The 57,671-nt window shown below is 26.9% G+C and carries 68 protein-coding genes (1 of these 68 running past the window's edge); 41 read left to right on the forward strand and 27 right to left on the reverse strand.

Going from position 1 to position 57,671, the window contains the following annotated elements; genetic code table 11:
- The 6 genes from ACRDDE_RS10125 to ACRDDE_RS10150 all read right to left on the reverse strand — a co-directional run.
- On the reverse strand, positions 1-334 hold a 334-nt coding region (locus ACRDDE_RS10125; protein ID WP_438627124.1), incomplete at its 3' end, for a recombinase family protein.
- A 522-nt stretch (positions 335-856) separates the two neighbouring features.
- Positions 857-2,581 carry a hydroxylamine reductase gene (gene hcp / locus ACRDDE_RS10130; protein WP_224170987.1) on the reverse strand — a complete coding sequence of 575 codons (1,725 nt, stop codon included), beginning with the start codon at positions 2,579-2,581 and terminating at the stop codon, positions 857-859.
- A 126-nt stretch (positions 2,582-2,707) separates the two neighbouring features.
- Positions 2,708-2,890, reverse strand: a complete 183-nt coding sequence (locus ACRDDE_RS10135) for a DUF1858 domain-containing protein (RefSeq protein ID WP_224170988.1) — start codon at positions 2,888-2,890, stop codon at positions 2,708-2,710.
- A 31-nt stretch (positions 2,891-2,921) separates the two neighbouring features.
- Positions 2,922-3,362 carry a Fe-S cluster assembly scaffold protein NifU gene (nifU, locus tag ACRDDE_RS10140; RefSeq protein ID WP_224170989.1) on the reverse strand — a complete coding sequence of 147 codons (441 nt, stop codon included), beginning with the start codon at positions 3,360-3,362 and terminating at the stop codon, positions 2,922-2,924.
- Between the two features lie 69 nt (positions 3,363-3,431).
- Complete coding sequence (locus ACRDDE_RS10145) at positions 3,432-3,980, reverse strand: hemerythrin domain-containing protein (RefSeq protein WP_224170990.1); 549 nt, start codon at positions 3,978-3,980, stop codon at positions 3,432-3,434.
- A gap of 25 nt (positions 3,981-4,005) precedes the next feature.
- A complete protein-coding gene (locus ACRDDE_RS10150) occupies positions 4,006-4,644 on the reverse strand; it encodes a hypothetical protein (protein ID WP_224170991.1) in 639 nt (212 codons plus the stop codon).
- A 330-nt stretch (positions 4,645-4,974) separates the two neighbouring features.
- Here ACRDDE_RS10150 and hcp (ACRDDE_RS10155) point away from each other — a divergent pair, with 330 nt between their 5' ends.
- The 3 genes from hcp (ACRDDE_RS10155) (at position 4,975) to ACRDDE_RS10165 (ending at position 7,618) form a co-directional block, all read left to right on the forward strand.
- Positions 4,975-6,633, forward strand: a complete 1,659-nt coding sequence (gene hcp, locus ACRDDE_RS10155) for a hydroxylamine reductase (protein WP_224170992.1) — start codon at positions 4,975-4,977, stop codon at positions 6,631-6,633.
- A 294-nt stretch (positions 6,634-6,927) separates the two neighbouring features.
- Complete coding sequence (locus tag ACRDDE_RS10160; protein ID WP_224170993.1) at positions 6,928-7,116, forward strand: ferredoxin; 189 nt, start codon at positions 6,928-6,930, stop codon at positions 7,114-7,116.
- 79 nt (positions 7,117-7,195) lie between these two features.
- Positions 7,196-7,618, forward strand: a complete 423-nt coding sequence (locus ACRDDE_RS10165; RefSeq protein WP_224170994.1) for a hemerythrin domain-containing protein — start codon at positions 7,196-7,198, stop codon at positions 7,616-7,618.
- A gap of 118 nt (positions 7,619-7,736) precedes the next feature.
- Here the strand turns inward: ACRDDE_RS10165 and ACRDDE_RS10170 are convergent, their stop codons facing one another.
- From ACRDDE_RS10170 to ACRDDE_RS10195, 6 genes are read right to left on the reverse strand one after another with little or no spacing between them, the layout of a single operon-like run.
- Positions 7,737-8,072 carry a cupin gene (locus ACRDDE_RS10170; protein ID WP_224170995.1) on the reverse strand — a complete coding sequence of 112 codons (336 nt, stop codon included), beginning with the start codon at positions 8,070-8,072 and terminating at the stop codon, positions 7,737-7,739.
- Positions 8,073-8,075: 3 nt separating this feature from the next.
- Complete coding sequence (locus ACRDDE_RS10175; RefSeq protein ID WP_224170996.1) at positions 8,076-8,414, reverse strand: cupin domain-containing protein; 339 nt, start codon at positions 8,412-8,414, stop codon at positions 8,076-8,078.
- A gap of 43 nt (positions 8,415-8,457) precedes the next feature.
- Positions 8,458-9,150, reverse strand: a complete 693-nt coding sequence (locus ACRDDE_RS10180) for an ABC transporter ATP-binding protein (RefSeq protein ID WP_224170997.1) — start codon at positions 9,148-9,150, stop codon at positions 8,458-8,460.
- Positions 9,122-9,826, reverse strand: a complete 705-nt coding sequence (locus ACRDDE_RS10185; RefSeq protein WP_226883348.1) for an ABC transporter permease subunit — start codon at positions 9,824-9,826, stop codon at positions 9,122-9,124. The genes ACRDDE_RS10180 and ACRDDE_RS10185 overlap by 29 nt, the downstream gene beginning before the upstream one ends.
- A gap of 46 nt (positions 9,827-9,872) precedes the next feature.
- Positions 9,873-10,859, reverse strand: a complete 987-nt coding sequence (locus ACRDDE_RS10190) for an ABC transporter substrate-binding protein (RefSeq protein WP_224170999.1) — start codon at positions 10,857-10,859, stop codon at positions 9,873-9,875.
- A 51-nt stretch (positions 10,860-10,910) separates the two neighbouring features.
- Positions 10,911-14,759 carry an acyl-CoA dehydratase activase gene (locus ACRDDE_RS10195; RefSeq protein ID WP_316030297.1) on the reverse strand — a complete coding sequence of 1,283 codons (3,849 nt, stop codon included), beginning with the start codon at positions 14,757-14,759 and terminating at the stop codon, positions 10,911-10,913.
- Positions 14,760-14,861: 102 nt separating this feature from the next.
- Here ACRDDE_RS10195 and ACRDDE_RS10200 point away from each other — a divergent pair, with 102 nt between their 5' ends.
- Entirely contained in the window at positions 14,862-15,548 is a 687-nt protein-coding gene (locus ACRDDE_RS10200; protein WP_224171002.1) for a Crp/Fnr family transcriptional regulator, read from the forward strand.
- Between the two features lie 702 nt (positions 15,549-16,250).
- Positions 16,251-16,859 carry a recombinase family protein gene (locus ACRDDE_RS10205; protein ID WP_438627125.1) on the forward strand — a complete coding sequence of 203 codons (609 nt, stop codon included), beginning with the start codon at positions 16,251-16,253 and terminating at the stop codon, positions 16,857-16,859.
- A gap of 372 nt (positions 16,860-17,231) precedes the next feature.
- Here the strand turns inward: ACRDDE_RS10205 and ACRDDE_RS10210 are convergent, their stop codons facing one another.
- A complete protein-coding gene (locus tag ACRDDE_RS10210) occupies positions 17,232-17,510 on the reverse strand; it encodes a hypothetical protein (RefSeq protein ID WP_438627126.1) in 279 nt (92 codons plus the stop codon).
- Positions 17,511-18,304: 794 nt separating this feature from the next.
- Here ACRDDE_RS10210 and ACRDDE_RS10215 point away from each other — a divergent pair.
- Entirely contained in the window at positions 18,305-18,862 is a 558-nt protein-coding gene (locus ACRDDE_RS10215; protein ID WP_438627127.1) for a hypothetical protein, read from the forward strand.
- Between the two features lie 163 nt (positions 18,863-19,025).
- On the opposite strand, the gene ACRDDE_RS10220 is transcribed toward ACRDDE_RS10215, so the two are convergent.
- The 9 genes from ACRDDE_RS10220 to ACRDDE_RS10260 all read right to left on the reverse strand — a co-directional run bounded on the left by ACRDDE_RS10220 (position 19,026) and on the right by ACRDDE_RS10260 (position 25,934).
- A complete protein-coding gene (locus ACRDDE_RS10220; protein ID WP_438627128.1) occupies positions 19,026-19,367 on the reverse strand; it encodes a hypothetical protein in 342 nt (113 codons plus the stop codon).
- Between the two features lie 147 nt (positions 19,368-19,514).
- On the reverse strand, positions 19,515-19,703 hold the full coding sequence (locus ACRDDE_RS10225) for a hypothetical protein (RefSeq protein ID WP_438627129.1): 189 nt from the start codon (positions 19,701-19,703) through the stop codon (positions 19,515-19,517).
- 139 nt (positions 19,704-19,842) lie between these two features.
- Positions 19,843-20,274 carry a DUF7659 family protein gene (locus tag ACRDDE_RS10230; RefSeq protein WP_438627130.1) on the reverse strand — a complete coding sequence of 144 codons (432 nt, stop codon included), beginning with the start codon at positions 20,272-20,274 and terminating at the stop codon, positions 19,843-19,845.
- 914 nt (positions 20,275-21,188) lie between these two features.
- Positions 21,189-21,506 (reverse strand): hypothetical protein, encoded by a 318-nt coding sequence (locus ACRDDE_RS10235; protein ID WP_438627131.1) that lies wholly within the window; start codon positions 21,504-21,506, stop codon positions 21,189-21,191.
- Between the two features lie 76 nt (positions 21,507-21,582).
- The gene (locus ACRDDE_RS10240; RefSeq protein ID WP_438627132.1) at positions 21,583-22,023 is read right to left on the reverse strand and encodes a JAB domain-containing protein; all 441 of its coding nucleotides are present in this window, start codon (positions 22,021-22,023) and stop codon (positions 21,583-21,585) included.
- A 670-nt stretch (positions 22,024-22,693) separates the two neighbouring features.
- Positions 22,694-23,305, reverse strand: a complete 612-nt coding sequence (locus ACRDDE_RS10245; protein ID WP_438627133.1) for a hypothetical protein — start codon at positions 23,303-23,305, stop codon at positions 22,694-22,696.
- 77 nt (positions 23,306-23,382) lie between these two features.
- Positions 23,383-23,673, reverse strand: coding sequence for a hypothetical protein (locus ACRDDE_RS10250; protein ID WP_438627134.1), 291 nt, complete (start codon positions 23,671-23,673; stop codon positions 23,383-23,385).
- Positions 23,657-24,598: a hypothetical protein gene (locus ACRDDE_RS10255; protein ID WP_438627135.1), complete on the reverse strand. Its 942-nt coding sequence runs from the start codon at positions 24,596-24,598 to the stop codon at positions 23,657-23,659. Before ACRDDE_RS10255 ends, ACRDDE_RS10250 begins: the two co-directional genes overlap by 17 nt.
- 217 nt (positions 24,599-24,815) lie before the next feature.
- Positions 24,816-25,934: a replication initiation protein gene (locus ACRDDE_RS10260; RefSeq protein ID WP_438627136.1), complete on the reverse strand. Its 1,119-nt coding sequence runs from the start codon at positions 25,932-25,934 to the stop codon at positions 24,816-24,818.
- Between the two features lie 780 nt (positions 25,935-26,714).
- Between ACRDDE_RS10260 and ACRDDE_RS10265 the strand changes: the two genes are divergently transcribed.
- Complete coding sequence (locus ACRDDE_RS10265; protein WP_438627137.1) at positions 26,715-27,842, forward strand: hypothetical protein; 1,128 nt, start codon at positions 26,715-26,717, stop codon at positions 27,840-27,842.
- A gap of 462 nt (positions 27,843-28,304) precedes the next feature.
- On the opposite strand, the gene ACRDDE_RS10270 is transcribed toward ACRDDE_RS10265, so the two are convergent.
- Positions 28,305-28,724 (reverse strand): helix-turn-helix domain-containing protein, encoded by a 420-nt coding sequence (locus ACRDDE_RS10270; RefSeq protein ID WP_438627138.1) that lies wholly within the window; start codon positions 28,722-28,724, stop codon positions 28,305-28,307.
- Between the two features lie 553 nt (positions 28,725-29,277).
- On the opposite strand from ACRDDE_RS10270, the gene ACRDDE_RS10275 reads away from it, so the two are divergent.
- The 3 genes from ACRDDE_RS10275 (at position 29,278) to ACRDDE_RS10285 (ending at position 30,258) form a co-directional block, all read left to right on the forward strand.
- The gene (locus ACRDDE_RS10275; protein ID WP_438627139.1) at positions 29,278-29,475 is read left to right on the forward strand and encodes a helix-turn-helix domain-containing protein; all 198 of its coding nucleotides are present in this window, start codon (positions 29,278-29,280) and stop codon (positions 29,473-29,475) included.
- A gap of 144 nt (positions 29,476-29,619) precedes the next feature.
- A complete protein-coding gene (locus ACRDDE_RS10280) occupies positions 29,620-29,976 on the forward strand; it encodes a helix-turn-helix transcriptional regulator (protein WP_438627140.1) in 357 nt (118 codons plus the stop codon).
- A gap of 69 nt (positions 29,977-30,045) precedes the next feature.
- Positions 30,046-30,258, forward strand: coding sequence for a hypothetical protein (locus ACRDDE_RS10285; RefSeq protein ID WP_438627141.1), 213 nt, complete (start codon positions 30,046-30,048; stop codon positions 30,256-30,258).
- 12 nt (positions 30,259-30,270) lie between these two features.
- Here the strand turns inward: ACRDDE_RS10285 and ACRDDE_RS10290 are convergent, their stop codons facing one another.
- The gene (locus ACRDDE_RS10290) at positions 30,271-30,429 is read right to left on the reverse strand and encodes a ribbon-helix-helix domain-containing protein (RefSeq protein ID WP_438627142.1); all 159 of its coding nucleotides are present in this window, start codon (positions 30,427-30,429) and stop codon (positions 30,271-30,273) included.
- A gap of 173 nt (positions 30,430-30,602) precedes the next feature.
- On the opposite strand from ACRDDE_RS10290, the gene ACRDDE_RS10295 reads away from it, so the two are divergent.
- The 27 genes from ACRDDE_RS10295 to ACRDDE_RS10425 all read left to right on the forward strand — a co-directional run bounded on the left by ACRDDE_RS10295 (position 30,603) and on the right by ACRDDE_RS10425 (position 54,148).
- Positions 30,603-31,301 (forward strand): hypothetical protein, encoded by a 699-nt coding sequence (locus ACRDDE_RS10295; protein ID WP_438627143.1) that lies wholly within the window; start codon positions 30,603-30,605, stop codon positions 31,299-31,301.
- 71 nt (positions 31,302-31,372) lie between these two features.
- Positions 31,373-33,724, forward strand: a complete 2,352-nt coding sequence (locus tag ACRDDE_RS10300; RefSeq protein WP_438627144.1) for a thioester domain-containing protein — start codon at positions 31,373-31,375, stop codon at positions 33,722-33,724.
- 91 nt (positions 33,725-33,815) lie between these two features.
- On the forward strand, positions 33,816-34,205 hold the full coding sequence (locus ACRDDE_RS10305) for a hypothetical protein (protein ID WP_021430683.1): 390 nt from the start codon (positions 33,816-33,818) through the stop codon (positions 34,203-34,205).
- 27 nt (positions 34,206-34,232) lie between these two features.
- Positions 34,233-35,450, forward strand: a complete 1,218-nt coding sequence (locus ACRDDE_RS10310; RefSeq protein WP_438627145.1) for an ATPase, T2SS/T4P/T4SS family — start codon at positions 34,233-34,235, stop codon at positions 35,448-35,450.
- Positions 35,451-35,463: 13 nt separating this feature from the next.
- Entirely contained in the window at positions 35,464-36,276 is an 813-nt protein-coding gene (locus ACRDDE_RS10315) for a hypothetical protein (RefSeq protein WP_438627146.1), read from the forward strand.
- Between the two features lie 2 nt (positions 36,277-36,278).
- The gene (locus ACRDDE_RS10320; RefSeq protein WP_367658658.1) at positions 36,279-37,013 is read left to right on the forward strand and encodes a hypothetical protein; all 735 of its coding nucleotides are present in this window, start codon (positions 36,279-36,281) and stop codon (positions 37,011-37,013) included.
- Between the two features lie 39 nt (positions 37,014-37,052).
- Positions 37,053-37,415 carry a hypothetical protein gene (locus ACRDDE_RS10325; protein WP_021430687.1) on the forward strand — a complete coding sequence of 121 codons (363 nt, stop codon included), beginning with the start codon at positions 37,053-37,055 and terminating at the stop codon, positions 37,413-37,415.
- 101 nt (positions 37,416-37,516) lie between these two features.
- Complete coding sequence (locus ACRDDE_RS10330) at positions 37,517-37,660, forward strand: hypothetical protein (protein ID WP_021430688.1); 144 nt, start codon at positions 37,517-37,519, stop codon at positions 37,658-37,660.
- A gap of 71 nt (positions 37,661-37,731) precedes the next feature.
- Entirely contained in the window at positions 37,732-37,872 is a 141-nt protein-coding gene (locus ACRDDE_RS10335) for a hypothetical protein (RefSeq protein ID WP_191973625.1), read from the forward strand.
- 36 nt (positions 37,873-37,908) lie between these two features.
- Positions 37,909-38,052, forward strand: a complete 144-nt coding sequence (locus ACRDDE_RS10340; RefSeq protein ID WP_021430690.1) for a hypothetical protein — start codon at positions 37,909-37,911, stop codon at positions 38,050-38,052.
- Positions 38,053-38,143: 91 nt separating this feature from the next.
- Entirely contained in the window at positions 38,144-38,368 is a 225-nt protein-coding gene (locus ACRDDE_RS10345) for a hypothetical protein (protein ID WP_021430691.1), read from the forward strand.
- 25 nt (positions 38,369-38,393) lie between these two features.
- Entirely contained in the window at positions 38,394-38,621 is a 228-nt protein-coding gene (locus tag ACRDDE_RS10350) for a hypothetical protein (protein WP_021430692.1), read from the forward strand.
- 20 nt (positions 38,622-38,641) lie between these two features.
- Positions 38,642-39,991: a hypothetical protein gene (locus tag ACRDDE_RS10355; protein WP_438627147.1), complete on the forward strand. Its 1,350-nt coding sequence runs from the start codon at positions 38,642-38,644 to the stop codon at positions 39,989-39,991.
- Positions 39,992-40,067: 76 nt separating this feature from the next.
- Positions 40,068-42,227: a VirD4-like conjugal transfer protein, CD1115 family gene (locus ACRDDE_RS10360; RefSeq protein WP_438627148.1), complete on the forward strand. Its 2,160-nt coding sequence runs from the start codon at positions 40,068-40,070 to the stop codon at positions 42,225-42,227.
- Between the two features lie 22 nt (positions 42,228-42,249).
- Complete coding sequence (locus ACRDDE_RS10365) at positions 42,250-45,033, forward strand: pLS20_p028 family conjugation system transmembrane protein (protein ID WP_438627149.1); 2,784 nt, start codon at positions 42,250-42,252, stop codon at positions 45,031-45,033.
- Entirely contained in the window at positions 45,017-45,340 is a 324-nt protein-coding gene (locus tag ACRDDE_RS10370; protein WP_021430696.1) for a DUF5592 family protein, read from the forward strand. Before ACRDDE_RS10365 ends, ACRDDE_RS10370 begins: the two co-directional genes overlap by 17 nt.
- Positions 45,330-45,908, forward strand: coding sequence for a hypothetical protein (locus tag ACRDDE_RS10375; protein ID WP_438627150.1), 579 nt, complete (start codon positions 45,330-45,332; stop codon positions 45,906-45,908). Before ACRDDE_RS10370 ends, ACRDDE_RS10375 begins: the two co-directional genes overlap by 11 nt.
- A gap of 14 nt (positions 45,909-45,922) precedes the next feature.
- Positions 45,923-47,818: a VirB4 family type IV secretion system protein gene (locus ACRDDE_RS10380; RefSeq protein ID WP_438627151.1), complete on the forward strand. Its 1,896-nt coding sequence runs from the start codon at positions 45,923-45,925 to the stop codon at positions 47,816-47,818.
- Between the two features lies 1 nt (position 47,819).
- Entirely contained in the window at positions 47,820-48,392 is a 573-nt protein-coding gene (locus ACRDDE_RS10385) for a hypothetical protein (protein ID WP_438627152.1), read from the forward strand.
- Positions 48,385-49,479 (forward strand): bifunctional lytic transglycosylase/C40 family peptidase, encoded by a 1,095-nt coding sequence (locus ACRDDE_RS10390; protein ID WP_438627153.1) that lies wholly within the window; start codon positions 48,385-48,387, stop codon positions 49,477-49,479. Before ACRDDE_RS10385 ends, ACRDDE_RS10390 begins: the two co-directional genes overlap by 8 nt.
- Before the next feature lie 35 nt (positions 49,480-49,514).
- Positions 49,515-50,318 carry a coiled-coil domain-containing protein gene (locus ACRDDE_RS10395; protein ID WP_438627154.1) on the forward strand — a complete coding sequence of 268 codons (804 nt, stop codon included), beginning with the start codon at positions 49,515-49,517 and terminating at the stop codon, positions 50,316-50,318.
- 242 nt (positions 50,319-50,560) lie between these two features.
- Positions 50,561-50,809 carry a hypothetical protein gene (locus ACRDDE_RS10400; RefSeq protein WP_270670814.1) on the forward strand — a complete coding sequence of 83 codons (249 nt, stop codon included), beginning with the start codon at positions 50,561-50,563 and terminating at the stop codon, positions 50,807-50,809.
- Between the two features lie 5 nt (positions 50,810-50,814).
- On the forward strand, positions 50,815-51,204 hold the full coding sequence (locus ACRDDE_RS10405) for a hypothetical protein (RefSeq protein ID WP_021434439.1): 390 nt from the start codon (positions 50,815-50,817) through the stop codon (positions 51,202-51,204).
- A 28-nt stretch (positions 51,205-51,232) separates the two neighbouring features.
- Positions 51,233-52,801 carry a MobP2 family relaxase gene (mobP2, locus tag ACRDDE_RS10410; RefSeq protein WP_438627155.1) on the forward strand — a complete coding sequence of 523 codons (1,569 nt, stop codon included), beginning with the start codon at positions 51,233-51,235 and terminating at the stop codon, positions 52,799-52,801.
- Positions 52,802-52,831: 30 nt separating this feature from the next.
- Complete coding sequence (locus ACRDDE_RS10415) at positions 52,832-53,152, forward strand: hypothetical protein (RefSeq protein WP_438627156.1); 321 nt, start codon at positions 52,832-52,834, stop codon at positions 53,150-53,152.
- 105 nt (positions 53,153-53,257) lie between these two features.
- Positions 53,258-53,470, forward strand: a complete 213-nt coding sequence (locus ACRDDE_RS10420; RefSeq protein ID WP_438627157.1) for a hypothetical protein — start codon at positions 53,258-53,260, stop codon at positions 53,468-53,470.
- 15 nt (positions 53,471-53,485) lie between these two features.
- Positions 53,486-54,148 carry an AbiTii domain-containing protein gene (locus ACRDDE_RS10425; RefSeq protein WP_438627158.1) on the forward strand — a complete coding sequence of 221 codons (663 nt, stop codon included), beginning with the start codon at positions 53,486-53,488 and terminating at the stop codon, positions 54,146-54,148.
- An 87-nt stretch (positions 54,149-54,235) separates the two neighbouring features.
- On the opposite strand, the gene ACRDDE_RS10430 is transcribed toward ACRDDE_RS10425, so the two are convergent.
- Together ACRDDE_RS10430 and ACRDDE_RS10435 are read right to left on the reverse strand one after the other, a co-directional pair.
- Positions 54,236-54,418, reverse strand: coding sequence for a hypothetical protein (locus ACRDDE_RS10430; RefSeq protein ID WP_438627159.1), 183 nt, complete (start codon positions 54,416-54,418; stop codon positions 54,236-54,238).
- Positions 54,419-54,786: 368 nt separating this feature from the next.
- On the reverse strand, positions 54,787-54,954 hold the full coding sequence (locus ACRDDE_RS10435) for a hypothetical protein (protein ID WP_021434435.1): 168 nt from the start codon (positions 54,952-54,954) through the stop codon (positions 54,787-54,789).
- 629 nt (positions 54,955-55,583) lie between these two features.
- Here ACRDDE_RS10435 and ACRDDE_RS10440 point away from each other — a divergent pair.
- The 4 genes from ACRDDE_RS10440 (at position 55,584) to ACRDDE_RS10455 (ending at position 57,196) form a co-directional block, all read left to right on the forward strand.
- Complete coding sequence (locus ACRDDE_RS10440) at positions 55,584-55,898, forward strand: helix-turn-helix domain-containing protein (protein ID WP_438627160.1); 315 nt, start codon at positions 55,584-55,586, stop codon at positions 55,896-55,898.
- A gap of 113 nt (positions 55,899-56,011) precedes the next feature.
- A complete protein-coding gene (locus ACRDDE_RS10445) occupies positions 56,012-56,185 on the forward strand; it encodes a hypothetical protein (RefSeq protein WP_438627161.1) in 174 nt (57 codons plus the stop codon).
- Between the two features lie 72 nt (positions 56,186-56,257).
- Complete coding sequence (locus tag ACRDDE_RS10450) at positions 56,258-56,794, forward strand: hypothetical protein (protein WP_438627162.1); 537 nt, start codon at positions 56,258-56,260, stop codon at positions 56,792-56,794.
- Between the two features lie 177 nt (positions 56,795-56,971).
- Positions 56,972-57,196 (forward strand): hypothetical protein, encoded by a 225-nt coding sequence (locus ACRDDE_RS10455; protein WP_438627163.1) that lies wholly within the window; start codon positions 56,972-56,974, stop codon positions 57,194-57,196.
- A gap of 150 nt (positions 57,197-57,346) precedes the next feature.
- Here the strand turns inward: ACRDDE_RS10455 and ACRDDE_RS10460 are convergent, their stop codons facing one another.
- Positions 57,347-57,671 carry the 3' portion of a hypothetical protein gene (locus ACRDDE_RS10460; RefSeq protein ID WP_438627164.1) on the reverse strand. It continues 161 nt past the right edge of the window, so 325 of the gene's 486 nt are visible here — the last part of the coding sequence; its start codon lies beyond the right edge, outside the window — the gene reads right to left on this strand; its stop codon occupies positions 57,347-57,349.

Raw genomic sequence — 57,671 nt, forward strand, 5'->3', positions numbered from 1 at the left:
TTTCTAATCCGTTCATGTCTTTGTATTTAGTAGTATCTAAAAGTGGCATATCTAAAATTACTATATCTACTTTTTTAACTTTAACTAATTCATTCCATTCATCTAATATCATTTGTTTATTTCTTCCAAGTCGGTCTAACGATTTTATGTATAGTACATCCCCTTCTCTAAGCATCCTTTTTAAAAGTTGATACTCAGGTCTTTTAAAATCTTTTCCACTAGCAACTTCTAAAAATATATAACTTTCATCAATTCCTAATTTTTTTGCTTCTACAATTTGTCTTTCTAAAGTTTGGTCTTTTGTACTTATCCTTGCATAAAAAAACTTTCTCATACAGGTTTATCCTTTCAAGTGTTATTTTCTCTTTCAATAAGTATACTATTGTTTTGAAATGTTGCAAATATAAAATTGTTTATTTTTTGAAATAAAATAACTCAAAAAAAGTAAGTATGTCAAAAAGTAGACTTTTTGACATGCTTACTTATTTTGTATTATTTGTATCTTTTATAGTTTAAATTCCTTGAGTAGCTCAAAGCAAATATAAAAGTTCAAATAGACTAATTTTCTTATACATATTATGTCTTTTAAAAAATCAAAAATATTTTACTTAACTAAAATATTTTTATCTATAGATCGAAGTTTTACTAATTCATAGTTTTTATCATATTCTTTTGTAAAAATATAGATCCAATTCATTTTTGTCTATTTATTTTAATATCTCAAAATCAACCTTGAAAAATTCTCTATTTTGTTTAATTTTATCCATATATATATCTGTTTTTAAAATTATATAATAATTTATATATTACAAAAATACTCTCCCATACAATATGTATAGGAGAGTATCTTATAATTTTATTGCTCTAAAAACATTTTTAAATCATCTTCAACGTTAGTTATTCCACCAATTCCAAAGTTTTCAATTAAAACTTTAGTAACATTTGGAGATAAGAATGCTGGTAGAGTTGGTCCTAAATGAATATTTTTAACTCCTAAGTATAATAGTGATAATAATACTATTACAGCTTTTTGCTCATACCAAGCTATGTTAAATGCTATTGGTAATTCATTTATATCTTGAAGTTCAAATACTTCTTTAAGTTTTAATGCTATTAAAGCTAATGAATAAGAGTCATTACATTGACCTGCATCTAATACTCTAGGTATTCCATTTATATCTCCTAAAGGTAATTTATTATATTTATATTTTGCACATCCTGCTGTTAATATTACAGTATCTTTTGGTAAGGCTTTTGCAAAATCAGTATAATAGTTTCTTGATTTTGCTCTTCCGTCACATCCTCCCATTACGAAGAATTTCTTTATTGCTCCTGTTTTTACTGCTTCTACAACTTTATCTGCAAGTGCAAACACTTGATTATGTGCAAATCCACCTATTATTTCTCCACTTTCAATTTCTGTTGGAGGATCACATTTTTTAGCTTGTTCTATTATTTCTGAGAAATCTTTATTATCTTCACTTATTCCTTTTATATGTCTAACTCCAGTAAATCCTGCTGCTCCAGTAGTGTATAATCTATTTTTATAGCTATCTTTTGGAGGTACTATACAGTTTGTAGTCATTAATATTGGACCATTGAAACTTTCAAACTCTTCTTTTTGCTTCCACCAAGCATTTCCGTAGTTTCCTGCAAAGTGAGAATACTTTTTAAATGCTGGATAGTAATGAGCTGGTAACATCTCTGAGTGAGTATAAACGTCAACTCCTGTTCCTTCTGTTTGCTTTAATAATAGCTCTAAATCTTTTAAGTCATGTCCTGATACAAGTATCCCTGGATTATTTCTTACACCTATATTTACTTTAGTTATCTCTGGATGACCGTAAGTTCCTGTATTTGCACTATCTAATAGCGCCATTCCATCAACTCCAACTTTACCAGTTTCTAAAGTTAATGCTATTAATTCATCAATAGTTAAACTATCATCTAAAGTTTTTGCTAATGTAGATTGCATAAATGCATTTACATCTTCATCGTCATATCCTAAAGCATTAGCATGCTTTATATATGCAGACATTCCTTTTAATCCATATATTATAAGTTCTCTTAAACTTCTTATATCTTCATCTTTAGTTGCAAGTACCCCTACCTTAGTTGACTTTTCATCTAATGCTTTAGTTATATCAGCTGATTCTTTTCCGCTTCCAAGTACAGCATCTTTTATTTTACTTAATATATTTACTTTAGCATCCATTTCTACATTTGAACTTGCATTCCATAATGCTGCTTCTGATAAATTCTTTTTATTACTTAATTTAGATAATAAAGACTCTTTAGTAGCTAAAGTTTCTTTAACTCTTTCATAAAATACAGCATCATCAAAGTTTGCATTTGTTATTGTAGTAAATAAGTTTATAGTTATTAAATGATTAACTTTTCCACTCACTTTTTTACCTTCTGCTCTAAGTCTTGTTGTAACTTCTGATAATCCTTTTGTTGTATATATTAATAAATCTTGCATTCTAGCTAAATCTGGTGACTTACCACATACTCCGAATTTTGTACATCCCGTGCATCCTGCTGTCTCTTGACATTGGAAACAAAACATTTTATTTTCCATCTGTATATCTCCTTTAAATGTGTATTTTATTTACTCTTTTTAAGTTAAAAAATAATATCTTTTATAATTGCTTAATCAATATAACTAAATTATATATAAAATAATCTAGTTGTTCTGTAACGCTCGTTACGAATTTAATTTTGATAAAACTTCTTCTAAACTTAAACCATGTACAAAGCATGCTTGTTCTAAAGTTTCCATTGTTGCAGATGGACATCCTAAGCATCCCATACCAAATCCCATTAAAACTTCTGCTGCACCTTGTTTTATTTTTAATATTTCTCCTATTGTATAATCTTTGTTTATCATTTAATTCATCTCCTTATTATTTTTATTTAAATTAATCTTCAAATATTTCATGATCATGATGATCATCATCTATAACTACGCCCTCTAATTCAGGTATGTTTACATTATTTTTTTTAGAATAATCAATTAATGCAGATTTTACTGCTTGCTCTGCCAATACAGAACAATGCATCTTTACTGGTGGAAGACCGTCAAGAGCTTGTGCAACTGCTTTATTAGTTAACTTTAATGCCTCCTGTATAGTTTTTCCTTTTATCATTTCTGTCGCCATTGATGAGCTAGCTATTGCTGATCCACATCCAAATGTTTTGAATTTAACATCCTTTATTATATCATCTTCTATATCAAGATACATTCTCATAATATCTCCACATTTTGCATTTCCAACTTCACCTATACCACTTGCATTCTCTATCTCTCCTACATTTTTAGGATTCATAAAGTGTTCCATAACTTTATCACTATATTGCATTGTAATTACTCCTTTTAATTAATCTTTATAACTTTCATAAATTATCATTTTTATGAAAGTTTTTTTAATCTATATATACTTACGTTCTAATTTTTCTAAAACAGATATACATCTGTCTTTTTCTTGTAAATTATTTGCTTCGTATTCTCTACATTCTTTGTCTATTAAATTTAAGACTTCTTCATTAAGTTCTCTTTGTGCAAATTTATATATAACCCTATCTTCTTTGTCGATGTGTCTTTCTAATAAGTGTGTATATGATATAGCATTTGATATTACATCTAGTTTAGCCTCTTCATCTCCTGACTTTAATCTAACTAAAGCCTGTTCCAAATCTCTCATATATAACCTTCCAAAATCATGCTCCACAAGCATTCCTTGTTTTACAAACTTTTCTGCAATTTCACCTATATGTTCTATCATCTTATTAAAAAGTATATCTTCTTCTTTTTTATGATGATGTCTATCTGCATAATTTGATATAAAATCAATTATTGAATTAAAATCATCATAATTTACATCTTCTCCTTTTAAGATCCTAAAACTTACTTTTCTAACTACTTTTAACATACGCGTTATATATCTATGTTCTTCATTCATTATTTCTATAGCATTCATATTATTTCTCCTTATAAATTAAGCTCTACTTTTTTATGCTTATATAATACTCTCCATCATTCTTTTCGATATATTCAAAATCACTATTTACTTCGTTGACAAAAGCTTTTATCCATAAATTCCTTAAATCATAGAACACTTTAACATTTAGCCCTTTTTCTTCCCATATAACTTTATGAACACAAATTCTTCTTTTCCATTTTACAAGTTCATCTTCTAAAGTAATAATATCATTTACACTATCGCAAGGCATCCCATCTAATATATAATCATTTATGCTATTATATAATTCCTTAGCACTTGAAATACTGCGGTTTGATTTCACTTCCTTCGCAGCTTTAATACCTTGATAAATATATATTTTTTCTAACTTTGTTAATTTATTTCTGTCACTTGATAGTATAAAATATGTCCATGATGCCATTCTTCCTTCAGAGGAATGTATTTTATTTTGTAACCAACCATGTATATTGCTTGTATCTATAATTTCTTCTAAATTTTTATTTGATAATTTAGCTCCATGTTTTAAATTAATTTCATGTTCTATATTTTCTATATCTAAGCACTCTTCTTTTGCCAATTTAATAATTTCATCCTCTAAATTCTCAAACCATAAAATTTTATTAAATAGCCAATAATGTATTTTGCCTAAAAATAAACTCATTTTTATTTCTCCTTTTTAATGTGTATTTTATATACCCTTTTAAAAGTATTATTTAACTTAAATTCATTGCATCAGTATCAATGATTACCATATCTCAAGTATATAACAATATTTTTAAATTTTATGTACCATACGTTACAATTTTATAAATAAATAATAAAAACTTAATTTTTGACACTGTATTTATAACTATATAATTTATATAATAATATGCCATAAATAAAAATTTACTGACTATAACTTTAAAATATTAATTTATTTATAAAATCATGTTATTTTTCAACTCTATTGGCAATCATATTATTGACTAATGAAAAAGGAGTGATTTATATGGATTATCCAATGTTTTGTTATCAATGTGAACAAACAGCAGGTGGGAAAGGTTGTACTAAGATAGGGGTTTGTGGTAAAACTCCAGAAATAGCAGCTCTTCAAGATTTGCTTATATACCAAATCAAAGGAATAAGCTGTTATGCTAATAAGTTGATAAAAAAAGGTGAAAATATAGATAAAGATATAGTTAGCTTTGTTGAAAATTCTTTATTTACAACACTTACAAATGTTAACTTTGATGGTGATGTTCATGAAAAAATGTTAAATCAATCTCAAGAAATAAAACAAGCCTTAAGAAGCAAAGTATCAACTTGTGCAAGTTGTTTTGAGCAAGCTACATATAATTTAAGTGCTACTAGAAATCAAATGTTAGAAGATGCTAAACGTGCAGGTATAATGTATGATCAGAACTTAGATCCAGATATACGTTCTTTAAGACAAACTATAATATATGGGTTAAAAGGAATTGCTGCATATGGTCATCAAGCTAGAGAACTAGGATATTATAACAATCAAGTTGATGAGTTTTATTTTAGAGCATTAGCTGCAACTTGTGACGATAAATTAACAACAGAAGATTTAATAACATGGACTTTAAAAACAGGTGACATGAGTGTTGCTGTTATGCAAAAGCTAGACGAGGCAAACACTACTATTTACAAAAACCCAGCTCCACATAAAGTAAATATTCATATTAAAAAAGGTCCATTTATAATAGTTTCTGGACATGACTTAAAAGATTTAGAAATGCTTTTAAAACAAACGGAAGGAAAAGGAATAAATATATACACTCATGGTGAAATGATTCCTTGTCATGGATATCCAGAGCTTAATAAGTATCCTCATTTAGCAGGAAACTTTGGAGGTGCTTGGCAAGATCAACAAAAAGAATTTGATAATATTCCAGGATGTATACTAATGACTACAAACTGTCTTATGAAACCTAGAGATTCATACAAAGACAGAATATTTACAACTAGTGTAGTTGGATGGGATGGAGTAAAATATATAGGAAAAACTGAAAATGGTGAAAAAGATTTCAGTGAAATAATAGATAAATCTTTAGAACTTGGAGGATTTAAAGAAGACCAAGAACCTAAAGAAATCTTAGTTGGATTTGGTCACAATGCTACACTAAGTAATGCTCCTGCTATAATAGATGCAGTTAAGTCTGGTAAATTAAGACATTTCTTCTTAATAGGAGGATGTGATGGTGCAAGATCTGGAAGAAATTATTATACAAAATTTGCTGAACAAGTTCCAAAAGATTGTATAATACTTACTCTAGCTTGTGGTAAATATAGATTTAATAAACTAGAGTTTGGAGAAGTGGCTGGGCTTCCAAGACTTTTAGACGTAGGTCAATGTAATGATGCTTATTCAGCTGTAAGAATAGCTTTAGCTTTAGCAGATGCTTTTGATACAAATGTAAATAGCTTACCACTTTCTATAATATTATCATGGTATGAACAAAAAGCAGTTGCTGATTTATTAGCACTTTTATCATTAGGAATAAAAGGAATATATCTTGGACCTACATTACCAGCATTTTTAAGCCCAAATGTACTTCAATATTTAGTTGATACATTTGATATAAAACCTATAAGTACACCAGAAAAAGATTTAGCATCTTGTCTAGAAGTACCTATAAAATAAATAACTTAGGAATAATTACTATGTTAGATATAAATAGTAAAAATTTAAACCTAGTAAACATTAATAAATTAATAACTAAGAGATAAATATTAGTTCAAAATGAAAAATAACTACATATTTATGTAGTTATTTTTCATTAAAATATATTTTCAAAATATGTTAAATAGTTATATACGTAACCTTCGTTACAGAAATTAACTGGGAGAAAATGTATTATATACATATCAATAAACCATACATAATTATATTTATTGAAATAAAATTAAAAGATTTTTACTAAGGAGAAAACGATAAATGAAAGCTTTTGTAGACAGAGATACTTGTATAGGATGTGGCGCATGCGAAGGTATTTGCCCAGATGTATTTAGTATAGACGATGAAGGAAAATCTGTTCCTATAACTGAAGATATTACTGCGGATACGTTAGACTCAGCTCAAGACGCTAAAGAAAGCTGTCCAGTTTCAGCTATAAGTATTGATTAATACTAAAAATAAAAACAATGATTAACCAAAATATAATCATTGTTTTATTTATTTAATAAAACAATTTAAGGAGAAAGAAATGATCCATCAAAATTTAACAAGACAACACAAAGAACTTTATAAATTATTATCTGATATGAAACATCTTAGGTATAATATAGAGTCTAATGCTGACAAGATTGCATTAAACATTAATTTATTAGCAGGAAAAATAAATATTCATTTACAATCAGAGGATAAATATTTATATTCATTACTTTTAAATTCTGATAACCCAGAGGTAAGAAAAATTGCAAAAATTTTCATTACAGAAATGGGACACATATCTAAAACATTCAATGATTTTAAATTGAAATTTAATACTAAAAATAAAATTTTAAACAACATAAATGAATTTAACTTAGAATATTCTAAAATAATTGATGCTATTTCTAATAGACTTAATAAAGAAGATAAAAATTTATACATATTATTAAATACAAAAAAAGATACGCACCTATAATTAGATGTGTATCCTTTTTTGTATTTAATAATTAGCCTTTTATGAGAGTATTGCTTAATAACTAAATGGATCTTCCCACCATAAATAGCTATATATAATTTTAATATTTCTATTAATATTATACTTTTACCAATACATTAAATAATTTAGCATTAGTTAAAGCTTTTACTCCATAATCTGTATTAGCTTCTAATGCAACTATATCACCTTTATTTATTACAACTTCATCATCCTCATTGTATAAAATCTTAACACTCCCTTCTATCATTACAAACAACGTTTCCATTTCATAATATTCTTTATCTATATCTTCTCCACTAGCAAAAGAAAAAAATCTTATTTCTATATTATCATTATCTATTAATGCTTTACTTGCTATTGTATTTCCTGTATGACTTATAATATCAGTCATGGAAATAGCTTCAAAGGGTTTTATATTTCTTAAAAACTTCATAGTTTAATCCTCCTTAACAACGACTAAAAGCATCTTCATGTCTTCCTTTGCAGTTACTTGGTGTGGTATATTAGCTGGCATCACTACTAATTGTCCTTTTTTTGCTTCGATTGTTTCTTCTCCTATTTTTACACTAGCAACACCTTGATGAATATATATTAAAGCATCTCCTTTAGCTGCATGAGGACCCACTCCTTCTCCTTTTCCAAACGCTAGTACCGTTATTCCTACTCCCTTTTTCTGAGCCATAGTTACAGTTTCTATTTGTCCTTCTTTACAACTTACTAAACTATCGAAGTCTATTGATTTTGATTTTTCTATATTTCTTATTAATTCTTGCATTTTATTTTCTCCTTATCCTGTTTGTTATTTATAATAATTAAATTTAATTTAATAAATTTATTATCTCTTTTTTATATTTGACAAATTCATCAGAATTTATATCTCTATTACCAATACTTTCTTTATCCAATATTATTTCCTTAGCAACTCCAGTTGGTCTTTTTTTTAATACTATAATCCTATTAGCAACAGTTATTGCTTCATCAATTTCATGTGTTATAAATAAAATTGATTTTTTACTTTTATTCCATAATTTTATTAAAGTATTTAGCATTTCTATTCTTAAGTTATAATCTAAGGATTTAAAGGGTTCATCCATTAATAGTAAATCACAATCATAGTTAAAGCCTCTAGCTATTGCGCATCTTTGTCTCATTCCACCGCTTAAAGTGTCTGGATATGACTTTTCAAAGTTCTTTAATCCTACTTCTTCTATTATTCTTAAAGCATGTACTTCTTTTGAATTATCATTTACTATTTTTACATTTTCAAGAACATTCATCCAAGGTAATAATCTATCTTCTTGAAATACATATCCTATAGTAGGTTTTGATGTATGAATTTGTCCTTCGTACTTTTTTACTATTCCTGAAATTATATTTAAAAGTGTGGATTTTCCACATCCTGATGGCCCTATAATAGCCACTATTTCATTTTTTTCGATATTTAAATTTAAATTTTCTATGACTTTAAGTTTATCAAAGCTCTTAGTTAAATTTTCTATCTTTAAAAGCATATCTATCACCTTTTACCTTTTTATTAAACATATAATAGATAACATTATTAGTTATATAAAATAATATTACTATTATTATCGTCCAAGCAAATACATATTCTGTTTCTATATTTACTCTTGAGTTCGTAAGTTCTCCACCAATTCCATTATTACAACTTAACACCTCTCCCATAACTATTATCTTCCATCCAAGACCTATTACTACTTGTAAAGCTCCTTGAAAATAAGGAATTATTGAAGGTATTATTATTTTTTTTAACATCTTAGTCTTAGAAAAACAATATATTTCTCCCATTTCTACTAGTTGATGATCTATATTTTTTATACTTTCCACTAAATTGATTATTACTAATGGAAGTGTAGATATTACTGCTATAAATATACTCGCCTTACCATCAAGTCCAAACCAAATTATTGCTAAAACTAGCCACGATATTGGAGGTACTGATTGCATAAATCCAATTATAGGTGTTAGCAATAGTTCTATTTTTTTATTGCAACCTATAATTATTCCTAAAGCACTTCCAAGAGAAATTGATATAGCTAAAGCTATAATCAATCTCTTAGCTGTTATAAATATATTTACTAAAATTTCTTTTGTCGTAAATATATCAACTAATGCTCTTAATACTTCATTTATGCTAGGAACAATTATTGGAGAATATATATTTGACATAAACTCCCATAATATCAAAATAAATATTATGGATATTAATCTATATTTATTTTGTACTATAATAGAATTCTTCACCTGGAACATTACCTCCAATTGTGCTTGGATCAAATTCAAATAATAGTTTGTAGAAACTGTCTAAACTCTCTTTAGAATCTTTTCCATCTTTGTACATTAATCCTAATCTAGGCATAGATTTTATAACTATTTCTTTATTCAATCCAAAATGTTTTTCTCCTAATTCTCCAGCTACCTCTGGATTTTCAATTAAATAATTTAATGCCTTTTCATATTCTTTTTCAAATTTTTTCATAACCTCTTCATTTTCTTTTATAAATGTAGTTGTAGCTCCTATTCCCGCATTAGGGAAGTTTTTTTCTTCTCCCATTAATTTCTTCCACTCTGTATCATAGCTAAAAGCTATTCTTGCATTTTTATTTCCAGCTAAAGCATTAGTTACTTGCGGTTCTAAGCTTACTCCATGTTCAATTTTTCCTGCTTTTAAAAGTTGTGTTATCTCACTTGGAGTGCTATATTTTATCTCTACATCTTTACCTACTTTTACTCCATTTTTTTCTAAAAAGTATTGAGCAAATATATCTGCTGGAGATGACTTTAATGGTACATATATTGTTTTACCTTTTAAATCTGACCACTCTTTTATATTTTTATCTGTAGTTATAAAGTATACAACTCCCCAAGTGTTTACATTAGTTAACTTTATATCTATACCTTTATTATGAAGTTTAGCTCCTACTGTAAGTGGAAGTGCAAACATATCATGTTTATTATCTTGGGTCATTGCTATCAATTGTTCTGGAGAATTCCAATAATCTAAATTTAGTTCTACATTATCACCCATTACACCCGTTTCTATCATTTGTAGTATAGGTAATGTTGGTGGTGCCTTTGGTACTCCTAAATTTATGCTTGTTTTTTTAGTTTCAGTCTTCTCAACTGGCGTTGATTTGCTACTACAACCTACTACTACCAAACTAAGTATGCATAAGCATATTGTTAAAAATTTCTTTTTCATTTTTTATCCTCCAATAAAATATTTAATTAAACATATTTACTATCTATATTTTTATAAATAAGCTGTAAAAGTTTCTATTAATTCATCATTATTTTTATTCATATTACTATCAAAATATAAATCTAGAATAGGTACATTTATACAACTCTTATATTTATCTCTAATTATTTTTAAGATTGTAGCTGTATTTTCATACATAGAACTTACCAAAATCACTCCATCAACATTATTTACAGTAAGTAATTTACCTAGTCTATATCTTCCTGCTCCACCTTGATACAGAGGTAATTTGTCTTCTAGTTTTTCTAGCATAAAATCTATATCTTTATTAAATGGAGATTCACTTTCTAATATTGAATTAATAATTTCAAATAATGACTTACCTTCTTTTAATAAATTTATATATTTCTTATTTCTTTTATTTTTTTTGGTACTAAAATCTTTCCATAATACATATAAAACTTCTGATAAAGGTTGCTTTATAATTGTATTATTTTCCTTTAATTTTTCTAATTTATTATTAGTAAGGTAGTCTTTATAGACAACTAGTGGCTCTCCTATAATTAATAACTTTTTCTTATTGTTATCTTTTTTAATATTTAATTTTATTTGTTTAGCTAAATTCTCAAAATTCACATTAGATAAATCATTTATTTCTAAATAATTTATTAATTTGTTTAAGTATAATTGACTCTCATTATCATCAAGTAGGGTAAGTAAATCTCCAATAATTATAGCTTTAAAGAATTCTAATCCAAATAATTTATCTCCTAGTAAATCCTCTATAAAAGGTGAATCTAGATTAAGATTTTTATCTATTTCTAAAGCTTTATCTCTTATAAGCTTTCCATATTGTCCAAAAGTCTCACTACCCTCATTAGTTGGTAAATATAGAGTATATTCTTTATCACTATCTTTTACTTTATTAATTACCTCTGCTATTAATGATGTAAGAGAAAAATACTCTTTGCTCATTGAAAATTGTTTGCCATATTCAATAGATTTTTCATTTACTTCATCTAATATAGTTACATTTTTGCCTTGTTTTTCTAAGAAAACTTTAAATATATTACTATATGGATACACATTAGGGATTAATACTTCATTATTAACTTTATTTTCTATGATAATTTCTTCTTTGTTTTCATTTCTAGAAACATTATTATTTAAAGAGTGAACAAAAGCCTCTACCCTAGTTATAACCCCAACTTTAGATGAATGCTCATCTACCTCTATATGAAGATATGGCTTATCTCCTATTTCTTTTTTAAAATAATGACTAAGTATAGTATCGGGCCCACATCCATGATTTGTAATATATATAGGATATAAATTTTTATTGGCTTTTATTATTTCTACACCTGTTAAAGTATGTTGACCAAAAGGCCAGTACATATTTTCGTACTCTTTCTTTATTTTTATTTCTCCTGCTTCAAGATGAGATAAATAAAGTACTTTATATCCAAGCTGTTTTAACTTTTTCTCTATTCCCATATTTAAAATTGGATCCACTATATTATATACTCTACTTAGAATTACAAATACTTTTTCATCTTCATCAATATTTTTTAATACTTCTGACCCTAAATTTTCTAAGTGTTTTTCATAATCAATAAATTTCTTCATTCCAAGCATTACTGCCTTAGTAGTTTCAAGTTTATTTTTACCTAATTGCGCCCCTATAGATAATAAGGTTTTAATCATATATTCCTTGCCAAAATTAAAAGATATAGTTGGACATATTAATTCAACATTTCTTTCTTTTAAATTAAAGACATTGTCTATTATCTTTGGTGAAGTTTGCATATAAACGCAGGAATAGTCTTCTCTAACAGTAGAACCTGCATGTTTCATAGTGTGTAAATGAGGTAAGAAAATATAGTCAACATTTTTTTCTAATAATGACGCTACATGCCCATTTATTAATTTTACAGGTAAGCATGTTTCTTCAAATGAATGTTCTTGACTTAATCTTATTATCTCTTCATTACTTATATCTGAGAGAATAACATTGTATCCTAGATTTCTAAATATAGCATTAAATAAAGGAAACATCTTATTTATAAATAGTACCCTTGGTATTCCAACCGTTTTTTTATTAGGATCTAAATTTTTATCATATCCATCTAAAAACTGTTTTTTATCTTCCTTTTCTAAATAATCATTAGTATTATCTTTTTTTAATTCTACTATTTTTCTTTTACTCTCTTCTTTCGTTAAAACAGCTACTCCTAATGCTCCTGTTACACTAAAAAAGTTTGGAACTATTATTTCTTTGTTCAATATACTTCTAAAAGCATTAACAACAGCTTGGTTGTAAGCTATCCCACCTTGTAAAAATATTGTTTCACCTATCTTTTTATTACCAACTACTCTATTTAAGTAATTTTTTACTATAGAATAAGCAAGCCCTGCAGATATATTTTCTACACTTTCACCTTCAGCTATTGCCTTGCCTATATTGCCTTCAATAAATACTGTACACCTATCACCTAAATTACTTGGGTCATCTCCTTGTAATGCTAAATCTCCAAAATCGGATAATTCTATTCCAAGCTTTTTTATTTGCTCTTCTATAAAAGCTCCCGTTCCTGCTGCACAAATTTTATTCATCTCAAAATCTTTTATAACTGCATTATCTATACTTATATACTTAGAGTCCTGACCACCTATTTCAAATATTGTATCTATATTGTCATTTGCTATTACTGAACCTTTTGCTTGAGCTGTAATTTCATTGACCACTACATCTGCATTTACTAATTTTGCTATATACTCTCTTGCAGAACCTGTTGTTCCTATTCCTTTAATTTTAAAATTCGCTCCTAACCTTTCTTTTAATATTTCTATAGAACTTTCCACAACTTCTTTAGGTTTACCCATAGTTTTTGTGTATATATAATCAATTACTTCATTTTCATCATTTACTACAACGAGATTTGTACTAGTCGATCCTATATCAATACCTAAGTATCCTTCTTTAGAATCTTTGCCTGTACATTTATGCTTGTTTAAACTATCTTTTTGTCCAAATTTATCTAATTTCTTATATATAGATTTGGATTTATTCATGCATTTTATTTTTTTACTTTTAGATAACGTATCATATTTTATAGTTAAATTCTTTTTAGTAGCAGCTTTACATGCCCCAAAACATGATATATATTCAAAATTTTCATCTATTATAATATCTTTGTCTTCAATGCTCAAAACTTCTTTTAAAGCCCTTAAAACACCAATATTATTTATAACTCCCCCTGTTAAAATTACAGGAGTTGTTACACTATTTTTTTGGATAACATTTGCCTTATAGTTTCTAACAAGGGCATAGCACAACCCTAATAATATATCTTCTATCTTAGTTCCATCTTGCTGGTGATGAATCATATCTGTTTTTGAAAATACACTACACCTTCCTGCTATTCGAGGTATTTTAGTAGCCTTTTCTATATATGATGATATATTTTTTATATCTACAGATAATCTAGATGCTTGTTCCTCTAAAAAAGAACCTGTCCCTGATGCACAGCTACTATTCATAAAAAATTTAATATTAGAATTATTAGTACTATCAATATTAGTTATAAACTTTGTTTCCTGTGCACCCAATTCTATAATAGATTTAATATCTTTATTTTTATAAATAGATCCTTCTACCAATGCAATACTATTATTAATATAATAATTTTTACTTATATCAATCCTAGATGCTAAACTTCCTGTTATACCCAATATTAATTCTTCATTAGTATCTGATTTAATTTTATTTATTAATTCATTGTAGTATTTTTCTATATTTCCTTTGTGAAAGTTATATCCTTTTTCAATTACTTCATCTTCGCTATTTGTATAAATATATTTAAATGTCGAATATCCTATATCTATCCCTAATTTATTCATATTTCACCTCTTATTGAAATTAATTATCGTTTACCATTGATATTGATTATAGTATAATGTCAGTAATAAATCAGTCTCACATGAGACACTTATGGAGGTTTTATGAGAAATTTAATAAAAGATTTAAAAAAATCATCCCTTTTTGAAAATAAATCTAATGAAGAACTAGAAAACTTAATTAATTCTATAAATTATAAAATCATTAAGTTAAAAAAAAACGAGACAGTTTTTGATGTATTTACCTTGACTAATTCTATTGGTTTAGTTTTATCTGGTGAATTAACAGTCGAAAAAATTTTACCTTGCGGAAAGCTTATAGTTTTATTTAATAAATTATCTGGTGAGATTTTTGGAGAAGTTGCAGTATTTTCAAATGCAAACGAATACCCTTGCAATGTTATAGCTAAAACTGAGTGTAAAGTTATTTTATTTACTAGAGAAGAATTATTTAAACTTATTACACTTGATAATATAGTTCTAAACAACTTTTTATATTTAATATCTAGTAAGGCATATTATTTAAATTCAAAAGTAGAATCTTTATCCTTCACTTCAGTAAGACAAAAAATTGCACATTCTCTTATACGAGATTTTAATGTTTGCAAGAATAATGATTTTGTAAAATTACCTTTTTCAAAGAAAGTTTGGTCGGATAATTTAAATATATCTAGAGCATCTCTATATCGCGAACTAGATTCATTATGTAGTGATTCAATTATCACTATTTCTGATACTTCTATAATTAAGATTTTAGATTTTGATAGATTAAATTCAGTTTTATTGGAATAAGTTTTTTATTAAGGTGGATTTATAATATATTCTACTACTTTTTTCAATTTCTAGTTTTCAAAATATTGTTCAATTAATAATTTGAACTTACTTATTTATCCTATTGTACTAGACTTTATACAGTAGACAATCCTATACTTGTAAAAAACCATTAACCTTATAAGTCCACATTTTCGTGATGTTACTCTTATTGTTATTTATCTTGCTAATCTAATTGAAGTAAAAAAGAGCTCAATATCTAAAAATAGATTATAGAGCTCTTTTTATTAGTATTTTGTTAAAAATATGAAATTTTATTTAAGACATAATGATACAATTAAATTTACAAATTTTCAATACTTTCATGTCTCCAATGACTTTGTAAGTTGCTCAAAATATGGAGGTTAATCCATCCATCTTTAGTTTGAAAACACCTAATACTAATTGCCACTTAAATATTTCATTTTAACTGATATAAATCTTAATAAATAATCCATTAAGAAAAATGTAGCTATGTAATAACATGTAAAAATACTTATACTGTTAATAGTCATTACACTCTCAAAAACTAGTAAATAACGAACTATATATTATATATATCAAAAATATGTAAATTCAATAAAAAACCTCCAAAAAAATTAATAATTTAGTTCGTAAATAAGTGCATAGTTTTGCGAACCTTTATGTTATAATTATGCTATAAAATAGAAAGGTTTTAAAAATATGTTAATAGGATATTGTAGAGTTTCCACAAATGAACAAAATTTAGATAGACAAATAGAAAGTTTAAAAAAATATGGTTGCGAAAAAATATATTGCGATAAAGCAACAGGCAAAAACTTTAATAGACCTGAGTATATAAAATTAAAAGATGCTATTAGATCAGGTGACACTTTAGTCGTTCATGAGTTTGATAGGCTAGGTCGTAATAAAAGATTAACATTAAAAGAGATTCAATATTTTAAAGACAATCAAATTAGATTAGTAGCATTAAACCTACCAACTACTCAATTAGATACAGACGATAATTTAATGCTAGAAACTATAAATAATATAATTATTGAACTCTATACAATGATGGCTCAAGATGAAATTGAGAAAAGAGAGAAAAGGCAAAGGGAAGGAATAGAACTAGCTTTAAAAAAGGGAGTACGCTTTGGTAGACGTACAGTATCATATCCTAAAGAGTGGGATAGTGTTATAGAGTTAGTTAATAAAAAAGCTATAAGTAATGTAAGAGCTATGGAGATATTAGGACTTAAAAAAACTACATATTATAAATTATTGAAAGAATATAAAAATATTAATTCTTTAAAATATACAAATTCTTAATTAAATAAATCATAAGCTTTAAAAAATTAATTTATTAACCTCTTAAATAAAAAAAGCTAGTTTACCTAGCTTTTTTATTTAGAAAGGTAGATTCAAAAAAACTTATAAAAACAAATACTTATAAAATAAGTAAGGTAAAAATTACCTTACTTATCCCCCTAATTAATAGCTTATGGAGCTGGTGTTTTATTTAAAACAATTATTGAGTTGAAAAAAGAAATTACGATCCGAAACCGATTAAAGTATATTTCAACAAAATCAAGCATTAGTCTTGATGAATTTAAAGATCTCTTAAGTATAAGAGTATAATCCTTAAATTATAATCTAAACTAAAAATTAAATAATTTGGAACTCCATCATATTATGTCTTGACTATAAAACTTTCTCAATATTTTCTCTAAACTCAGTTTCAAATATATTATAGTATCTTGAAGCACCTAGATTTAAAATTACTTTAATACTTTTTTTATCTTGAGTAGCTTGTAATGCTCCAACTTCTCTAATAAGTAAATATTGGTCAACCTGTGCTCCTTCACTCATTAAGCAGTATGGATTTTTCACATTAGATTTAACATAATTGAAAAGCATATACTCTTTAGTTCTGTTGCTTAAACTTTCATTGTCTAAAATTTCTAAAATTGCTCTCTTCATAAATCCCCATCCTATTCCATAGTTATATAGAAAAAGCTGCTATAAAAGCAGCTTATCTTAATTAGCTAAAGCTATCATAGCTGTAACTAATATTAATGCTTGTATAATTAAGCTACAAACATTATATGTTTTATTACTCATAATACTTTTCTCCTTTATAGTTTAATTAACCCAACTGTTATTGGGCTTACTATAGAGAAAACAAATAGCAACCTAAAAAAGATTAATATTTGTTTTCCCTATAGTAAAGGAGAAGTACAAGAGAACTACAATTAAGCAGACTCTAATTATTTAGTTATAGCAACTATGATTGCTACAACTAAAGTTAATACTTGTATCAATAAAGAACAAGCGTTGTAAACTTTGGTGTTCATAAAACTCTCCAATCTGTAATTTAATACATATTGATTGACTAAATTTTATGTTGTTCATATAAGCATTTTTCATACTATATGTAGTAAGCACATAATTAATTTTATACTATATGTAGTATATATTCAAGTTGATTAATACCTTTATTTTACAATTTATATAATTTTTTACAAAAAAAATTCTAATACAACTAAGAAAGTCAAAACTATTAATCATTTCAATACACCAGTTTTTAAAACTAATGTTAAAGAATTTAGACTATTAAAGAAGATGCTCTATAGTTGGCAAAGAAGGACTTTGAAGAATGTATATAAAATAAAAAAGAGCATGAGGATTATAAATAGATCATAATTGTAAAAATATGTAATTTACTATATACTTAAATAGAAAATCTAACCATAAAAGAAAAGGGGAAAAATAAATTGGAAAGAAATATAAATGAAATAGGAATCAATCAAATTCTACCATTATTTATTTGTAAAAGTTTAAGTGATTCTATGAGACAAGATATACTAGAAAATACTTATACTTATAAGTATTTAGCTGATGATATTAGAGGAATTTATTATTATACTTTTTTAACTCAAAATAAACATGAATTAGCTGAGATTGTTTCAAGAAATGAATTGTCTGCAATGATTATGGGATTTGATGATACAAATACTTTTGAGTTAACAAAATATGATAAACCAAAACATCTAATAGTTTCATCTAAAATTAAGAACAAAATAAAAGAGATAGATAAAGAGAGATACCTTGAATTACAAGAAATATTATTAATTATGAAAAATCTTTTAAATGATGAATTTTATGAAAGAACTAAGCAATTTGCATATTTTACAACAAGTTGGAAAACACCAAAGAAGCATCTTGTTTTTTCAAAGCATCATGAGAGACTTATTACTATTCAGTTTTGTGAGGATACTTCTTCATATAAAGTTGTCTATTTAAACAAAGAATTTTATAAAGATTTAATTTAATTTATAGCAAAAGAACAGTTTTTAATAGTTTAACTGTTCTTTTTTATTTATACTTTAATAAAAATTAATTCTATATATATTTTTTTATAAAATGTATTATTTATAACATTTTATGACCCAGCAAGAATAGATATAAATTTTTATGAGTTTTTAATTTATTTTTCTAAATTATTGGAACTATAAAAAACATTATCAATATTAAAATTACTATCAATATTTCTATACTTAGATCTTTCTTACATTCACTTTTTAATAATCCACTATAATATAATCTTCCTTCAAGCTCTTCCTCATTTTCTAATTGTTTTAAAATATTATATTTTTTTAATTCATCAATAAAAATAATACAGCTTATAAACCCTGAAATTTGTATTAAAAACAAATTTATAGCTACATCACTTTTAAATACTAAAGTTAGACCTAATTCCAATAAAGTAATGATACTTGATATAAGTGTTAATTCAAAATTTAGTATTTTATTTTTTTTCCTATTAAATCTATTCATATTTTAATATCCCCCATAGAAAAATTAGCTTATACATACACTATTAATACGGCTAATTTTTCATTTTTAATTGCAATTTATATTTTAAATTCATAGTTTAAAGTACATATTTTATATTAGAAGGGGTTTACCCCTTCTAATTTTTTATTATTTATATAGCTTTCTAACTACTTTATATTCTCCATCTATATCAATTTTATCTATTCCTAACTCTAAGTATGTAAAATTCCCTTCTATCATTTTTTTATTAAATAATTTATTTCCTTCTCCTAAATCATTTATTTCATTTACTTCATATTTTCCATTATTCGCAACATATAGTATTATTTTTTTCATGATTGAAACCTCCTAAATTTTTATGTTTAACTTGTATTTTTTATTTTTTAGGAGTATACTCATACTTAAGTTATGGGTAGTATTCATATACTCCTATATTGTGTGCTGTAGATTGCCTTCTATAGCACTTTTTTAATGCTTACCATGCACATTCCCTCTGTTCCTCTATAGCTTTTTTAAGTCCATGTAATAAGTTCTCATTATCATTAATTTCTTCAATTGTAAGACCTAAAGTATCAAGTGTTTCGTCTAATTCCCAAGTTATACAGTATTCGTGGTTTACTAATTCATAATTAAACATATTATATATAAAGCCTTCGCCTGTTAAATCTTCATTTATAGCCTTTTTAAACTCTTCCTTATGTCTAGCAAGCATATCATCTAATGCTTTTTCATCTGATTTTCTTATATATCCACCAGCTCCAATTGATAAAATCTTATTAGTTTCATTTTCTTTCAATCCTAATTTTGTCATACCTTCTGCGAATTGCTTCTTACTAAATGCAAATATCATTGGAAACTCATTTATTTCCTTTCCTTGTTTTTCTTTTAATTTTCTGTACTTATTCATATTAAAACCCTCCTGAAATTTATTTAACTTCCGAGTTCAGGTTGCCCCACCTCGAATGTTTCTTGTTGCCATAAAGCATTCTTTTACGAGTGCTTTGTCAATAAAATGGAATAAATTTTTTTATGCTGCATCACTTGTTTATGCATCATAAAAAAATTTATGGAGTGGAATTGATAAAGTAAGGGAGTAAGAGATATGCTATTGGGGGCAAGAAACTGACTTTTAATAGCAAATTAAAAATATGGGCCTTGTTCCAAACTTGCTTTGGACCATAGCCTATATTTTTATATTTGCTTTCCTTTCTGATATGTTTTTAATGTCTTTAGCTTTTATCTTTTGCAACCCTTCGGGTACCCAAAATAGCAACGAGAGGACATTAATTGTTTAACTGTAGGTGGTTGCTCGGTAGATGAAACGCCTACAGTTAATACAATTAATAGACCTCTCTAAGCGTTATTTTAGGGTGAAGGATATAGTTGCCCAATAAGTTTTTAATCTTAGATAAATAATAAAATATATCGTAGATTTATAAAATCAAAAAATAAAAATCTAATTGGATTTATAAAAGTTTAATTTTTAAAAATGCTCAATCAGGTAAAACAAATTCTTCTTATTTAGAGATATTATAAAAGAAAATAATATAAATAAAAAAAGATAGTAAATGCTATTCCAACTCGTTTGGATCATAGCATTTACTATCTCTTTTTATTTTAACCATAGTATTACAATTGTAATACTATGGTATCATCTAATTCTTAATTCAATTATAAAAAAATTAGTCGATACCTCTACCGACTAATTCCAAAGTATATTTTGTTTAAACTTACAGTGTAATCAATATTGTACTATATTTATATTTATATTTATATTTATATTCAATCCTTTAAAAGTTGAATTTAATTTTCCTTATTATATTATTTTGTTAGTAATAAACATTTGTTATTGTAATCCACTAATATTTTATAACTTTTACAATGTTCATAATACCCGCTTGGATAACTATTTTTCATAGGTGAAACAGTCATTATGGATTTATCGTTTTTATGTAGGAAAAATTTTGTGTATTCCTCTATATATTTATTAATATTTCTTTTTACCTCTTTATTAAAATTACAAATCTTATATAGTTCAAATCCTTTTAATTGATAGTGGTTATATTCTTCTGTTTCTTCTCTTGTACGACTTTTAAATTGAGTATTTTTTATATAATCTATATTCATAGGTTTTAACATTTTTATTCCACCCTTATATTTATTAATTAGGGTATTACTTAAGTAATACCCTGATATATTTTTATGTGCTAGCAAATTAAATTATATTATTTTCTTTAAAACTGTAATAATACCCATCCCCAATTATTATATGGTCTAAAACTCCAATTCCTAAAATCTCGCCACATTGTATAAGCCTATTAGTTATGTTCTTATCCTCTTGTGATGGTTCTATATGCCCTGATGGATGATTATGTGCTATTATAATTTTACTAGCATTACTCAAAATAGCACTTTTAAAAACCTCTCTCGGATGAACCATTGCACTATTCAATGTTCCAATTGAAACTGTTATTATACTATTTATTTCATTTTTAGTATTAAGTGTTAATGCTAAAAAATGTTCCCTATCTTCATATTCCAATAAATCTCTTAAAACTTTATAACAGTCCCAAGGATTAGTTATTTTAATTTTATATTTTTTTTCAGTTTCCTTATCTTTAACCATTTTTATTCTTACTATATCTATATTTTCCATAATTAAAAACCTCCAATAAATTTAACTTTCAGAGGTCGGTTGCCCCCTCCCTCATGATGTTTCTTGATGCCATAAAGCATCCTTTTGCGAGTGCTTTGTCAATAAAGTGAAAAAATTATTTTTACTGCAGTTAAACTTGTTTTGCAGCAGTAAAAATAATTTTGGAACGGAATTGATAAAGTAAGGGAGTAAGAGGTATGCTATTGGGGGCAAGAAACTAATTTTAAATAGCAAATATAAAAAGATGGGCCATGCTTCCAACTCGCTTGGATCATAGCCCATCTTTTTATATTTGCTTTCCTCTTTGGTTCCTTTTGTTTTTGTTTTTTGAGTTAAGGATTGTAGAGGAAATAATATATATATAAGTACAATAAAATATTAATTTAGTTGGTTGAGGTACGAAAACAGATAAATTAATTAATTTTATTAGTGCTTATATGTTTATTATTGGAGCGTAAAGCCTGGTTGCTTTAGCAAAACTTCATCTTTATTAAAATAATACTTAACTTCTGATTTATTAATAACTTTTAATTATTCTTCTGATTTAGTTTTTTTTGAAATTTCATACTCACCTGAATCTTCATCTGTATTATCTACTAATATTTTTTCTTCATCTTCATTATAAATTATTTTCATTTGTATGCTCCTTTTTAAAAGTTTTAAGCTCATACTATTTATCATACTTATTTATGTATTCTTCCAATGCCATACTAAGAAGGTCTTGCTTACTATACTGCTTATACTTATCACAAAACTTATTCCAAGCATCTAAGGATTCATTATGTAGTTTTATAGTAGTTGCTTTAATGTCATCTTGAAACTCTCTTATAGTTATTCCCTCTTGCTGTATTACTTCTATTACATCAGTATTACCTTTGTAATACCCTTGCTTGTAAGCCCTTATAACCTCTTTTATATCATCTTCTATATACATCATACTATTTTTAAACTTAATTAATTCAGTCCATTGTTGTTCAAAATTATTAGGTATTACTAAAGTATTATCTTGCTCTTGGATATCAGTTATTAAATCAATTTTAATTTCATCACTAGCAGTTTCATTTTTAAGTATAACTTTAGTAATACTATTGTTATCTACTACATATTGTCTTACTTTTTGATTATACTTATAACCTATTTCCTTTATAACCTTTTGTAGCTTTTTTTCTCCAATACCTAAATCTTCTCTTATTCTGATTACTGTTTGACCTTCATTTAATTTGTCATTTAAATATGTAATCATATCACTCTTATCTAGCTTTAAAAATTCATCCTTAGTCATGAGAACAACCTCCTATAACTAAATAGTATCACACTTGAATTACTTAAGTATTACAAAAGTAATACTTAAGCTTATATCTACTTATCATCATCCATAAGAGCCATTAACTTTTTCTTAGAACTTTCACTTAATTCAAGTTTAGGTTTCTCATTAGATTCCTCTTTAACCTCAACTTTAACTTCATTAACTGTTCCTTGTGGTGGTATTGAAAACGTAATATTTTTCATATCTTTAGCAATTAGCATCTTTAAATAATCTGCTGGATTTGGTTGTTCATTTAAAAAAGCTTTTAAATCTTCTTCGTCTCTTTTAAATGTAACACTTATAACATCTTTTATTTTTCTACCCCAACTATTTGTTTGTGCCATATTTTATATCACATACCTTTCCATAACCTATAGCATTAGCATTAATTTTATCTACTTTTATGGCATTTGGTTGAACTACTTTACATAAGTCATAAAAGTGCTTTGCACCTCCACCACAAACTACCATTTTAGCAGATTTAAATTCTCTTCCGATTTCTTGCTTTATATCTCCTATAATTTCTGTAAGTGTAGTCACTTTATCATCAGTTATAAAACTTAAATCAGTTTCTTTTCCATATACACTATGTTTTTGTCTACCTTCTACTATTTCCTCTGCTGTTTCTTGTGATATTCTATCTTCTGTTTCTCTTTTTATTGACCCTCTTACTAGATTGTATAAATGATGCATACCAACAGGTACAGAATCATGATTAATTATATCTCTGTCTAAACCAGTTCCTCTTAGTAATACCCAGTCTGTTGTTGATCCTCCAATATCCATAATTAAGATATCGTGTCCCTCTAACTCTTTTAATTGTTCTTCTGTTAAAGAATATAAAACTCCTAATCCTTCGGGGAATATATCAACATTATTTATGACTACACGACGTTGCTCTTCATCTTTTCCTTTTAACTTTATATTAAATTCTTTGTTGCTTATTGTTTTTATAAAATCTTTATATTCTTTTTTGTGTTTTTTATATTGGTCTACAGGTAGTCCTAATATTATATTATTTTCAATATCATCTGTAGAATGTACTATAGTTGAAAAAAATAAATGTTCAAAATGATTTTGCTTGAATTTTAAGTCTTTATCTCTTTCATAAGAACCTATTCCGATTGCCCTAGAATCTCCATTTATTGTTACTATTTCATTATCTCCAACTAGTGTTGATTGTACCTTAACAGTTTTACTTGGTATTACAACTCCTGTTATATTAGATTTACAATTTACTGCTCCAAAATCTATTCCTAAATTAGCCATTTCTTACCTCCGTTATTTTAAATTTATTAATTTTATTAAATTTATTAAGTCTATACTATAATTATAGTACAAATAACAATAAAATGCAAGTTTTAATCTAATAGATTTATTAGATTTATTAAATTTATTAGATTTATTAAATTAAAAAAGAGAAATGAAGTTAATTATTAAAACATATTAATTAAATTCATTTCTCTTTTTAATTTAAATATTTATTTTACCAAAACATATCGAGTTCTCTTTGGTGTTTCATTTCTTCTTCATATTCTTTATCGTATTCTATAATTTTATTATTTAATGTTCCCTTAAAAAATTTATAGGAACTAGCTTTTATTTGCTCTATTTCATCTCTTTCTAGCGTTATCATCACAGCATCTTCAAATGCATTCAAGTAACGTTTAACATGAAAATCATAATTTGAAAAATCATTTTTAAAAGCTCTTAAAGTCCCAATTGTAAATACAGTTTCATCAGGTATATAAAAATCTTTCTTTTCACTCTTAATAATCTCTTTTTCTTTAATATCTATGTTATTATCCTTGTTAACAACTTCTAATTCTCTATTTTCTTCTGTTTTACATTCCAATTCTTCCTTAATTACTTGCTTTTCAAAATATCTTCTAGGCTCATGATCTATAACTCCAAATACTATAGTGTCTACTTTTCTACCTTTTCTTATTTCTTCTTTAATCTCAACTTGCATATTGCCTTTTTCATTAATTTCGTCTAATGCCCTTTTTATAACTTTTTGTTTAAAAGCCTTGTACTGTGGATATACATCGGGTTTTAATTTTAAAAGATTTCTTAGTTCCTCTAAAGAGTGTTTTATTTCAACCTCTTTACCTTCTCTGCTCCATAATCTCATTAAAGTGTAAAATCTTTGAGTGTACGCTCCTTTAAAAGTAAATAGTAACGACATATTTAATGCTGTGTATCCCCTACCTTGCATTGATATAAAATCTGTTATATGCTTATATAATATTTCATGCATTGTTATTTCATATGAGTTAGTTGCATGGTTAAAATCATATGTATTTATTAATCCACTACCAAAAGTTTTTAAATGTCCATCATCATTTATGTAATCAAATTCAAGTATACTTTGTTGAAATAAATTCAACATAGCTCTTATATTTTCCTCGGTACAATCGTTTCTATGTCTTATAAATTCTTTAAATTCTTCTGTTTTTATTACCGCATGATATATAGGCTTATTGTTAGACTGCTTTTGTGCATTATATAGTATTTTATAAAACAATTTATTCTCTATATTTGTAAAATCGTACTTACTTTTTATTAAGTTATTCGGTTGTAATAAAATTTCTTTTTTACTCATTATATACTCCTTTTAAGGTACCTCACTTTAAAATCCTTTATACCTTTACATTGAATAAGTAAATTTTAGCAGACAAAATCACAAAAGGCAACCAATTTATTTTATTTTTATACCTTTTTGCGTATCAATCTGGGTACCTTTGCGTATCATTTTGGGTACCTTTGAGTATCAATCTGGGTACCTTTGCGTATCATTTTGGGTACCTTTGAGTATCAATCTGGGTACCTTTGCGTATCATTTTGGGTACCTTTAACCTCTGTATGCTAGTAATTTCAACATGTATAGCCTGTCTAAATACTTTAAATACTATTAAATACTATTTAAATACTAGTAAAGACTAGTAAAGAGTTTAATCTATTATTCTTTACTATCCTTTACTTTTATATTCAAAATAAAACAAAAATCCTATTAACTTGGTATAATATTATTTTTAAAAAAGTAAATTTACACTAAAAATTACTAGTTGGTAAAATTTACAAATAATGATATAATAACCTACGAAATAGAAAAGTACTTCTAATATTGTATATCAGAAGTACTTTTCAACACTAATAATTTATAGCAACACACTACACATAGACGGCAATCTATGTGCAAAGAGACGGCAATCTCTCTGCTAGTAACATGTTTGTTAACATTTTTTCATGTATAGTAAAAAGAGTTAAAAACTCTTTACTTATACAATGAATATTATACAAAACTATAGTCTATACGTCAATAATAGCAAACAATTTAAAACTTTGAAATATCAGTGTGTTGCTCCTATTTGGAGGGCATAATATGAAGGTCGAAAAGTTAAAAGAAAACATGGTAATCAAAAACTATAAAATGCTATGTGAGATTTTAGAAATTCCACACTTAAAAACAGGTAGTAATTCATATCAATCACAAATTTCAGAATTAAAAAGATACATAGAATATAATAAGCAAGGTCATAAATTTATAATTAATAAAATTTTAAAAGAACCAAAAGAAAAGCTAGATCGTAGAGTTAATAATAAAGGTGGTTACTATAACGTGTATAAAGATGATTTTAGAAGGTTAATGTTACATATGCTATATAACGATAAAAGTGAAAATAAACTAATCTCAAAAGGATCACTTTATGAAGCAATGAATTTAGTAAATCCTAATTATAAATTAGGAAAGCAAGATATAGAGAGACTATCTAAAGTGATAGAAATTCCAATTGATTATATTTCTGATTTTTACAATGAAAACAATAAAAAAATAAGAGAAAATACAGAAAGAAATCTTAGAGCAATGAGAAGTGAATCGTTAGTAATGTTTGACATAGTAACAGCAATAGCCTTAACAAATGTTACTATACCACAAAATCAACTTGGGACTGCAATGTTAGATGAACATGATAATATAATGTGTAATAAAAAATTAGAATATAGAAAAGCTACAAAAGAAGAAAAACAGGTTATACTTCAATGCGAATCTTTTGCTAAAAAAGAACTAGGATTTAAAACAGATAAAGAAGTTTTTACAAATGGAGCTTGGAATAAGTATAATCAATTAGTTAGTCAAAAACTAAAAGAAACATATACTAATATAAGATTTTACTATAATGCTTATGAAATTACTTGGAATAATGAAAAAATAGAAGAAGAGTACAATAGTTTAAATGAGTATGAAAGCTATGAAAAAGTAAGTGATAATATTAATAAGAATATTATAAATTCAATCAAAAAAGGTGCTGAAAAAAGATATAAGAAATCATTAAAAATAGACAAGTCTAATTTGAAAAATTATAAAGTTAAAAAGTTTGAAATTCAATCAGATTCTAAGTATACAAAACAACATAATAAAATAGCTAATTTATTAATAGACACTAAAGCTCATGATTTAGAATTAAAATTAAAAAATATTCATTCAGGACAAATAGAATTTGATATATAATAAAAAAAGAACCATAATCAAAAACGTATTATACTAATAGGATAAAGTACTAATATATGTTTTTGATTATGGTTCTTTTTTATTGAAACATATTTAAAAACTTGAAAAATATTAGTTATAAGGCTTACAGCGAACCACAAGGGGTCTCGTCTACCGCATTCAAAATTTAACGAAAAACCATGTTAAACTTTGAATTTTGGTCTATCTTATTAGTTTATTTTAAAAAACTATTTTGTACAGTAATAATAAAATGAGTTGATTTATAGAGTTAAGTAATAGAATGTAACAACCGAGGAATATAACACGATTTTTTGTTATATCCACAGGGCGTTAGCTAGTATAGAGTTTTAATTTTAAAAGAAAGATATAGAAAAGCTAGTACTTTCAAAGTATAGGAGGAACTAAAAAGCGAATAAAAAATAATAATATAGTGCTAAATATTTAAAATATTTAGCACTATATTTATTTTTTAAAACGAGTGTTTATTAAATTTAATATCATGTTTACTTCTTTTAGTTTTTCACTAATGTCTTTAGTTTGCTGAACTAACTGCTCTTTAGTTGATATAAGAGCATTAATCAAATCATCATTATTAATTAATGCATCTAAATCATCATTATGAGCAGTTAATTTGTTTAACTTGCTTATATCGATAGGAGTTCCACTAAATACTAATTCATCTATGGAACATTCAAAGTATAATGCTAATTTTATAATATTCTCAAACTCAGGTAATCTGTTTCCATTTTCATAATGAGATAATGTTGCACGAGACAATCCAATCTCATCAGCTAATTGTTGCATAGAAATTTTTTTGCTTTTTCTTAAATAAGTAAGATTTTTAGCAAAGTTAGCGGCAAAGTCATAATTCTTTTCGTTCATTTAAATTTTAGCTCCTTTAAAAAATTTATATTAATATTGCACACTTTATAGTCAAATAGATTTTTTTGTTAACAATTGTAACGATAAATTTTGTTAACAGTTGTTTACATAGGGTTATATTTGTGTTATAGTAGTACTTGTAATAAATTAAAGCATCAATTATAAAATTGCAGATTAATATGTAAAAAAGTAAAAAAATGTAATAATAATTATCCTCTAAATTTCATTATACTCGTTATTAGAGGAGTTATAAATAAAGTAATTTAAACATATACTAACTAAATTCAATAAAAAATGACAATTTAAAGCAACGAACAATAAAAAACGACATACTAATTATTGTTCAAAAAAACAATTTAGAGTTTAATGATTTGACTATGTAAAACATTGTATCATAAAATGACTAACATTAATGTAAATGATTGTTGACAAAAATTTACATTAATGTTAGTATTTGATTGAATCATGTGAATAACTTAATAATTTTAATTAAGATAAAAAATAATGAAAAAAATTTTTGGTGAATTCACTGAAAAGATCAGAGGAAGTTATAATGGAAAATTTAAAATCATTAAGAGAAAGTAAGGGTTATTCAAAAGTAGAGGTATCTAAATACTTAGGAGTAACACCCGAAGCCATTGGATATATGGAGAAAGTCAACAGAATAAATATAAAATATTTATATGAATTGAGTAATTTATATTCAATAACTAGAGACGAAATTGTAAACATCTGTGAAATTAAAATCTAAACAAATGTCACAAAAAACGAAAATTTGTGTAAGTGTATCTAATTAACAGTTCATAGAAATGTCACAAAAAACGAAAATTTGTATAAATATATCATCTTAAGGAATTGACTTCATTAAATATCAAATTAGAAGGAGTTGTTAAGATTGCAAAACAGTAAATTATCACGAAAAGAAAAATTACAAAAAATAGGTAAATATTATGAACAAGGTTATACTTCTAAAGAGATAGCGAATATATTACAAGTAACCGACTGCTCTATAAGGCAAACTATATGTAGAAATTTTAGTCACCTTAAAGAAATTCATAATAATAACAAAAAGCTTAATCATGAAAGTAGAATGTTAATTGAAAAAAGATGTAAAAAATTTATTAGTGATACTGCTTTATTAAAACAAAATAGACAAAGCTATAATTATGATAAAGATTATAATTTAGTTTTTAACGAAAAAAGAGGAGAGATACCAAATGGGTTACCAAGTAAATATATGAGAACCAATTAGTTTTATTAAAAATAAAATTAAGATGGTTCTTTTATTTTGCAAAAATTTATGTGGAGGGGAAGGAATTAATTGACTTTAAATATAAAAAAAGCTTTAGTAGGAATTAAAAATACATCTTCTAAATCAAGAGTTACAGCAGATATCGATTCAGATATTGCATCTAACTTGATTAGATATGCAAAAGAAAATGGATATTCAACTAGATCAAACTTAATAAAGTGCATACTTTATAGCTGGTTGGATAATTCAGACTTTCATAATTGGATAGAAGAGCATAATTAAAAAAGTCTACTATTATTCTTTAGTAGACTTTAAAAATTGTTCTATAAGAGTATCAAGAATTTTAGACATTGGTACTTTAGTTTTTTCAGAATATGCTTTTAGTTCATTATATAAGTTAGTATCAATTGCTGAACCAAGCGGAGTTCTGTTTTTTAAATCTTTTCTAGCCATATTATCACCTCAACTATATTATAAAAAATTTACAAACTGATTGCAACTGATATCAGTTTGTAGTACAATGTAATTAAGAAATGACAATATAATATAAATCAATATCAAAATAGGTTTGTTAAAATATGGTAAAATATATAGGGTTGCGTTAAAAACAATAGGAGGGGACAATTATGAAAAGAAAGATAATAGCAGGAAGTATAGCTTTAGCGGTGATATGTGGTGGAAGTGGAATAGCTTATAATAATCACATACAGGCTCAAGAAGCAAAACAAAAAGTAAATAAAGAAGTTACTAAAGTAAAAAAAGATGAAAAGGTCGATAAAAAAGATGCTAAATTATCAAAAGATGAAAGTAAAGATAACGAAGTAGCTAAAGGAGCAAGTGATTCAAGCAGCGAAAAGAAAGATAATACTTCATCAAATGATTTAAAAGATAATAAACAAACTACTGAGTCAAAGAAAAGTTCAAATGAGAGCAATGAAAACAAGGAATCAACAAGTAGTTCAAATAGCAAAAAGAAAGAGACTAGCTCAACAAGTAACTCAAATAGTAATAGAGAAACTACTAAATCAACAAGTAATTCAAGTAGTAGTAAGAAGCAATCAAATGATACGAGCAGTTCAAGCAGTAATAAGCCATCAAAGAACACAAGTAGTTCAAATAGCTCAAGTAGCAATAAACCATCAAATAATACAAGTAGCTCAAACAGTTCAAGCAGTAATAAGCCATCATCTAAAGATGATGCATATACAGATGCAACAGATTGGGATAAGATAGGAAATGAACTTGAAAACACAGAATGGACTCATACTGGTTCAGGAGAAATAGACCCAGGAGGAAATACTTGGGATCATTGGGAAGGAAATTAATATAAAGAAAAGAGTTATTCAAAAAACTGAATGGCTCTTTTTTTTATATTAAAAATTCATGGAGGGAAAATATGAAAATATATAAAAAAATATTTATTACTTTATTAGTAATATTATTAAATTTTAATACAGTAATGGCTCTTGAAGGAAATACTAGAGTAGAATACTTAGGTAAAGTAAAATATAGCTATTATACAGTTGGTAGATTTAAAGTTAATGGACAATGGGCTTTTTGTGTAGACCATGAAAAACCTACTCCACCAACAGGTGAATCATATGATAATGGAGCAAGATATGATGATGAATCCATAAAAGCTATTTTATATTATGGATTCAGTGGAGCTGGAAATATTATAGGGAATAGTGATGCTTCTTTAGTTGCTACATCATTAGCATTAGATTCAATTATGAATAATAATTATTCATCAGGTAGACATTCTGTTCCAGGATATTCCGTTTTAATGGAGCATGCACAGAAAAAAGATGCACCTAGTTCTTCTGCAACATTTAGTAAAAATAATGTAGATAGCAATGTATCAGGAAACAATCAAGTATCAGAAACTATAACATTTAATGCGGATTATAGGAACTCGATTAATTTGACTGTAAGACCACGTACTACAATAGTAGTTGATGGACATTCATATACAAGTGGAAATGTAAATATTAAAGGCGGGCAATCATTTTATTTTACGGCTCCTTTAGATTATACTGATGATGTTGTTTATGAAAATATTATGCCATCTTTAAGAGCTTACCAACCTATGATATATATGCCAACTAATAGCAGATTACAAAGGTTAAGCAAAGCTTTAGATGGTGACCCCCAACCAATACAAAGATTAAGTATTGATTTTAAAGCTAGAAAAAGGAATGTAAATGTTTTACATAAAGATAGATATGATGGAAGGCTTTTATTGGAAGAACATAATGAACAAGATATAGGCTCATGGTATAGTTATTCGCCTAAAAATCCGTTGAATAAAGATGGTAATACATTTATTCCTGAATCAACTAATAGTCAAACAGGAACTATGCCAAACAATGATTTAACATTAACTTTTTGGTATAACCTACATAGAAATATAACTGTTCAACATATAGATGCTAGGGATGGCTCTTTAATAAAGCAAGAAATTGAAAAGAAACTTAGAGGGCAAAATTATAGATATTCACCTAGAAATGATTTGAAAAAAGGGAATTTCACATATAGACCTATTTCAAATGAGGTACAATCAGGGACAGTCGGAAATAATGATATAACAGTTAAATTTTATTATGATGTACCTTTAATACAAACAGGATTAAAAAAGATTCAGATATACACTGATTTAGCAAACAATGGACTACCTGTAAAGGTAGAACTAGATAAGAGATTTATATATGATGAATCCGTAGCTGATATGACAAAAGAAAAAGTTAAATTAAGCTTATATGATGGGAATAATGCAGTAGCATCAAAAGAATATACGGCTAAAGGATTACCTGAAAAATTTGATATGACTATTCCTTCAACAAATTTAACTAAGGATTCAAAGAAAGCATACACTCTAAAAATAGAGGGTTATAATAAAAATGCAGTAGATATAATACCAAATGCTGATACTTTAACTACTGATGGTTATTCAGCAAGTCAGAAAACAGTTAAAGCGGATTCTTCAAAGGAAAAACAATTAACTTATAAAGCAGTTGTAATGACCGAAAGAGAAGTAGGTAAGTCCATGAATGTTTATTATGAAACATTAAATATTCCTTTGGATAAAATAAAAAGAATGAGAACAGGCTATGGATTTAAAATGCCTGTTGATTTAATTTACACAAATGAGATAGGAACGTCTGATCTAGACTTTTCATTAGATATGAAAGTTCCTGATAAGTTAGTAGATAAGAGCTATATTGATTATGAAAGCAAAGATAGTACATCTACAGTTAACTTAGAGAAAACTTATAATAATTCATCTACTAATAATAATTTAACTACATCAAAACAAAAATTTGAATTACAACATATAAATGTTGAAAAAAGAACAGGACATTTATTTAGTAATGACCAAGTTAAAAATAAAGATGAAAGAATTAAATATGAGTTAAGAAATGGGGATAGAAAATTCTATTTACCAATTTGGGGAAGAATAGGGGACTATAAGGTTAAAGTAGAAAGCCCTAGAGCTATGGGAGTTAATAGATTCAATGTAGAGTTAGGATATGATGTAAATGTATATGCACATATGTACGCTCATATGGATTCAGAAACTATTTCAGAAGATGCAATTATACTAGAACCTGTAAATGCAGACGACCCATTCCCTAATGGAATACCAAAAGGCTGGACAGGTGAAGATGTAAAAGCATTAAAGGAAATGTTAAGTGAAAAACTTAATAAAGGTGATTTAAACATGGATGATATTATTCATAAAAAATAATTCAATAAAAAGGACTTGAAATTAATTAATTTTAAGTTCTTTTTTATTGTAGTTTTATTAAGTTTAGAGAATAAGTGGAAGAGGTGAGAGGGTGAGAGGTTTTATTTTAACTATGGTTATGATATTCATAGCCTTCTACTTAACAGTAACACAAATGTTTATTTCTATGGAAAGCTTTAAAAGAGATTCTATAATTCATACAATGATTGAATCTGCAAAGATAGCAAGTGTTGTTAATTTAGATGATAGTGCTAGAGTTGAGGAAAACTATGTAGATATAACAGATGTATCTTTTGAAGAGGGATTTGAAAAGTTATTTCATAAAAATTTAAATATAAAAGTTGGTATAAAGGATATCTCATATAAATATTTGAGAGATCAAAACGGTAAGATTAAAGCTGTAAAGGTTAAGGTTACAGATAGTCATAATGCAGAATACCAAACAGTTTTAAAAGAAAATACAACAGATATAAAAGACTAAATTATTAAGAAAGGATATGTAGAAAGTATGGCAGTAGTAAGTGAGAATATTTTAGATGGTATAAAGAAAGATTTAAAAGAGAACTACCCTGAATTATATTTAGATGCTTTCTTAAATATAGAAGCAAGAGAGATATTAAAAGATGTGTTAAGAAAGAAACATCAGGCACTTTTAAGTGATAATGAAAGACTAGAATATGTAATACAAGAAGTTGTAGGACTTGGGGTAGTTGATGATATCTTAAAGAAAGATTCATTAGTCACAGATATTTCATATAATGCAACGGATTTAACCATAGAAAGTCCTGAAGATAAGTATACTTATGAAGAAGGTATTGAAGAAGATTATATTATTAAAATGATTCAAAAATTTGCAAATGCAGTCGGAAAAGAGTTTACTCCTAAAGAACCTATATTAGATGCGTCTTTTAGCAATTTGAGACTAAATGCAGTACATAAAGTAAATTCACCGTATGGAACAACAATGTCTATAAGAGCAACAAAACCACGATTAGCTTTGAATAGGGATAACTTTAAAAACTTTGCTCCAATGTATATATTAGATTTATTTAAGGCAATGGTTGAAGTTAAAAGTAATATTGTTATTACAGGTGAAGTTGGAACTGGTAAAACAGAGCTACAAAAACTGTTAGTTAGCTTTATTCCATTTGAACAAAAAATGGTAACAATAGAAGATACACTAGAAGGACATTATAAAACTTTATTCCCTGATAAAGATATAATGAGTTGGATAACTAGCAATAGTGTATCTTTTACTGATTTAATTAAAGCATCATTAAGAAATAATCCTAATTGGATTATTATATCTGAGGTTAGAGGTAAGGAAGCATACGAAATGATTCAATCTGTTTTATCAGGGCATAGTACAATATCAACAGCTCATACAGTAAATGCAAAAGCAACACCAACTCGTCTTGTAAATATGTCGAAACAAGGTTATCAATTTGATGAACAAGCACTTAGAGAGGATATTTATAGATACTTTAATTTTGGGGTTCATATAAAGAAGAAAAGAATTAAAGGAAAGATGGTTAGATATCTTTCAGAAATTGTTGAGTACTTAGAAGGTGAAAAAACAAGCACTGTATTTGAAATGAAAGTTGAAGGGGATAAGCTTATACCACAAATAGGAGTACTTAGTGATGATTTTAAAAATAGATTAATTGAAGTTGGTTCAGATTATGAAGGATTGCCAAAAGAGGATTTTTTAGAAACTATAGTGTAAGGAGGACAAAGTAGTGTTTTTAAAAAAGAAAAAAATATTAAGCATTGATGAATTAAATGCTTATAGACTAGCTTATGGAAAGCCGATTGAGAAAAAGGAATTATTCTTATCTCTTGGAGTTCCTTTTGTAGTAGCATTTTTCTATATATTTATTTTATTTTATTGTTGGTGGTTAGCTCTTATAGCTGGATTTGTAGCTATGGGATATGGATATGCTTTTATAGTTCCCCAGCAAGTAAAAAGGGTTTATGAAAATAATGCTTTTAGAGAAAAGAATAACTTTGTAAATAACATGACACAAATTTTAACTAATAATGATAAAACTGTTTTACAAGCATTAAAGACAGTTGCAGATAGGTCAAATGGAGAATTTAAAGAAGATTTATTGAAACTGCAAGCTAAGATAGTTGATGGGACAGACGACGATGTTCAAAATTCTTTCTTATGGTTAGCAGAAAAATATGAAAGTGATGTAATATTCTCTTTGTATGTAGAGCAGTTAACTACTCTTATAGTTGAAGGTAGAACTAATATAGAAACATTAAAAGATATAAAGACATATCATAATGAAATCAAAAAAAGACAAGAAACGTTCTTTAATCAAAAGCAACAGAAGGAACGAGATTTCAAATTTATGTGTAAAGTAGGAGTTCTTTTTATTATAACTATGACCGTTTCATTCGGATTTAAACAGTTTATTGAAGTATATGCACATAATCCTATAGGATGGGTGTCTAGTTTAATTTACTTGCTACTTTTAGCCCAAACTTATCATACATTCTTAAAGAGAATGGGTGATGATAGTATTATGGAGGTGAAAATATAAATATGGAGATAATAGAAGAGCATAAAGGTATATGGTATAAATTAGCAGAAAAAGATTTATACAAAATGTTCAAAGAGCTAAGATATACTGATGAAATGTTTATTAAATTTCAAAAAAATAGATTTAGAAAATGTGCCTTATTTTTACTAGCTGGTTTATTATTAGGACTTATAGATGTAAAGCTAATAGTAATAGGATTTGTTTTAGCTTTAATTCAATGGACTAGCCAATATAAGAAAGCAAAAAGTTACTATAATAATTCAATATTTCAAAAGCAATTAACTTTTTCTAAATTTACTAGAATGTTAATACCTTATTTATTACAATCTAATGCTACACTATACAATGTTTTTAATAAAATGCTAGTTAGACTAGAGGATGGATATGTAAAAAGTTGTTTGGAGAATCTTATAATTGAAATGAATAATAATCCAAATTCAGAAGAACCATTTAAAGAATTTGCATTAAATGCATCAGGGACAGATCAAGCAGTTTTATTTATGACAACTCTTTATGATTACCAACAAAATACGTTTGATAGCTCCGTTATTACTGAACTTGGTAAAATGGCTAGTGAACAATTATTCAATGGAGTTGATGATATTATAGATTTTAAGTTAAGGAAATTTAATATGTTCCCTACTAAAATAACAATGCTTAGTATAATAATTACCTTTGGGTATATGATTTCAACTTTCATTCATTTATTTAAAGATTTTTTATTAGGAAGTGCATAGTAATATTTAAAATAAATATGGCTTAAAAGAGGTGGTATTTTGTTAGAAGGAAGTATAATGGCGAGTGTAAAGTTATATATATTTGCTATTTTAATTACATTTATAGTTGCTATATCTATATTTTGCTTTGAAGTACAACAAGTAAATAGCTTTAGAGGATATGTTGATACTCAAATTGAAAGAAACGGTGGATTAACTGCTAACGCTATAACAAATATAAATACATATAACCAAAAAAACTATAAAGGTAAATTTACTATAAACAGTGACCAAATGAATCAAAAATTTGCATATGGTTCTATCGTTAATTATCAAATAGTAGGTAAATATAAAATGTTATTTTTAGATTTTGATACTCAAAGTTATCCAATTAATGGGTCATCAATTTCACTTATAAGATAAATTGAAACAAATAAAAGACATAACTAATATGTCTTATTTTTATGCAGAAAATTAAGGCTTAAATAAGTTCTTAAATATAAATAAAAAAGGAGAGATGTAAAATGTTAGACCAAAATACAGATAGGGGTTCTTGGGCTATGATAACTCTAGTGTTTGCTGGAATTGCATTAACATTAGTTAAACTAGGGGGAAATGACATAGGGAATTTAGTTTTAAAAAGTATAAAGGATTTATTTGTAGGTTAAGTTTAAATAAATTTTAAAAATTAAGAACTAAATAGTTCTTAAATATAAATAAAAAAGGAGAGATAAAGAATATGTTAGACCAAAATACAGACAGAGGTTCTTGGGCTATGATAACTCTAGTGTTTGCTGGAATTGCATTAGCATTAGTTAAAACAGGTGGAAATGATATAGGAAATTTAGTTTTAAATAGTATCAAAGCACTATTTGTATAGGGCAATTAAATATAAATAAAAAAGGAGAGATATAAAATGTTAGACCAAAATACAGATAGGGGTTCTTGGGCTATGATAACTCTAGTGTTCGCTGGAATTGCATTAGCATTAGTTAAAACAGGTGGAAATGATATAGGAAATTTAGTTTTAAAGAGCATAAAAGCATTGTTTGTAGGTTAATTAAAGCTAATTTTTAAGATGGAAAAGAGATTAAAAAATAATCTCTTTTTTATCTTTTTGAAATTACTGACATAAGAAAGGAATTAATAAAATGGCAAAACCAAATAAAAATGAATTAAAAAGAGCAAAAGATTTAGCTGAAAAGCTATTAGAAGCAAAAGGGATAGACCCTGATGAATGGGTGTATGAACAATACCTTAAAGTGCAAAGTGAAAATGCAGATGTTATTGAAAATGCTATTAATTTTTACTTATCACATCAAAATCAGGAAACTCAACCATTTATAGCTAATCAATTAGCAAATGAAGAAAATTAATTAAAAGAAAAGGTGGTATTTTTTTATGACACAAATTGTAAACATTATTACTTATTGTATTAAAGCAGTTCAGGTAATTGCGATAGCATGGGCTGGATTTAAGCTATGCGTATATGGGACAGCGTACATGAGAAAGAACGCTCAAAAGGTTGAAGAAGCAAAAGATGGTATGAAGAATGTTGTTGGTGGTTTAGTTGTTGTTTTAGGATGCCAAGCAATAGTACAGTTCCTAAAAAATGGAATGAACTTCTAATCCAATAAGGAGTAAAGTGAATGATCTATGTTAAATTTAAATTAGATAGAAAGTTAAAAAAACTTATATCCCCCAACAAAAAATACTCATTACAAGAAGCATCAAAATTATTATCTGACTTAGAAACTCATGCCAAAGAAAATAATTACATAGGAGAAATAGAGTATTCTATTTTAGAAAATAATAATTTATTATTTAGGGATAGTTATACGGCTCAAGAGGGAAAGCCGACTAATATTATTTTGCTTGTTAGAGAAACTTTAAATACTGTTTTTAAAGACCATCCTCAATCTCAAAAAGATTCATTACTTGAAAAACTCGCTAAATCAATAACTGATAATGCATCAGGATATGATTTAGAAAAACAACATCAATTAGATTTAAAACTTGAACAGGAAGAGCAAGAAAAAAAGAAACAACTAGAGTTGAAACTTAAACAGGAAGAAGAAGATAAAAAGAAGAAACTAGAGTTGAAACTTAAACAAGAAGAAGAAGATAAAAAGAAGAAACTAGAGTTGAAACTTAAACAAGAAGAAGAAGATAAAAAGAAGAAACTAGAGTTGAAACTTAAACAGGAAGAAGAAGATAAAAAGAAGAAACTAGAGTTGAAACTTAAGCAAGAAGAGGAAAGAAAGAAAGAAGAAGAGCCACTGCCTAATCAGGTAGTGGTTAAAAATGAAGTACAAGAAGAGCCAGCACCTAGTCAGGTAGTGGTTAAAAAAGAGCCAGCACCTAGTCAGGTAGTGGTTGAAAAGAAAGTACAAGAAGAGCCACTGCCTAATCAGGTAGTGGTTAAAAAGGAAGTACAAGAAGAGCTAGCACCTAGTCAGGTAGTGGTTGAAAAGGAAGTACAAGAAGAGCCAGCACCTAGTCAGGTAGTGGCTGAAAAGGAAGTACAAGAAGAGCCAGCACCTAGTCAGGTAGTGGTTAAAAAGGAAGTACAAGAAGAGCCAGCACCTAGTCAGGTAGTGGTTAAAAAAGAAGTACAAGAAGATATAGAAATAAAAAAGAAAATTAACAAAGTGAACATAGAAAAAAAACAAGCTGAATTAAAGGTGTTAAAGGAGCAAAGGAAAGTAGAGAAAGCTAAAAAAGAGCTGATAAATGATATTAAGAATGACTTAAAAACAGAAGTTAAAAAAGACAAGTTATTGAAAAAATATATTAAATCAAATAAAAGCATGAAAAAATCAATGTACAGACAATGTAATAGTGGATTTAGTATTAGTAAAGCTTGCTTTATAGTTTGTTTTCTTTTAATAAGTTATTCCCTTTGTAATTCCTACATAATAAATAACAGTCAGGCACCTGTTTGGGTCATTGAAATTAATAGTAAATTTGAAGCAATTAAATCTATAATATTTAACTAGATAAACAGACTACTAATTTATTAGTAGTCTGAATTCATAAAATAGATAAAAGGTATTATTGTATAGAGGTGATAATTTGAATATAGAGTTCAATCAATGGAGAAAAAAAATTATAAATAAACATGTATTTTTAAGTATATATTTTATTATAGTTATAGCTACAACGTTAGTACTTAACTTTGTGTTAAATGCAGTTAACAGTATACCAATTCTAATAAATACTCTTAAAAACTTTACAGTAGAAAATCAGGTAAATCCTCTTTCAGTAATTTCTTGGAAGTGGATTTTTATTTTTCAATTAAAATTTTGGTTTATTTATATATTAGCATTTGCAATTATTACTGTTTCTGTATTTTTAAAGCTATATAAAGTTAATTCAGCATTTAAAGATATAAATAAAGGTACTAAGGGTACTGCTAGATGGACATCAATAGAAGAAATTAAGGAAACTTATAAAGCAATTCCAGACAATGACGAAGAGTATGAGGGAGAATCAGGAATACCAATCACTCACTATGAAAATAAACTTTATGTAGATACGAACAATACTAATGCAATAGTAGTAGCATCTACTCAATCAGGAAAAACGGAAATGTACTCATATCCTTTAATGGATGTAACAATGAGAGCAAAGGTAAAAGATTCAATAATAATTACTGATATAAAAGGCGACATGCTTAAAAATACTAAGGATGAGTTTATTAAACATGGTTACAAGGTACATGTTTTAAACTTAATTAATCCATATCTAAGTATAGGATATAACCCACTTGAACTTATAAAACAAAAATATATTGAGGGAGATACTGATAAAGCTCAAACGCTTTGTAATACATTTTCTTATTCAATTTTCCATAATCCAAATGCGAAAGACCCTATATGGGAAAATAGTGCTATAGCTTTAGTAAATGCTTTAATATTAGCCGTTTGTGATATAAATATTAAGGCTAATACACCTGAGAAAATAACTTTATATACTGTAACAGTTATGTTATCTGAATTAGGTAGTAATCCTGATGAAAATGGATATACAAAATTAGACCATTACTTTGGGACATTACCTCCTAATCATCCTGCTAAGTTACAATATTCAACTATTCAATTTTCTCAAGGGGTTACGAGAAGTGGTATATTTACAACAACAATGGCGCAGTTAAAAAATTATGCTTATTCTAGTATAGCAAGAATGACAGCAGTTAACACATTTAATATAGAAGATTTAGCATATGGAGAAAAGCCTATTGCTTTGTTTATAGTATATCCTGATTGGGACGATTCAAATTACAGTGTTATCTCAACATTTTTATCCCAAGTATCAGCGGTACTTTCTGAAAAAGCTACACTTTCTAGGGAATCTAAATTACCAAGAAGAGTAAGACATCTATTTGAAGAGGTAGCTAATATTCCTCCTATTGAGGGATTAGACAGAGCATTAGCAGTTGGATTAAGTAGAGGGCTTGTATATAGCTTAGTTGTACAAAATACGTCACAACTTGGATGCAAGTATGGTAAAGAAATGGCACTAAACATGACAGGAAACTGCGGAAATCAAATTTATATTTTATCAGATGAAATGGAAGATGCTGAGAAGTTTAGTTCTAAATTAGGAGTAACTACAGTTGTTACAGAAGATCGTTCAGGTCATGAACTTAGTTTAGAAAAAAGTATAGCTGAAAAAGAAGAGCAAGTACCTTTAATGAAGCCTGATGATCTTAGAAAGATAAGACCAGGTGAATGGGTTGTAGTAAGAACAAAAAAAAGAATGGATTTAAATAAAAATAGGGTTACACCAAATCCAATATTTTCATCGATTGAAAATGGTACACATATGTTACATAGACATGAGTATTTAATGCACCGTTTTGACCATGAAATGACATTTGAAGAGTTAGGTATTGAAGCAGACCATAAATATATAGACTTAGATAAATTAATTATTAATTTTGGTAACGAAGATAAGTATAAAGAGGAAGAAATTTATAATAGTAAAAATAGTGAAAAAGAGGACTTCAATATTAATGAAAATGAAAATATTGAGGTTGAATATAAAACTTTAATTACTGATTTAATTTCAACCGATAAATACGATTATATAAAAATGGTAGCAGAAAAATACTTATCGGATGAAGATTATCAAAACTTTATACAAATAAAATATATAGGAGAATTACAGGAGTTTTTTAATGCTCCTGATAAGATAGATATTTATAACAAAATAGAAAAACACCTTAGTTAAATAAAAGGGGGAGGAAACAACTTTGTCTGATGCACAAGTTATTGAAATACTAAAATCATTTGATGTACTTAACCGATCCTCAATATGGGCGGATGCTTTTAGATTTATTATGTGGCACATAAACTTAGGATTATCAAAAGTGGTAGATTTACTTTCAAATAGTTTAAGTGAAATTTATAGCGTGATGAACTTCTTTAATAGTAAGTATGTAAATGATTTTATAGATAAATATATAGTAGTGATTTTTGCTTTTGCATCCATTGCATTAGCAATATTAGGATGGAAAATTATAATTAAGAAAGAAAATGATTATAACAAAATTATTACAAATGCTTTAATTGCAATTACTATATTTGTTGTATTACCTTGGGGTATGCAACAAGGAGAGAGTTTAGTTAAAGCGGGAGTTAATTTGTTAGATGGGAATGTAAGCAAATCAACTAAAATTTTCAGTTCAAATATAACTGATTTATATTTAATTGATAAAAACGGATGGAAAAATCAGAATCCCCAACCTAAGAATTATATAAAAGATGATTCAAGTTTATCATTTTTAAGCATAACAGAAATAATGGATACAGGGGGACTTTTTACATCTACAAAACTATCAGATGATGGTACTAAAATTTTAAAACATAAAATTAGTGATGCATCAGGTGAGTATAAATTAGAAGAATTAAAATCCCATCTTGTTTATGAAGATGAAGGATATTATCGTTACTCATGGCATCCATTTTTTATTTTGATAGAATTAGGAACTATGGCTCTAGTTCTATTTTTTACATGCTTTAAAACGGCACAATTAATACAAGAACTAGGAATACTTAAAATTATTGTGCAAGGTACGGCTTTAACTGATATTGAAACAGGACAAAGGAATAAAAAACTTATAGAAAAGGTAAAAAATACTTTTATTATTTTATATATAATAATGCTTTTATTAAATATATATCTTCTATTCGTAGATTTTGTAACGGCATCTAAAATTTCAAAAGCAACTCAATTAGTTATGATTTTAGCATCAGGAATACTTGTGATAGATGGTCCAAACTTCATAGAAGAGATGTTTGGTATAGATGCTGGACTAAAAAGTATTAGTAGGTCAATAATAGCTACGGCTCAAGGGGCTAAAGGTATTAAGGATTTTGCTAGTGCTATTGGAAAGGGTGCATCAGCAGTAGGAAAAGCATCAGTAGGAGCATCAAAAGTTTTAGGAAAAACAGCTATAAATACATCAGCTGGAATTAAAGGTGCTCTTGATGGGTTTAAAGAAAGTGGAAATAGTTCTAAGGAAGGAAATTCAAGTGCTTCACCATTAGGAGGTATGTCAAATGGGAATGCATCACAAGATGATAAAGCAAATAGTCCATTATCAGATATTTCTAAGAGTAATGTATCACAAGGAGATACAGAAACTACAGGAGATGCACCATTAGGAGGTATGTCAAATGGTAGCACATCAAATGATATTGGAGCTACAGGAGATACACCATTAGGTAGTATGTCAAATAGTAGTACATCAAATGATATGGAAACTACAGGAGATACACCATTAGGAGGTATGTCAAATAGTAGTACATCAAATGATATGGAAACTACAGGAGATACACCATTAGGAGGTATGTCAAATGGTAGTACATCAAATGATATTGGAACTACAGGAGATACACCATTAGGTAGTATGTCAAATGGTAGTACATCAAATGATATTGGAACTACAGGAGATACACCATTAGGGGGTATGTCAAATGGTAGTACATCAAATGATATTGGAACTACAGGAAATACACCATTAGGTAGTATGTCAAATGGTAGTACATCAAATGATATTGGAACTACAGGAAATACACCATTAGGTAGTATGTCAAATGGTAGTACATCAAATGATATTGGAGCTACAGGAAATACACCATTAGGTAGTGCATCAGGAGCTAATAGATCTAAAGGTAGTACAGGAACAAATACACCATTAGGAAGTGCATCAGGTTCTAGTGTATCTAAAGGTAGTGTAGGAGTAACTACTCCAATAGGAAATGCATCAGGTTCTAGTGTATCTAAGGGTAGTGTAGGAGTAACTACTCCAATAGGAAATGCATCAGGTTCTAGTGTATCTAAGGGTAGTGTAGGAGTAACTGCTCCAATAGGAAATACATCAGGTTCTAGTGTATCTAAAGGTAGTGTAGGAGTAACTACTCCAATAGGAAATGTATCAGGCTCTAGTATATCTAAAGGTAGTGTAGAAGTAACTACTCCAATAGGAAATGTATCAGGCTCTAGTATATCTAAAGGTAGTGTAGGAGCAACTGCTCCAATAGGAAATACATCAGGCTCTAGTATATCTAAAGGTAGTGTAGGAGCAACTGCTCCAATAGGAAATACATCAGGCTCTAGTATATCTAAAGGTAGTGTAGGAGTAACTACTCCAATAGGAAATGTATCAGGTTCTAGTGTATCTAAAGGTAGTGTAGGAGCAACTGCTCCAATAGGAAATGTATCAGGTTCTAGTGTATCTAAAGGTAGTGTAGGAGCAACTGCTCCAATACCAAGTTCACTAAGACCTAATACATCTAAAATATATAAACCAAGTACAGTTAAATTACCAAAAGATGTAGAAATTAAACAGATAGAAAAACCTACAAGTAAGACTATTACTGATATTGCTGTTTCAAAATATGCAAATATGGCTGAAAAAATATATAATTCACCTACATTAAAAGGTGCAAGAAATACATATCAAGTATCTAAAAACTCTGCAATGGCTTTAAAAAATAATAAGGAGAAGGATGATAATGAGAAGAGAGATTAGAGTACCTGAAGAAATACAAGCAACTGCCAAATGGTCTAAATTAACTGTTTTAGACGGTATAATTATAACCTGTAGTTTTGGTATAGGGTTTTTAAGTAAAGGGATTGTATTCCCTTTACTACAAATTCCTTATGTAGCTTTTTTCCCTATTGCACTTTATATATTATTATTACCAAGCATGGATGTTCCTGGTAGGAAAAACTATCAAGTTGCTTTAACCGTATTAAAAAAAGATAGAAATGTATATAAATCAATAGATATAAACAGTTTTATTAATGAAATAGAGGGGGAAGAAGATGCAATTTGATGCTATTAAAGTAAAAAATTCAAGTAGTAAAGATAAATCAAGAAAAAATAGAAAAATTGAAAAAGAAATTAATAAAATAAATAAAGTTTATCCAATAGTAGGGGTAACGGATGAAGGATATATAAAAACAAAAATAGGATTATATGAAGCCGTATTTGAAATATTTGACGTAAGGAAATATGACCTTTTTTTATTGGATAATTCGGAGATCGACTTTGTTACTGAAAATAATTGGAGGATGCAAAAATTATATCCATATCCATTAAAAGAAGTATATATGAACTTTCAAGAAGAAAATAAAGAGCAACAAAAATATTTTAAATATAAGATTGATAAAACAGAATCTATAAGTCAATTAGAAGTGCTAAATAATGAACTTGAAAAACTTAAATTTATTGAAAAAACATATGAAATGAGAGATACATATTTATTTGTGTTTGGAGATAATGAATCAGACTTAAATAAAAAAATTGATATTTTATATAGGTTTGATAATTTTTTAGAACTAAAAAAAACATCTGTAGATAAAAAGAAAAAGATAATAGATAAACTAAACAATAGAGATTAGGGGGTAATATATTCATGGATTTAAACAAGGATTTAATGTTTATAAATGATACTCAACCTATGGGGGGAATTTCATTTAAAGATGAATTCTATAATAGAAAAGGTGATGGCTACGAAGCCTGTTTACATATTTATCGCTTTCCAAATGTTCTTACTACATTTTGGCTAGATAGAATAACTAGCTTAGAAAATACTATTGTAACAGTAGATACTTTTACTTCACAAGATATAGAGTATGGAGAGAAAATAAAAAACTCAACAGAAGAGATGCGACAAAGGATGCATAGTGCTCAAAATACAAGTGAAGCAGATATTGCAAGCGTGGAATATGATACATTAAGAGCTTTAGGATATGCTTTAAACAAAGAAGGAGAAGTAATAAAAAAAATTCATGTAAGAATATTTGTAAGTGCTAAAACACAAGTTGAATTAGAAACTAGAATTAGTGAAATAAAGAAAGAAATAGATAGTGATGGATATAAAAGTATTGTTTACTTAGATGAACAAAAAGAAGAGTGGCAATCTAAATTTTTAGATTATAAAACTCAAAGTAATCTACCAAATAAAAGAGAAGGAAATGACCTTCCATCCGAAGCAATAGGACTAGGATTCGCACATAATCAAACAAGCCTTAAAGACCCTACAGGAGCATATTATGGATATACAAGAACAAGGGGTACTGTATATTGGGATATATTCCATAAAACAGCAAAAAGATTATATTATAATTTATTTGTATCAGGTGATATGGGTTCAGGGAAATCTACTTTATTAAAAAGGCTTCTAAGAGATAATGCTTCTAAAGGAAATTTCATTAGAGGATTTGATAAATCAGGAGAATTTTTCTCGGTTATCAAGGATCAGGGAGGAAAGACTATAAATTTAGATGGGACAAGCGGAAGAATAAATTTATTACAAGTGTTTCCTACAGTTACAAAAGAAGGAGAAAACGAAGTAGACGTTGACGAATCTGCTTCATTTAGACAACATGTATCAAAATTAAATATGTGCTATAGGATATTAAATCCTAATTGTTCTGATTCAGAACACCAACAATTTGATGAATTAGTATATGATTTTTATGTATCAAAAGACCTATGGGATTATTCAGGAACTAAAAGTATTACTAATTTAAAAGTAGAAGATTATCCAATACTTTCAGATTTTTATGAGTATTGTGTTTCAAGATATAATGCTGAAAAGGATGAAAGATTTAAAGGAAGAATCGGAGATATTTCTAAATCTATTGGTAACTTAGTTAGACAATACAGTGATATGTTTAATGGTATTACAACTATCCCTGATCTTGGAAATGAACAAATAGTTTTCTATGATATAGGTAATCTTTCACAATTAAAATCTGAAATATTTGATATTCAAGTATTTAATGCTTTAACTCAAATTTGGGCTAATATGATGGTACTTGGAAGAAAAGAAAAGGAAGCATATGACAATGGATTAAAACATTGGTGGGATATAAAAAGATTTTTAGTAATGGTTGATGAATGTCATAATATATTAAATATACAAAAGGCATTTTCAGCAGATTATTTCGTAACATTTATGTCCGAAGCAAGAAAGTTTTTCGGTGGTTTAGTGTTAGCTACACAACGTTTAGAGCGTATGTTTCCTAAAGCCACTAATGTTTCAGACCCTAAAATGGTGCTAGCGGCTAACAAATTATCTGAAATATTTGGACTAACCCAATATAAAGCAATATTTAAACAAGACCAAACTTCTATGGATTTAATTAAAGATATTTTCGGAAAACAAATGACCGAAAATGAATACTCAATCATACCTAATTTTAATCAAGGTGATTGCCTACTTTCTATTTCAGGAGATAAAAATTTAGTGATGCACTTTGAGGTAACGGAAGAAGAATTGAAGTTATTTAAAGGTGGTGCATAAGATGAAAAAAGATAATTTAAAAAGAGAAAAAAAGATATATTTTTTAATAGTATCAGTATTTGTAATTGCTGGTACTATTTTTATTTTCAATAAGTTTCATAATCATAAGACCCTTGAAAAAGATAGCAATTTAATAATAAAGGATAGTATAAATTCAGAGGACAATTCAATTGATTTTAATAGTAAAGAACAAGAGAATCTAAAGAATTTAGTTAAAGAATTTATAAACACATATTATTCCTATGATAAAAATAACCCTCAAATAAACATAACAAATTCACAAAAATTTTTAACTGATGATTTCTATAAAGAGTTATTAGCAGTTGATGATGAAAATACTAAAGTTCCAGCATATGCATATCGTAAAGTAACAGATATTGAATTAACTGATGCTGAAAAAGATGGAGCAAATTTTAGATATACGGCTTTAGTTAAATGTGATTTATTAGATGAAAATAATAAAAAAATTAGTAAGTTAAGAGTTGAATTTTGTATTGACTTAACCAAAGTAAATAACGAATGGAAGATACCTTATTTTACATTAATAGGACAAGGAATAGAAAAGTATGAGTAGTGCAGATTCCTTAGTACAACGTCATATAAAGAGAAAATTAAATAAAAAATTATTAGCTTTTATTTTCTCTTCTTTTGGTTTAAGTTTAATACTTGCAGTACTACTTTTAGCTATAGTAGTAGGGATTATTAGTAGCTCTAATAGTACAAGTAATGATATAGATTACATACCAAGTTTGAATATTCCACCACAAGTTGAGAAGTATCGTTCAGTGGTTGAAATGGAATGTAATAAGAATGGAATACCTGAATTAGTAGATGTAATTTTAGCATTAATTACACAAGAAAGTTACGGAGAGTTAGCAGATATTATGCAATCTAGTGAATCGCAAGGCTTACCCCCTGGAACAATAACAGACCCTAATTTATCAATACAAGTTGGTGTAAAATATGTTGCTGGAGTATATATGGAAGCAAAAGAAAAGGCAACTAAAAATTTAATTGAAACAACTCTTCAAGGTTATAATTTTGGGAAGGGATTTGTAAATTGGGCTATAAAAAGAGATGGTGGATGGACACAAGAAAATGCAATAGAATTTTCTCGTATACATAGTAATGGAAGTCAACGACCTAATGGAACTTATAGGTACGGAGATCAACTTTATGTTCAGCATGTGTATAGATATTTAGCTCCAAATGATGGAAGCATTAGTAATGGAGGGACTAATACAGGTAGCCCTAGTGGTAGTGCAGTTATAGAAAAAGCAATTGCTACGGGAAGTACTCTTGTAGGTAAATCACCTTATGTATGGGGTGGTGGTAGAACTCCTTCGGACATAGCAAGCCACCGATTTGATTGTAGTTCATTTGTTCATTGGTGTTATGCTAGTGGTGGATTAAACTTAGGAAATTATCAATCTGTAGTCACTGATAGTTTAGTTACATTAGGAAAAAAAATAGAACCTAGTAAAATAGCTAGAGGTGATATAATTTTCTTCAATACTTATAAATATAATGGTCATGTAGGTATCTATCTAGGTGGAGGTAAATTCTTACATGATGGTTCTTCTCATGGAGTTTCTATTAATAGTTTAGATGAATCTTATTGGAAAAAAGTATTTAATGGAAACATAAGAAGGGTTGCATAGAGAATGTAATTAAAGGTGAAAAAGGTGATAAAATAATGTTAAAAGAATCAAAATTTAAAAAGAAAAAGGGAAGAAAATATAAACAAATGATATATATATTATCATTTGTTTTTTTATTTTTTATATCAAGTAGAATCATATTTAATGACCCTCAAAAGAATGAAGATACTCCATTAAGGAAGCCTGTTTCTTTTGATAACTTAACCGCAGAAATCGCAAATAAAAGATTTTATACAGATAAAAATTTACTTCAAGTAGGTTTAATAGTGAAGGAAACGAATAGTGATATGCCTTCAAATATTAAAGTTAATATCAAAGAAAAAACTAAGCAAGATGAAAAATTCAAAACAGAAATAGTAAAAGTAGTTGATGAATATTATGTTGTATTTGTACATGACCTACCAAAAAAATGGAAGAGTGTATCATTAGAAGTAATCAATAAAAATGGAACTCAATCAACAATGAATTTGAATAGCAAACTGTATGTGGCACATGAAAAATCAGAAGCAAAAAATAATTTTAAAAAGCAAAATTTAAGTGTTTATGAATCAGAATATATAAATATTTTGATAGAAGATACTCAAAAAAATATTAAAACTAATGAAGATTTAATCAAAAATAATAATAAAGATATAGATAAAATTAAAGAAAAAATTAGTAGTTTAAAATCAGATTTAGATTACGAAACAAAACAAGAACAAGACGTTACTAATCAAGAGATCAGTGAGAAAAATTCAAAAGTTGATAGTCTAAATAAGGAAATTTTTGAAAAAGAAAAAGAAATAAAAGAGTTAAAAGATAGAATAGAAAATCTAAGATTAAAGCAAAAAAAATTATAAATTAATCTAAGATTTTTATAAAAAATGGTTGAAAAAGGGGTGGCAAAAAGCCCAAAAAGTGAGGCATCATTGCCAAAAAGTGGAGGTACCTCAAAACAAGTCGCACTGCGACTTTAACTTGCAAAAGTTACAGATTCCCCTTATGCTCTTAATTTTATGTGGGGAGATTCATCTTTAGTGAAGATTCCTACATAAAATTAACAAAAATAAATCAGTTTTACATACAAAAGGAGTTTAATCTAATGAAAAAAACAATGACTTTAACAGTAAATGATTTTCCTGTAGATATAAATAATATTTTAATTAATAAAGCTAAAAAAGCTAAGCTTTCAAAAAATGAATACTTAACTAATTTATTAAGAACACACACTATGTCAGATGAAATTAATGAGGTTAAAAATAGTTATGAAGAATTATTAAAACATACGCTTGTTATTCTTAAAGATAATACAGAAGTAATGAAGCAGATTATAGAAATGATTGAGGGGTAGTTTTTATGGAAAAAAAAAGTGTTAAATTAGCTGGCTATTCAGTTGATTATTTAGAAAAAGAAATGCAAATTTCAAATAAAAGTGCATCAAAAACTATTGAAAAAATATTTAAAGAACATGAACAATTTAAGCAGTTAATAATAGATAGAAATTCATTAGTAGAACAAATTTATGATAGGTTTAAAAAAGATATAAGTACTATTTTAGCTCGTACAGGTCATACAGTAAAAAATTCAAATGTAGCTATGGAATTATGGAATGGTTTTTTATTTGCTAATAATCAATCTGAATATGTAACTACAGATGAATTTGTTTCTACACCTTTAAAAAAAGCTACGGAAAAAGTTAATAATGAAATTGCAGGTCTTAGACAAAAGAAACTTGAAAAGAAATAAAAATATAAATGGAGAGAATTAAAAATATATGAGTAAAACATCACCAGGAATTGTATTAGTTTCAAAATATGTAAGTGGAAAATCTTCTAAGTTTGGAAAGTATATTGATTACATTAATAGGGAAGAAGCAGTAAGGTCAAAACACTTTAAAGTATTTAATATCAATAAGCTTGATGGATATAATAACTACATGGAAAATCCTGAAAAAAGTAAAGGGATCTTTACTCAAAATAAATCAGAACTTACAAAATCAGAAAGAGAAGAATTGAAAAATATATTCTCTCTTGCACAAAAAAATAATTCGATTATGTGGCAAGATGTTATTAGTTTTAATAATGAATGGCTTGAAAAAAACGGATTATATAAATCTGAAACAGGATGGATAAATGAAGGAGCTATTCAGGATTCAGTTAGAAGAGGGATGGCTCTTGTACTTAAAGAGGAATGTATGGAACAAAGTGGAGTTTGGTCAGCATCAATGCATTTTAATACCGATAATATTCATGTTCATATAGCATTAGTCGAACCACACCCAACAAAGCCTTATAAAAGATTTACTGATAAAAAAACAGGGAAAGAATATACGGCTAGAGTTGGTAATAGAAAAGCAAAAACATTAGATAAATTTAAAAGTAAAGTAGCTAATAATTTGCTAGAAAGAGATAAAGAACTAGCAAAGATTTCTGAATTAATACATAAAAAAATAGCCCCAAAAACTTTAAAACTAAAACCTTCTTTAGATATGCAGATGTTAAAAGTATATAATGAAATTTATAAAAGCCTACCTAATGATATGAGGTTATGGAAATATAATAATAACGCTATGGCACAATTACGACCTCAAATTAATTCTGTTATAGATATGTATTTAAAAAATAATCACCCTGAAGATTTTAAAGAGTTAGATAAAGCCTTAATTGAAGAAATGAGATTTAGAGAAGATATATACGGTACAGGGGATAAAGATTATAAAAGATATGAAGATTATCGTACCAATAAACATCAAGAATTATATGCTAAACTAGGTAATGCTATACTAAGAGAAATGCAAGAAATTAGAAAGGGTCATATACAAAATAATATCTATAGTAAAGACTTAGAAATCCTAAATGACGATAATACAAGCAAAGAAAATATATCCAATATTAACAATCAAATCAACAAGGATTTTAAAGAGCCTATTGATAGTGGTAATACTAAAACTCAAACAGAACAATCAAATGACCTTACAATAGATAATACAGAGTTGGAAAAAAATAATGATATTATTTTAGAAGAAAATACCACTAATTCTGATTCAGAAAATAAATCAACTAATAAAAAAGAATTTGAAAAAAATTCTTATACAATGCATGATAATAATTATAATTACAAAGATCATTTTGATAAATATAATAAAACATTTTATAATCAATGGGAGAATACAAATATAGAAAAAGATAAAGAAAATTATTCTAATCAAAATAATTTTAAAAAAGGTTTATTTATAAATAAAGCTAGTTTAAATAAAATTAAAAAGGCTTTAGATAATGACTATCAAAGCATGAAGAATAAACAAAAATATAAACAAATGGAAAATGAATATGAATACGAATAAATTAAATTAAGTACTAAAAAAATGATACAAATGAATATAGGATTAATTAATAAAACTGTTGAAGATGCAATATCAGCAGTTAATTTTTTGTGTAAAAATGAACTATCATATTTTGAATTGAATTTAGAATTAAAATCCCTCAATGAAAAAATTAATAACCTTCAAACCCTAATTTTATTTTCAGAGGATAATCAATTTATAAAAAAAGTTTGTGCTATTCAGCTCATAACAAACAATATTAATAATGAAATATCCAAAAAAGAATTTAGCGGAATTTTATCTAAAAAATTTAGAAGCAATCAAATTTATTGTTTAAAAAACTTAGCTCAAACTTTCAATATAACAATGTAGATTTATTAATAAAAATAACTTGCTATAATCACAATATAAGTCAAACTTTTTATATATGGATATATATGGTAAAATATTCATATATAATTAAAGGAGTTGTAATTTATGGCTATAAAAATAGGTGATAATAACAAAATTAAGAAGTCTAATATTATAGATAATAGCAATAATTTCAATAGAAATGAAGATGTCCCTAGCCAAACTTTTGCAAACAAACATCCAATATTAACAGGGGTTGGATGTTCTGTAATAGCTAGTATAATAATGATGTTTGCTTTTTGGGACAAGGTTTCAATATTTATAAAAAATTTATTTTAAAGAGGAGATAAAACATTGGCGAGAAGTAATCTAATAAAAAATTTTATAAATTCAAATATGGACATAAGTACAGCTCTTCAAAATCTAATAGCTATATTTTACTGTTTAGATGATCAACATTTAATTAATTGGGCAAGCAAAGAGTTATCTGGTTACCAATCAGGGGATGAGCTACCTACATATAGAAAGTTAAAAGGACGAGTTTTAGCTAGCTTTATAGTTGGTAATTTTGAATACTCTAAAAGACAATTTGGTATAGGACACTTAGACAAAGACATCCAAAAAAAATTATTAAGTGTAAATATAAACTCTAGTATTCCTACAATTGTAACAATGTTAGATAAAGAAGGGACAGGTATAGGTAAACCAATACAACCTGAATTATATTCTTTATTACAAGAAAGCAGCAATGCACATATAACTGATGCTATGGTAGAAGTTGATTCAGGTAGCCTTAATGATATAGTATCTAAAGTAAGAACCAAAATTTTAGAAACGTTATTGTTCCTTGAAAAAGAATTTGGGAATCTTGATGACCTCGACATTGATATAACAACTAAAACACAAGAAGAAATGAAAAATATAATCCAATATATACAAGTTAACTTATATGACCATAGCATAAGTATCGGAGATAACAATAAAATAAAAAAATCTAACATAGTAACTAACAAATGAACTCCAATAACTAAATTTAAAAAACTAAGTCTTTTTAGAAAAAAATAAAGAGGTGGCTAAATTAGCCACCTCTTTATTTTTTTCAATTTAGAATTTTATTATAATATCTAATGCCCACTTAGCAACTCCTGCCCATCCTATACATACCATACAAATTATCCCCAATGCTAATAGAGTTGTTATTGCTAAAACTAAAAGTGCTACCACTGTTCCTGTCATACCTTCTTTCCTTTCTACCATTTCTAATATCTCTAAAAAATCGATTAACATAAAAATATCCTCCTTGTAATTTCTTGTATTTTTTTAAATTTAGGAGTATACTTATATGCAGATGTTCGAAAATCTAAATATAAGTATACTAACTTGTATTTGGTGCTATAGACCCTTAATCTATAGCACTTTTTTATTGTCTTTTTTTAGATATATATTCCAAAGTAACTGCTACTAAAGTAGCTGGAACACATATTAAATTCAAAAATTTAATTAAACTCATATCATTAAAATTTAAGTTCAGGAAAAATATAAAAGCTACAATTAAAAATAATTTTCTACTTTTCATAATTACGATTTTATGGTAAAATTATATCTATAAGGTAGGAATGCACTCCTACCTTATAGCTTTAAAAAAAATTTTGAGTTTAGAAGTTTCTTCTTTTTTTAGAAGAAACTTTTTTTTGTTTCTTTTTATTTTTCTTCTTTTTACTTTTTTGTCTTTGAACATCAACAAAATTGTAAATAGTAATAATAAGAATCAAAAATTGTAAAATTTCTTTTAAAGTCTTATATATAGATATAAAACTCACCATTACAACCTCCTTTTAAATTTTTACAAGAAACTAGGTTCAAACCTATTGCCCCCCTGTCGGGATGTTTCTTGATGCCAAAAAGCATCCTTTTACGAGCGCTTTGTCAATAAAACGGAGGAAATATTTTTATGCTGCATCACTTGTTTATGCATCATAAAAATATTTATGGAGTGGAATTGATAAAGTAAGGGAGTAAGAGGTATGCTGTTGGGGGCAAGAAACAAGACTTTAAATAGCAAATAAAAAAATATGGTCATTGTTCCAAACTTGTTTTGGATCAATGACCATATTTCTTTTATTTGGTTTCCTCTTTTATATGTTTTTAATATCTTTAGGTTTTATATTTTGAAACCCTTCGGGTACCCAAAATAGCAACGAGAGGACATTAATTGTTTAACTGTAGGTGGTTGCTCGGTAGATGAAACGCCTAGAGTTAATACAATTAATAGCCCTCTCTAAGTATTATTTTAGGGTGAAGGATAAGTTGCCCAAGCTTTATATTTAAAAGCCTTTAAAATAGCTCCTATAAAACAAATCTTTAAACTATTTATACAATTTTTAAAAGGGATTTTAATTCAAATGAAGAATTAGTTTCTTAGTATATGAAACAACTTTTAGGAGGTGTTTAATTGCTTAAGAAACTAAAAAAAAATGAATACAATTGGACTTTTCAATACATAAAAGAATATAATGATATGGTTTCATATTATGAAAAACAACTAGAGGAAAAAAATAAAACTATAGACCTATTAAAAGCTGAAAATCTTGAGCTTAAAAAGTCTATTAAATTCCAATCAAAAACAAAACAAATTTCAGATAAAGATATTCTCAAAATAAAAAAATTAAAAAATGAAGGCAAAAGTTATAGTTACATTTCAAGAGAAACAGGGTGGAGCAAGGCTACTATAAGTAGAGTTATTAATAATAAAAATAATATCTACTAATCTTTAAAATAGTTATAAGGGCAAAGTCTTGTATGGTATAATTTGTATATTAACTTATTGATAATTTAAATCTATATTTATTAAGTTGGTAATTAATTATTAGGAGGGATATTATGAATAAAGATACAAGGGTATGCACTAATTGCAAAGCAGAATTTGAAGTGGAAGTTTATGGAACAGTATATCCAGGATGTAAAGAGAGAGAAGAAATTATATGCCCATATTGTTCGGCAGAGAATGGTGGTATAATGACAAGTCAATTTGTAAAAACAAGTAAGATTAAATAGATATAATATTTATTAGGTCTATCAATTATTCAAATATTATATTTATTTTAATTATGACAGGGGGTATCATTAATGCTTAAAAGCGAAGAACTAATGTTAATAGCAAATAAATTTAACAATATATATGAAGTTGTTAGTACTTTTGGAGATGATTTTTATGACACCTTATTTAAAGATCATATTGATTTAGAAATCAAAATTTATTTGCAATTGATGAATGAAAACGAAAATAATTTACCTAAATGCAACAAATGTAATAGAATTATATCTCATAATGATTCATATGCAATTCAAGAATATTTAGAGAAATTGATAATAAAACAATTAGAATCTATTAATTTAAAAAATTCAAAATTAGAAGAAGATTTAATTGAAAATACATTATGCGAGCTATTTTTAATTCCTGATTTTGTTAAATATATGTGTAATTGTGAAAATTTTTTCGATGAATATATGATTGGTTATACGTATGGAAATGAATTATTTAAAGAGAAGAATATTAAAAATCAGAATATAGATATAGACTATTATAATAATGTTTTAAATGAAGTTATCCTAAATTTAAAAAGTAGAGCTGAAAAGTTGAATGAATTTGTTAATACTTTATAAATTATAATTAACTTTTATATAGGAAACTATTAATTCAATAGTTTCCTATATAAAAGTTAGATTAAAAAGAAACAACATCAATATATATATCAAACATTAATGTATTTGTATATCTAAAGTAAAAAAGGAACTTTAGCATATTATGTGGAATTATATATATTGAAAGGTGGTGTTCATGTGGATAAAGAGAAACTAAATGCTATATTTAATGAATCACGAGAGTGCTTAGTAGAAAACATTAATTCAGGAGATTTGATAAAAAAAATGAAAGTCTATAGTGATGAAAATGGTAAAATTAGTATGGAAAAATTAGCAATGTTTTCTTTAATAGAAAGTATGCATATCTCTATGGAATACATAGAAATAGTCTTATCTAAAGTATTATTAGATGAAAATAAATAATATTTAAAACTATTGAACATATTCTAATAAAGAATTATTATATATATAATCATTAGTGTTAAACGTCTTTAGAGTTTAAATTGAAAAAATGAGTCGTGCCTCTAACACGACTCATTTTTTGTACTCTAAAACTAAAATTTAAAGTATAAATTAATCTAAATCAGGGCATATAAACTGATTGATAATCCAGCTATCTGTATTATCATCGATTCTAGTGGCCTTATGTTTTTTTACTGTATGAGATGGTTCTATGTTTTCTTGTACAATATATTTTTCACCATAGCTATTTATAACTCTATCTCCTTTTTTATAGTTTACTGTTTTTACATAAGCCCATATATCTTTTCTAATATTTTTTTCTACTGTTTTATCAAACTCAGCACTAACTACAAGCTCTAATGTATTACTATCATATTCATAGAAAAATTGTATCAATATTTTTTCACCTATTAATTCTACACCTAAATTTCTTTCA

Source organism: Paraclostridium sp. (assembly GCF_051656405.1).
Lineage (GTDB): Bacteria > Bacillota > Clostridia > Peptostreptococcales > Peptostreptococcaceae > Paraclostridium.

Coding starts and splice junctions, on each gene's coding strand:
- hcp (WP_224170987.1), bottom strand. CDS start 2,581: ATGGAAAATAAAATGTTTTGTTTCCAATGTCAAGAGACAGCAGGATGC.
- ACRDDE_RS10135 (WP_224170988.1), bottom strand. CDS start 2,890: ATGATAAACAAAGATTATACAATAGGAGAAATATTAAAAATAAAACAA.
- nifU (WP_224170989.1), bottom strand. CDS start 3,362: ATGCAATATAGTGATAAAGTTATGGAACACTTTATGAATCCTAAAAAT.
- ACRDDE_RS10145 (WP_224170990.1), bottom strand. CDS start 3,980: ATGAATGCTATAGAAATAATGAATGAAGAACATAGATATATAACGCGT.
- ACRDDE_RS10150 (WP_224170991.1), bottom strand. CDS start 4,644: ATGAGTTTATTTTTAGGCAAAATACATTATTGGCTATTTAATAAAATT.
- hcp (WP_224170992.1), top strand. CDS start 4,975: ATGGATTATCCAATGTTTTGTTATCAATGTGAACAAACAGCAGGTGGG.
- ACRDDE_RS10160 (WP_224170993.1), top strand. CDS start 6,928: ATGAAAGCTTTTGTAGACAGAGATACTTGTATAGGATGTGGCGCATGC.
- ACRDDE_RS10165 (WP_224170994.1), top strand. CDS start 7,196: ATGATCCATCAAAATTTAACAAGACAACACAAAGAACTTTATAAATTA.
- ACRDDE_RS10170 (WP_224170995.1), bottom strand. CDS start 8,072: ATGAAGTTTTTAAGAAATATAAAACCCTTTGAAGCTATTTCCATGACT.
- ACRDDE_RS10175 (WP_224170996.1), bottom strand. CDS start 8,414: ATGCAAGAATTAATAAGAAATATAGAAAAATCAAAATCAATAGACTTC.
- ACRDDE_RS10180 (WP_224170997.1), bottom strand. CDS start 9,150: ATGCTTTTAAAGATAGAAAATTTAACTAAGAGCTTTGATAAACTTAAA.
- ACRDDE_RS10185 (WP_226883348.1), bottom strand. CDS start 9,826: ATGTCAAATATATATTCTCCAATAATTGTTCCTAGCATAAATGAAGTA.
- ACRDDE_RS10190 (WP_224170999.1), bottom strand. CDS start 10,859: ATGAAAAAGAAATTTTTAACAATATGCTTATGCATACTTAGTTTGGTA.
- ACRDDE_RS10195 (WP_316030297.1), bottom strand. CDS start 14,759: ATGAATAAATTAGGGATAGATATAGGATATTCGACATTTAAATATATT.
- ACRDDE_RS10200 (WP_224171002.1), top strand. CDS start 14,862: ATGAGAAATTTAATAAAAGATTTAAAAAAATCATCCCTTTTTGAAAAT.
- ACRDDE_RS10205 (WP_438627125.1), top strand. CDS start 16,251: ATGTTAATAGGATATTGTAGAGTTTCCACAAATGAACAAAATTTAGAT.
- ACRDDE_RS10210 (WP_438627126.1), bottom strand. CDS start 17,510: ATGAAGAGAGCAATTTTAGAAATTTTAGACAATGAAAGTTTAAGCAAC.
- ACRDDE_RS10220 (WP_438627128.1), bottom strand. CDS start 19,367: ATGAATAGATTTAATAGGAAAAAAAATAAAATACTAAATTTTGAATTA.
- ACRDDE_RS10225 (WP_438627129.1), bottom strand. CDS start 19,703: ATGAAAAAAATAATACTATATGTTGCGAATAATGGAAAATATGAAGTA.
- ACRDDE_RS10230 (WP_438627130.1), bottom strand. CDS start 20,274: ATGAATAAGTACAGAAAATTAAAAGAAAAACAAGGAAAGGAAATAAAT.
- ACRDDE_RS10235 (WP_438627131.1), bottom strand. CDS start 21,506: ATGTTAAAACCTATGAATATAGATTATATAAAAAATACTCAATTTAAA.
- ACRDDE_RS10240 (WP_438627132.1), bottom strand. CDS start 22,023: ATGGAAAATATAGATATAGTAAGAATAAAAATGGTTAAAGATAAGGAA.
- ACRDDE_RS10245 (WP_438627133.1), bottom strand. CDS start 23,305: ATGACTAAGGATGAATTTTTAAAGCTAGATAAGAGTGATATGATTACA.
- ACRDDE_RS10250 (WP_438627134.1), bottom strand. CDS start 23,673: ATGGCACAAACAAATAGTTGGGGTAGAAAAATAAAAGATGTTATAAGT.
- ACRDDE_RS10255 (WP_438627135.1), bottom strand. CDS start 24,598: ATGGCTAATTTAGGAATAGATTTTGGAGCAGTAAATTGTAAATCTAAT.
- ACRDDE_RS10260 (WP_438627136.1), bottom strand. CDS start 25,934: ATGAGTAAAAAAGAAATTTTATTACAACCGAATAACTTAATAAAAAGT.
- ACRDDE_RS10265 (WP_438627137.1), top strand. CDS start 26,715: ATGAAGGTCGAAAAGTTAAAAGAAAACATGGTAATCAAAAACTATAAA.
- ACRDDE_RS10270 (WP_438627138.1), bottom strand. CDS start 28,724: ATGAACGAAAAGAATTATGACTTTGCCGCTAACTTTGCTAAAAATCTT.
- ACRDDE_RS10275 (WP_438627139.1), top strand. CDS start 29,278: ATGGAAAATTTAAAATCATTAAGAGAAAGTAAGGGTTATTCAAAAGTA.
- ACRDDE_RS10290 (WP_438627142.1), bottom strand. CDS start 30,429: ATGGCTAGAAAAGATTTAAAAAACAGAACTCCGCTTGGTTCAGCAATT.
- ACRDDE_RS10295 (WP_438627143.1), top strand. CDS start 30,603: ATGAAAAGAAAGATAATAGCAGGAAGTATAGCTTTAGCGGTGATATGT.
- ACRDDE_RS10300 (WP_438627144.1), top strand. CDS start 31,373: ATGAAAATATATAAAAAAATATTTATTACTTTATTAGTAATATTATTA.
- ACRDDE_RS10310 (WP_438627145.1), top strand. CDS start 34,233: ATGGCAGTAGTAAGTGAGAATATTTTAGATGGTATAAAGAAAGATTTA.
- ACRDDE_RS10320 (WP_367658658.1), top strand. CDS start 36,279: ATGGAGATAATAGAAGAGCATAAAGGTATATGGTATAAATTAGCAGAA.
- ACRDDE_RS10330 (WP_021430688.1), top strand. CDS start 37,517: ATGTTAGACCAAAATACAGATAGGGGTTCTTGGGCTATGATAACTCTA.
- ACRDDE_RS10335 (WP_191973625.1), top strand. CDS start 37,732: ATGTTAGACCAAAATACAGACAGAGGTTCTTGGGCTATGATAACTCTA.
- ACRDDE_RS10340 (WP_021430690.1), top strand. CDS start 37,909: ATGTTAGACCAAAATACAGATAGGGGTTCTTGGGCTATGATAACTCTA.
- ACRDDE_RS10345 (WP_021430691.1), top strand. CDS start 38,144: ATGGCAAAACCAAATAAAAATGAATTAAAAAGAGCAAAAGATTTAGCT.
- ACRDDE_RS10350 (WP_021430692.1), top strand. CDS start 38,394: ATGACACAAATTGTAAACATTATTACTTATTGTATTAAAGCAGTTCAG.
- ACRDDE_RS10355 (WP_438627147.1), top strand. CDS start 38,642: ATGATCTATGTTAAATTTAAATTAGATAGAAAGTTAAAAAAACTTATA.
- ACRDDE_RS10370 (WP_021430696.1), top strand. CDS start 45,017: ATGAGAAGAGAGATTAGAGTACCTGAAGAAATACAAGCAACTGCCAAA.
- ACRDDE_RS10375 (WP_438627150.1), top strand. CDS start 45,330: ATGCAATTTGATGCTATTAAAGTAAAAAATTCAAGTAGTAAAGATAAA.
- ACRDDE_RS10380 (WP_438627151.1), top strand. CDS start 45,923: ATGGATTTAAACAAGGATTTAATGTTTATAAATGATACTCAACCTATG.
- ACRDDE_RS10385 (WP_438627152.1), top strand. CDS start 47,820: ATGAAAAAAGATAATTTAAAAAGAGAAAAAAAGATATATTTTTTAATA.
- ACRDDE_RS10390 (WP_438627153.1), top strand. CDS start 48,385: ATGAGTAGTGCAGATTCCTTAGTACAACGTCATATAAAGAGAAAATTA.
- ACRDDE_RS10395 (WP_438627154.1), top strand. CDS start 49,515: ATGTTAAAAGAATCAAAATTTAAAAAGAAAAAGGGAAGAAAATATAAA.
- ACRDDE_RS10400 (WP_270670814.1), top strand. CDS start 50,561: ATGAAAAAAACAATGACTTTAACAGTAAATGATTTTCCTGTAGATATA.
- ACRDDE_RS10405 (WP_021434439.1), top strand. CDS start 50,815: ATGGAAAAAAAAAGTGTTAAATTAGCTGGCTATTCAGTTGATTATTTA.
- mobP2 (WP_438627155.1), top strand. CDS start 51,233: ATGAGTAAAACATCACCAGGAATTGTATTAGTTTCAAAATATGTAAGT.
- ACRDDE_RS10415 (WP_438627156.1), top strand. CDS start 52,832: ATGAATATAGGATTAATTAATAAAACTGTTGAAGATGCAATATCAGCA.
- ACRDDE_RS10420 (WP_438627157.1), top strand. CDS start 53,258: ATGGCTATAAAAATAGGTGATAATAACAAAATTAAGAAGTCTAATATT.
- ACRDDE_RS10430 (WP_438627159.1), bottom strand. CDS start 54,418: ATGTTAATCGATTTTTTAGAGATATTAGAAATGGTAGAAAGGAAAGAA.
- ACRDDE_RS10435 (WP_021434435.1), bottom strand. CDS start 54,954: ATGGTGAGTTTTATATCTATATATAAGACTTTAAAAGAAATTTTACAA.
- ACRDDE_RS10445 (WP_438627161.1), top strand. CDS start 56,012: ATGAATAAAGATACAAGGGTATGCACTAATTGCAAAGCAGAATTTGAA.
- ACRDDE_RS10450 (WP_438627162.1), top strand. CDS start 56,258: ATGCTTAAAAGCGAAGAACTAATGTTAATAGCAAATAAATTTAACAAT.